The sequence below is a fragment of the Candidatus Peregrinibacteria bacterium genome, from assembly GCA_016220175.1.
Classification (GTDB): domain Bacteria; phylum Patescibacteriota; class Gracilibacteria; order CAIRYL01; family CAIRYL01; genus JACRHZ01.
The window spans coordinates 1-40723 of record JACRHZ010000030.1 but is presented as its reverse complement, the minus strand read 5'-3'; the positions used below and the strand labels follow the sequence as shown (position 1 = coordinate 40723).

Annotated in this window: 37 protein-coding genes; 25 read left to right on the top strand and 12 right to left on the bottom strand. The window is 40.1% G+C overall.

Annotation, left to right across the window (positions count from 1 at the left end; translation table 11 throughout):
• The first annotated feature begins 208 nt into the window (after positions 1-208).
• Together tuf and rpsJ are read left to right on the top strand one after the other, a co-directional pair.
• A complete protein-coding gene (gene tuf / locus HZA38_02945; GenBank protein MBI5414448.1) occupies positions 209-1405 on the top strand; it encodes an elongation factor Tu in 1197 nt (398 codons plus the stop codon).
• 70 nt (positions 1406-1475) lie between these two features.
• A complete protein-coding gene (gene rpsJ / locus HZA38_02940) occupies positions 1476-1820 on the top strand; it encodes a 30S ribosomal protein S10 (GenBank protein ID MBI5414447.1) in 345 nt (114 codons plus the stop codon).
• A 125-nt stretch (positions 1821-1945) separates the two neighbouring features.
• Here rpsJ and HZA38_02935 read toward each other — a convergent pair whose 3' ends face one another.
• Positions 1946-3004 carry a DUF4325 domain-containing protein gene (locus HZA38_02935; protein MBI5414446.1) on the bottom strand — a complete coding sequence of 353 codons (1059 nt, stop codon included), beginning with the start codon at positions 3002-3004 and terminating at the stop codon, positions 1946-1948.
• A gap of 180 nt (positions 3005-3184) precedes the next feature.
• Positions 3185-3961, bottom strand: a complete 777-nt coding sequence (locus tag HZA38_02930; protein MBI5414445.1) for a type I restriction enzyme HsdR N-terminal domain-containing protein — start codon at positions 3959-3961, stop codon at positions 3185-3187.
• Between the two features lie 121 nt (positions 3962-4082).
• On the opposite strand from HZA38_02930, the gene aroC reads away from it, so the two are divergent.
• The 3 genes from aroC to HZA38_02915 all read left to right on the top strand — a co-directional run bounded on the left by aroC (position 4083) and on the right by HZA38_02915 (position 8089).
• On the top strand, positions 4083-5159 hold the full coding sequence (gene aroC, locus HZA38_02925) for a chorismate synthase (protein MBI5414444.1): 1077 nt from the start codon (positions 4083-4085) through the stop codon (positions 5157-5159).
• A gap of 89 nt (positions 5160-5248) precedes the next feature.
• Positions 5249-7234, top strand: coding sequence for a DNA topoisomerase (ATP-hydrolyzing) subunit B (gyrB, locus tag HZA38_02920; GenBank protein MBI5414443.1), 1986 nt, complete (start codon positions 5249-5251; stop codon positions 7232-7234).
• A 222-nt stretch (positions 7235-7456) separates the two neighbouring features.
• Positions 7457-8089: a ComF family protein gene (locus tag HZA38_02915; GenBank protein ID MBI5414442.1), complete on the top strand. Its 633-nt coding sequence runs from the start codon at positions 7457-7459 to the stop codon at positions 8087-8089.
• Here HZA38_02915 and HZA38_02910 read toward each other — a convergent pair whose 3' ends face one another.
• Both HZA38_02910 and HZA38_02905 read right to left on the bottom strand, forming a co-directional pair.
• A complete protein-coding gene (locus tag HZA38_02910; protein ID MBI5414441.1) occupies positions 8090-9472 on the bottom strand; it encodes a sugar transferase in 1383 nt (460 codons plus the stop codon). It lies immediately after the preceding gene.
• A gap of 254 nt (positions 9473-9726) precedes the next feature.
• Positions 9727-11532: a hypothetical protein gene (locus HZA38_02905; protein MBI5414440.1), complete on the bottom strand. Its 1806-nt coding sequence runs from the start codon at positions 11530-11532 to the stop codon at positions 9727-9729.
• 109 nt (positions 11533-11641) lie between these two features.
• On the opposite strand from HZA38_02905, the gene HZA38_02900 reads away from it, so the two are divergent.
• From HZA38_02900 to HZA38_02840, 13 genes are all read left to right on the top strand, one after another.
• The gene (locus HZA38_02900) at positions 11642-12397 is read left to right on the top strand and encodes a hypothetical protein (protein MBI5414439.1); all 756 of its coding nucleotides are present in this window, start codon (positions 11642-11644) and stop codon (positions 12395-12397) included.
• 79 nt (positions 12398-12476) lie between these two features.
• A complete protein-coding gene (locus HZA38_02895; GenBank protein MBI5414438.1) occupies positions 12477-12914 on the top strand; it encodes a type II secretion system protein in 438 nt (145 codons plus the stop codon).
• Positions 12859-14316, top strand: coding sequence for a hypothetical protein (locus HZA38_02890; GenBank protein MBI5414437.1), 1458 nt, complete (start codon positions 12859-12861; stop codon positions 14314-14316). The genes HZA38_02895 and HZA38_02890 overlap by 56 nt, the downstream gene beginning before the upstream one ends.
• A 5-nt stretch (positions 14317-14321) precedes the next feature.
• Positions 14322-14840, top strand: coding sequence for a type II secretion system protein (locus HZA38_02885; protein ID MBI5414436.1), 519 nt, complete (start codon positions 14322-14324; stop codon positions 14838-14840).
• A gap of 135 nt (positions 14841-14975) precedes the next feature.
• On the top strand, positions 14976-15380 hold the full coding sequence (locus HZA38_02880; GenBank protein MBI5414435.1) for a hypothetical protein: 405 nt from the start codon (positions 14976-14978) through the stop codon (positions 15378-15380).
• Positions 15381-16045: 665 nt separating this feature from the next.
• Positions 16046-17416 carry a hypothetical protein gene (locus tag HZA38_02875; GenBank protein MBI5414434.1) on the top strand — a complete coding sequence of 457 codons (1371 nt, stop codon included), beginning with the start codon at positions 16046-16048 and terminating at the stop codon, positions 17414-17416.
• Positions 17373-18164 carry a 50S ribosomal protein L10 gene (locus HZA38_02870; protein MBI5414433.1) on the top strand — a complete coding sequence of 264 codons (792 nt, stop codon included), beginning with the start codon at positions 17373-17375 and terminating at the stop codon, positions 18162-18164. The genes HZA38_02875 and HZA38_02870 overlap by 44 nt, the downstream gene beginning before the upstream one ends.
• Positions 18165-18294: 130 nt before the next feature.
• Complete coding sequence (gene rplL / locus HZA38_02865) at positions 18295-18705, top strand: 50S ribosomal protein L7/L12 (protein MBI5414432.1); 411 nt, start codon at positions 18295-18297, stop codon at positions 18703-18705.
• 248 nt (positions 18706-18953) lie between these two features.
• Entirely contained in the window at positions 18954-20726 is a 1773-nt protein-coding gene (locus HZA38_02860) for a DNA primase (protein MBI5414431.1), read from the top strand.
• A gap of 17 nt (positions 20727-20743) precedes the next feature.
• Positions 20744-22216 carry an RNA polymerase sigma factor RpoD gene (rpoD, locus tag HZA38_02855; GenBank protein MBI5414430.1) on the top strand — a complete coding sequence of 491 codons (1473 nt, stop codon included), beginning with the start codon at positions 20744-20746 and terminating at the stop codon, positions 22214-22216.
• Positions 22217-22246: 30 nt separating this feature from the next.
• Positions 22247-22867: a transcription elongation factor GreA gene (gene greA / locus HZA38_02850; protein ID MBI5414429.1), complete on the top strand. Its 621-nt coding sequence runs from the start codon at positions 22247-22249 to the stop codon at positions 22865-22867.
• 123 nt (positions 22868-22990) lie between these two features.
• Positions 22991-23518: a helix-turn-helix domain-containing protein gene (locus tag HZA38_02845; GenBank protein MBI5414428.1), complete on the top strand. Its 528-nt coding sequence runs from the start codon at positions 22991-22993 to the stop codon at positions 23516-23518.
• A gap of 48 nt (positions 23519-23566) precedes the next feature.
• Complete coding sequence (locus tag HZA38_02840) at positions 23567-24142, top strand: NAD(P)H-dependent oxidoreductase (GenBank protein ID MBI5414427.1); 576 nt, start codon at positions 23567-23569, stop codon at positions 24140-24142.
• Between the two features lie 3 nt (positions 24143-24145).
• Here HZA38_02840 and HZA38_02835 read toward each other — a convergent pair whose 3' ends face one another.
• Together HZA38_02835 and HZA38_02830 are read right to left on the bottom strand one after the other, a co-directional pair.
• Entirely contained in the window at positions 24146-25549 is a 1404-nt protein-coding gene (locus tag HZA38_02835) for a S41 family peptidase (GenBank protein MBI5414426.1), read from the bottom strand.
• Positions 25550-25685: 136 nt separating this feature from the next.
• Entirely contained in the window at positions 25686-28484 is a 2799-nt protein-coding gene (locus HZA38_02830) for an HD domain-containing protein (GenBank protein ID MBI5414425.1), read from the bottom strand.
• 213 nt (positions 28485-28697) lie between these two features.
• Between HZA38_02830 and HZA38_02825 the strand changes: the two genes are divergently transcribed.
• On the top strand, positions 28698-28973 hold the full coding sequence (locus tag HZA38_02825) for an HU family DNA-binding protein (protein ID MBI5414424.1): 276 nt from the start codon (positions 28698-28700) through the stop codon (positions 28971-28973).
• A gap of 196 nt (positions 28974-29169) precedes the next feature.
• Entirely contained in the window at positions 29170-30333 is a 1164-nt protein-coding gene (gene hflX, locus HZA38_02820; GenBank protein ID MBI5414423.1) for a GTPase HflX, read from the top strand.
• A gap of 49 nt (positions 30334-30382) precedes the next feature.
• Here hflX and carA read toward each other — a convergent pair whose 3' ends face one another.
• The 3 genes from carA to HZA38_02805 form a co-directional block, all read right to left on the bottom strand.
• Positions 30383-31486, bottom strand: coding sequence for a glutamine-hydrolyzing carbamoyl-phosphate synthase small subunit (gene carA, locus HZA38_02815; GenBank protein MBI5414422.1), 1104 nt, complete (start codon positions 31484-31486; stop codon positions 30383-30385).
• A gap of 172 nt (positions 31487-31658) precedes the next feature.
• Positions 31659-32756, bottom strand: coding sequence for a hypothetical protein (locus tag HZA38_02810; GenBank protein ID MBI5414421.1), 1098 nt, complete (start codon positions 32754-32756; stop codon positions 31659-31661).
• A gap of 413 nt (positions 32757-33169) precedes the next feature.
• Positions 33170-33520 (bottom strand): hypothetical protein, encoded by a 351-nt coding sequence (locus HZA38_02805; protein MBI5414420.1) that lies wholly within the window; start codon positions 33518-33520, stop codon positions 33170-33172.
• A gap of 159 nt (positions 33521-33679) precedes the next feature.
• On the opposite strand from HZA38_02805, the gene HZA38_02800 reads away from it, so the two are divergent.
• From HZA38_02800 to aroE, 4 genes are all read left to right on the top strand, one after another.
• The gene (locus tag HZA38_02800; GenBank protein ID MBI5414419.1) at positions 33680-34396 is read left to right on the top strand and encodes a PH domain-containing protein; all 717 of its coding nucleotides are present in this window, start codon (positions 33680-33682) and stop codon (positions 34394-34396) included.
• Between the two features lie 377 nt (positions 34397-34773).
• Complete coding sequence (locus tag HZA38_02795) at positions 34774-35916, top strand: hypothetical protein (GenBank protein ID MBI5414418.1); 1143 nt, start codon at positions 34774-34776, stop codon at positions 35914-35916.
• A 6-nt stretch (positions 35917-35922) separates the two neighbouring features.
• Positions 35923-36348, top strand: coding sequence for a GNAT family N-acetyltransferase (locus HZA38_02790; protein MBI5414417.1), 426 nt, complete (start codon positions 35923-35925; stop codon positions 36346-36348).
• Positions 36345-37169, top strand: coding sequence for a shikimate dehydrogenase (gene aroE / locus HZA38_02785; protein MBI5414416.1), 825 nt, complete (start codon positions 36345-36347; stop codon positions 37167-37169). Before HZA38_02790 ends, aroE begins: the two co-directional genes overlap by 4 nt.
• Here aroE and HZA38_02780 read toward each other — a convergent pair.
• Both HZA38_02780 and HZA38_02775 read right to left on the bottom strand, forming a co-directional pair.
• The gene (locus tag HZA38_02780; protein ID MBI5414415.1) at positions 37123-38301 is read right to left on the bottom strand and encodes an S-layer homology domain-containing protein; all 1179 of its coding nucleotides are present in this window, start codon (positions 38299-38301) and stop codon (positions 37123-37125) included. The genes aroE and HZA38_02780 overlap by 47 nt on opposite strands.
• Positions 38298-39557 carry a glycoside hydrolase family 1 protein gene (locus HZA38_02775; GenBank protein MBI5414414.1) on the bottom strand — a complete coding sequence of 420 codons (1260 nt, stop codon included), beginning with the start codon at positions 39555-39557 and terminating at the stop codon, positions 38298-38300. Before HZA38_02775 ends, HZA38_02780 begins: the two co-directional genes overlap by 4 nt.
• A 51-nt stretch (positions 39558-39608) precedes the next feature.
• Here HZA38_02775 and HZA38_02770 point away from each other — a divergent pair, with 51 nt between their 5' ends.
• Positions 39609-39911, top strand: coding sequence for a DUF721 domain-containing protein (locus HZA38_02770; GenBank protein ID MBI5414413.1), 303 nt, complete (start codon positions 39609-39611; stop codon positions 39909-39911).
• 124 nt (positions 39912-40035) lie between these two features.
• Here the strand turns inward: HZA38_02770 and HZA38_02765 are convergent, their stop codons facing one another.
• The gene (locus HZA38_02765; protein ID MBI5414412.1) at positions 40036-40491 is read right to left on the bottom strand and encodes an RDD family protein; all 456 of its coding nucleotides are present in this window, start codon (positions 40489-40491) and stop codon (positions 40036-40038) included.
• Positions 40492-40723 lie beyond the last annotated feature (232 nt).

Here is a 40723-nt window from a genome sequence, read left to right as displayed (position 1 = left end):
GTTCTGCTTTGAATAGTATGACTGCTCTCGGAATGCCAAAAAGTTACAAAATAGTATGAAAACCTTAGAAAAAGAAAATTGCTCTTTCCTGAGTCTCTATATTATGATTTGTGCAACAAAGCCATTCAAAATTCAAAATTTCTTTTGACACCTAGAGCACCGCCTGGTAGAATCTCCCCTGCTTTTTTTATTCCTTTTTCATTCTTCTATGGCTGACAATGTATTTCAGCGAACCAAGCCTCATGTGAACGTGGGAACAATTGGACACGTAGATCATGGGAAGACCACTCTTACTGCTGCCATCACAACAGTCCTTTCAAAAAAAATTGGAGGTACAAATGTTGCCAAAGCTTTTGATCAAATTGACAATGCACCTGAAGAGAAGGCACGCGGTATTACTATTTCTACTTCGCATGTTGAGTATGAAACAGCAAAGAGACATTATGCGCACGTTGATTGTCCCGGACATGCTGACTACGTAAAGAACATGATTACTGGTGCAGCTCAGATGGACGGTGCTATTCTTGTGTGTTCTGCTGCAGATGGTCCAATGCCACAGACAAGAGAGCATATACTCCTCGCAAGACAGGTGGGAGTTCCATGTATTGTGGTATTTCTTAACAAAGTGGATATGGTGGATGATCCAGAGCTTCTCGATCTCGTCGAAATGGAGCTTCGAGAACTTCTCTCAAAATATGAATTCCCAGGAACTGAAATTCCATTCATTAAAGGATCCGCTCTCAAGGCGCTTGAAAATCCAGATAACGATGAAGCGACAAAGTGTATCATGGAGCTTGCAGATGCTCTCGACACATATATTCCTACTCCGGTTCGAGAACTTTCCAAGCCATTCCTCATGCCGATCGAAGACATTTTCTCAATCAAAGGACGAGGAACTGTAGCAACTGGGCGAATTGAGCTCGGAATTGTAAAGGTAAATGATGAGGTGGAGATCGTTGGAATTCGTGAGACACGCAAGGTAACGGTTACCGGAGTGGAAATGTTCAAAAAGCTTCTCGATCAAGGACAGGCCGGAGACAACGTGGGAGTGCTGCTTCGAGGAATTGAGCGTGAGGAAATTGAGCGAGGACAAGTTCTCGCAAAGCCGGGCTCAATTACTCCTCATACAGAATTTGAGTCTGAGGTTTATGTACTCTCCAAGGATGAAGGAGGAAGACATACTCCATTCTTTAAGGGATACAAGCCTCAATTTTATATCCGAACAACAGATGTTACCGGTGAAATCACTCTTCCAGACGGAGTAGAAATGGTAATGCCGGGAGATAACATCAAAATGACGGTGAAACTTGGTTGCCCTATCGCTCTTACAGATCAGACAAAATTTGCTATTCGAGAAGGAGGTCGAACTGTTGGAGCAGGAGTTGTTACCAAAATTCTCAAATAGGCTTCTATCTCCCTTCCGCTTTCTTTGGAAGGGAGGAAGAAATTTGTTTTTTCTTTAGATCTTTAAAAAAATGGCTACAAAATCCCCCACCGCTCCTCAACTTCAAAAAATTCGAATTACATTGAAGAGTTTTGACCACACCGTCATCGACAAAGCGTGCAGAACTATTTTGGAAACAGTATCCCGAACAGGGGCGATTATCGCTGGTCCTGTACCGCTTCCAGTCCATATTAAAAAAATAACTCTCAATAAATCTACATTTGTACACAAGGATTCACGCGAGCAGTATGAGATTCGCACACATAAAAGACTGATCGATTTAAGTGATGCGACGCCACAAACCATCGAAGCGCTTTCCAATCTTCACCTTCCTGCTGGTGTAGATGTTTCGGTGAAGATGATTACGGAGAAGTGACGCACGCGAAGCGTGTGTCATCCCGGAATTTTGAGCGAAGCGAGAAATATCCGGGATCTCTCTTCAGGAGCATGTTTACAAGTGTGCTCTCTTTTTGAGTTGTAGAAAATTTGGTTGGAAAATGTCTATGACTTTGGAATTTTTGCCTCATTTTTCGCACGCTCAATCATAAATTTCACGCCGTCATTCATGTTCTCTGTTTCGAGACGTATGTGTGGATTTTTATTTTGAAAAACGCGAAAAATTTCATCAGCGAATGCCTGTCCAACAAGGGGAACTTTTTCAAAATCGAAGATGATGATTTTGAATTTTTCGAGACCAGAAAGAATTCTCCGCGCCTGAGATCTGGAAATATGAATTCCACTTACTGTGTAGAGCTTCACTCGTATTTCCGTTTTATCAAAGCCATAATCACTCTCCGCGCCAATATTGGTGTAAAGACTGAAAACATCATTCAAGTGGCGTTGTGAGGAAATTTTGATCTGAAATACAACTCTTGTCCCATTTTTTATTTTTTGCTCCGTGCTCACAAATACATCGGGAATTTCATTATTCACGATCAGCTGATGTCCAAAACTCTCAAGAATAAACAGATCACAGACTTTTGAAGTAAAGAATATTCCTTCTCCCGAGTGAGATTTTGGCATCGTTGTCGTTTTTCCTTTGAGAAGGTCTTGGATTGCCTCAAGTTCAGAGTGCAATTTTCGCTTCTGCATGATATTTCGAAAAACTCCTACTCCAACATCATCAATACAAAATGATAAAATTTTCTTTTGAAGAGCGACTTTTATACGAATATTCTTTGACTCAGAATGTTCGATGGCATTATTCAGCATTTCAGAAAATCCGTAGGTAAAAATGCTTTGGATATTTTCTGGAAGCTTTTTGAATGGAGGAAATGCAGTCCTCACTTGCTCAAAAACCCTGTCTTCCTGAAGAGCAACATTTGGAAATGTTTTGGCGTAACGGAAAGGAAATATTTTCTGATGTTTCTTCGCGTATTCCAGAAGAACATAAAAAGCAGATCTTGTTGTTCCAATCTTGATAAGAGCGTGATTTTCGACCAGTTCTTGCGTCAAGCGATGAATATATTGCCGGGAAACATGAAATTCCTTCACGATATCGGAAGTTCTGATCTTTCCTCTTTTCTGAGCCAATTGGAGTATTTTCGTTTTTGAAATCATGTTGTCCACTAATTGACAACTCCATTATATTTAATTGACAACCAATTGTCAACCAAATTATTTTAATTGACAACCAGATTGACAACTGATTCCATCGAGAGTCGCCTGAGCCAAAGGCTCCACTTTGTGGTTCACAGCCGACCTTTTCGGGAGAAATCATCTTGATTGCTACTTGATTTTTCACTCAATGCTTGGCGGCTGGCAGGGAATTTGTATGTTTACGTTTTTCTCATCATTATTACCATTTTTTTTCTTTCTTTCTTTTCTAAATTTGATGTGTTTTACGTTATCAAGCTGAATTGCTTCACAAATGATTTGATTAATTGACGTTGTTACTTCTTCGGGAGAGACATTATTTTTATACTTCTTTTTTAATGCCCTTCTGATGAAATTAATAATTGGTGGAGCATACAGTAAGCTTGCGACACTTGCAGGATCTAGTGCTACATGCTTAGCCCAAAGAAGATCTAAGCCTTTTTTTGCAACAGATTCCGTATGCAAATATTGTAAAATCTCTACATTGTCCTTGATCAATTCTTGAGAACTTAAATCAATGGTGAATATTTTTTTTGATTCAATAGGCTTGTTAAAAAGAATTTTATACAATTCAAAGTTTTTTCCATTAGTAAGCAACGCCCACTCAATTCCTTCATTTGCCCCATAGTTGATTGCTTGTCTCAGGTGTTTATCCGAAAGTTCTAGTGACAGTGATTTTACTTCGACTAAAAAATGACGAACACCTTTTTTCTGAACTACATAATCAGCATATGTGCCTCTAATCATATATTCTGTCTTCACCTCTTCTATTGGGGTAAAACCGAGTACATCAGTAAGAAAGAAGTTAATCATTAATCTTGTCCCAGACTCATCAAGATCAGTAATTTTGTTATTGAAATACATTTTCTGGTATTCCTTCAGTTTTAAAAGTAATTTATGTTTTTTGCTTTTCGTTAACATAATAAAAAAGTATAAAAAAATCTAAATTATTTGCATCTTACTCTCATTTCTTCGCCCTCGAAAGATATTTTTAATTCTTCTTATTTTCTCGTATACTTCTAAACGTCTTCTTCATTTCCCTATGAACACCTTCGGACACATCTTTCGGGTCACAATTTTTGGAGAATCTCACGGCGGAGCGGTTGGATGCGTGATTGATGGCTGTCCGCCGAAACTCAAAATTTCCACAGCGGAAATTGAGAAAGAACTCAAAAGACGAGCAACGGGACAAAGTGAAATCACTTCCGGAAGAAAAGAGGATGACAAAGTGGAAATTCTTTCGGGGGTAGAAAATGGAGTAACTTTGGGAACGCCGATTTGCATGATCGTGCAAAATAAAGATGCAAAGCCTGAAGATTATAAAAATCTGGAACATCTCTATCGTCCGAGTCATGCGGATTTTACGTATGAAAAAAAGTATGGAATTCGCTCAAAATCTGGTGGAGGAAGAGCAAGTGCGCGCGAAACAACCGCTCGAGTCATGGCGGGAGTTTTGGCAAAGAAGATTCTTCAGCAAACAGGAATAGAAATTCTCGCATATGTTTCGAATGTGAAAAATATTGAAACGGAAATTGATCCGGAGAAAGTAACGTTCGGAGCAATTCAGAAAAATGAGATTCGTTGTCCGGATGAAAAAAAGGCAAAGGAAATGATTTCTCTGATTACAAAAATGAAAGCAGAAGGAAATTCTGTTGGAGGCGTCATTACTGGAATTGTGAAAAATTGTCCAATTGGGCTTGGCGAGCCAGTTTTCGATAAACTCGAAGCAGATTTGGCAAAAGCGCTGATGTCACTTCCCGCCACAAAAGGTTTTGAAATCGGCTCTGGATTTGCCGGAACACACATGACCGGAAAAGAGCATAATGATCCATTTTATCAGAAAAAAGATGGAATGATTGGCACAAAAACGAATAATTCCGGCGGAATTCAGGGCGGAATTTCAAATGGAGAAAATATTGTCCTTCGTGTTGCTTTTAAGCCAACTTCGACGATTAGCATTCCCCAAGAAACTGTCGACGATAATGGAAAGCCGAAAACTTTGAAAAATGTCCACGGAAGACATGATCCGTGCGTTCTTCCGCGTGCCGTTCCCATCGTGGAAGCGATGATGGCAATTGTGATTGCGGATCATTATTTGAGGGCGAAATCCATTTTCTGAAGGCGACACGGCGCCGTATCGCCTTCTATATCGATCTTGCAAAAAATCGCCTTTTCCCTTATCCTGATCGGGAATTTTCTCTCAAAAAAATGCCACCAAAATCGACGTATTCTGCGGAAAGTATTCAAGTCCTCGAAGGACTTGAAGCTGTTCGAAAAAGACCTGGAATGTATATCGGCTCAACTGACGTAAGAGGGCTTCATCATCTCCTCTGGGAAATAGTTGATAATGCGATTGATGAGGCAATGGCTGGATTTTGCACAAAAATTGATATTACCCTCCAAAAAGATGGCGGATATCGGGTTCTTGACAATGGTCGAGGAATTCCCGTGGATATGCACTCAAAAACCAAGAAGTCTGCATTAGAAACGGTAATGACTGTCCTTCATGCCGGCGGAAAGTTTGGTGGCGGTGAGTACAAGGTATCGGGAGGACTCCATGGGGTTGGAGCATCCGTTGTAAATGCGCTTTCTGTGAAAACAGTTGCTCATGTCCACCGCGACGGAAAGATTTGGCATCAAGAATATAAACGCGGAAAGGTTTTGGCAGATGTCAAAGAGATAGGAAAATCGAATTTTATAGGAACAGAAATTCTCTTTTATCCAGATCCCGAAATCTTTGAAACACTCGATATGGAGCTTGAGGCGATATACACACGAATGCGCCAACAAGCATATCTCACCAAAGGAGTGGAAATTTCTGTGCTGGATGAAAGAACGGACCCACACAGTCGATACCGATTTCTTTTTGAAGGAGGAGTTTCATCGTATGTGCAACACCTCAATGTGAATCGAAATCCCATCAGTTCCGTGATATCTGTCGAAGCAGAGAGTGAGGGATGCGAAGTAGAAATTGCTTTTCAGTATACAGAAAGTTTCACGGAACATGTTATTTCGTTTGCGAATAATATCCATACTGTTGAAGGAGGCACTCATCTTACCGGGTTTCGTGCGGCGCTTACGAGAAGTATCAACACGTACGCTCGAGATAAACTCCTTTTAAAAGAAAAGGAAGATAATCTCACCGCCGATGATGTCCGGGAAGGTCTTACTGCAATTGTTTCCGTGAAACTTGCAGACCCGCAATTTGAAGGACAAACGAAAGCAAAACTTGGAAATTCTGAAGTGAGGCCAATTGTAGAAAGTGTCTTTGCCGAAAAATTTATGGAATATCTCGATGCTCATCCCAATGAAGCAAAGGGTGTTGTCGGAAAGTGTGCTCTTGCTGCCAGAGCGAGAATTGCTGCACGCGCTGCGAGAGATACGGTCATTCGAAAAGGAGCACTCGAGGGGATTATGCTTCCGGGAAAACTCGCGGATTGCTCATCACGAAATGCAGAAGAAAGTGAGATCTTTATCGTCGAGGGAGATAGTGCCGGCGGTTCTGCAAAACAGGGAAGAAATCGGCATTTCCAGGCAATATTGCCGCTCAGAGGCAAAATTCTCAATGTGGAGCAGGCTCGAATGGATCGCATGCTCGCAAATAATGAAGTGAAAAACTTAATTATTGCCCTCGGAACGAGCATTGGAGAGAGTTTTGATAGAGAAAAACTTCGGTATCATAAAATTGTCATTATGACCGATGCAGATGTGGATGGAGCGCATATTCGCACGCTTATTTTGACGCTTTTTTATCGATATTTTAAGGACCTTATTGATGGAGGATATTTGTATATTGCTCAACCTCCACTATTTAAAATTTCAAAAGGGAAAGATATTCGATATGCATACAGCGATACTGAAAAGGATAAACACATTAAGGCGCTTGGAGGAGATATTGCACTTGCTGAGGAATCCGAAGAAGAGGAAATCCTCGAAGAAGGAGAGGAAGCAAATGCCAATCAAAAGAAAAACGTGAAAATTGCAATTCAGAGGTACAAAGGACTTGGAGAAATGAATCCCGAACAGCTCTGGGAAACGACAATGAACCCAGAATCTCGCACAATGCTCAAGGTGGTCATGGAAGATGCAGAAAAGGCTGATGCTGTCTTTGAAACGCTCATGGGGTCTGAAGTCGCTCCGAGAAGAAAATTTATCCAAAATAGAGCGAAGCAGGTGAAGAATTTGGATATTTAGGCGGAAGAGTCGTCAGTGGTCAGCAGAAACCTTATCTGTTGTCGAGGTTCGTCGACAGATAACATTTTAATTTGACTAATTTAGAAGCCAATAGCCGCAGGTCATACTGATTCTCGACTGCAAGACAGTATCTCCATCATCATAATGAAAGAAGCAATTTCTCTATGTTCATTCATGAGAAAAATTATTATCTGACCCATTATGAAGATTTTCTCTCAATTCATGTCTTTCTTTTTTCCTCCTGAATGTCTCCAATGCGGAAAAGAAGATTTTTGGATTTGCAAAGAGTGTCTCAACAAAATAATTCTTGAAAAATCGCCACCGCCATACCATCTTGAGTATTTCGAAAAAGTGTTTGTTTGTAGCGGATGGGAAAATATGCTGATTCAATCGGCGGTGAAAAAAATAAAATTTGAATTCGCGACTGGAATTCTTGATGATGTGCAACCACTTTTTGAAAAACGCATACGTGAGTGGGACATCCAAAAAGATGCGATTTTTGTGCCTGTTCCTCTTCATTTTCTTCGGAAAAATGAACGTGGATTTAATCAGAGTGCACTTCTTGCCAAAATTTTTTCTGAAATTTTTTGTGGGGAAATAAAAGTATACGAACTCATAAAACGCACTCGAAATACACCGCATCAATCACATCTTTCGAAAGAAGATCGAAAAGAAAATATTGCAAGTGCCTTTTTATTAAACACAAAAATTGCACAGAAAATTAGTCCACTCACACCGATCATTCTCGTCGATGATGTCCTCACCACAGGAAACACCATGATGGAATGTGCGAAAGTTCTCAAATCGCATGGATATGAGAAAATTTGGGGAATGGTCGTAGCACACGGGAAGTAGTCAATCTGCTCCTTTCCTCGACAAAACGACGAGCACTGTCTTTAGTAAAATTTTGATATCAAGCCAAAAACTCCAATTTTCTAAGTAGTAAATATCAAGACGTATTTCTTCAGCAAAAGGAAGATCTGACCTTCCTGAAATCTGAGAAAGTCCTGTTACTCCAGGCTTCATCATGAGAACTCTTTTGTGCGAAACCTCATACTTTTCCACTTCCTCAGGAAGATGAGGCCGTGGTCCCACAAGTGACATATCTCCTCGAAGAACATTCATGAGATTGGGGAGTTCGTCAAACGAAATTCGGCGAAGAAAACGTCCAATTGGAGTAATGCGCGGATCATTTTTTACTTTAAAAAGTGGACCATCACGATGATTTTTTGAAGAAAGATGCTTTTTAAATTTATCCGCATTCGGATACATTGACCGAAATTTCCACATGATAAACGATTTTCCATAAGCTCCAATTCTTTTGCTCTTATAAAAAATTGGGCCGCGCGATGTCACAAAAATAAGAAATGACACGAGAAGAAATATAGGGCTGAGCAGCAGAACCAAGATAAGAGACGCCAGAATATCAAAAATCCTCTTTCCGACTCTGTCCCCTACTCTTGGCAGAGCAGGAACCGCAAGAATAAGAGGCGTTTTTCCAAAAAGTGAAATTTCAAGGCGCGCAAACGCCATGTTATTTTCCTGTGGAACAAATCGAAAAAAGAGATGTTTTTCTGTACATATTTCTTGCAATATTCGCGCAGTGTTTTCAGAAGTTTTTGGTTCACATCTCCAGAGTTCATCCGCTTCATAATGACCTTTTGAAAGTTCGTGAATTTCTTTTTCTGAAAATTCCTCCACAATTTCAAATTGCGGAAATTTTTGCAGAATAGATTTTATGGTGGCGACACTCTGAGAATTGCCAAAAAGAATTATTTTTTTGTGATTTTTTCCGGCTTTCCAAAAGATCATCTGAAGCCATCTCAAGAAAGTTCGAGAAAAAAAAGTAAAAAGAACAGAAAATATCATTGCCTGAAAGAGCATGACCCGAGAAAAAATAAGTTCGTGGCGAAAGAGCGCATACCAGGCAACAATGAGCATTCCCCAAAGAAATGTCGCAAAAATAAGGCGAAAAATCTCTCTTACGGGTTCAAAATTTTCATCAAATCGATAATACCCGAGAAAAAAGAGGAGAAAAACAAATGCGAAAGCGGTAGTAACAAGAAATGGGAAAAAAAATGACCAGAGGGGCAAATCTCCGGCTGCAAAATTAAATTGCACCCATGGAAGGAGATCTGTCAGTGGTCTTAAAAAATAGGCCAGAATCCACGCCACCGAAACACTCGCGAAATCAAGCGGTACGCGAAAAAGTAGAATGGCAATGTCTCCTTTTTTCATGAATTTTTCTTCGGAAAAAACGAAGTGATGATACTGGATTTCAAGCGAAAAATGAAGCCGAACAATTGGCGCAGGTTTTTTGCATAGATAAAAAATGAGGCTTTTGTAGAGACAAGGCATGCCTTGTCTCTACGGTTTTTAATAGACCTCTTTGAGATAACACCCCTCGCCCATTCGACTCGTCCCGACAAGTCGGGACTCGCTCAGGGTGAATCTTGTATTTTGAATTCCCCAATAATTTACAATAGTTTTTTTCAATAGACTTCTCTTAAATAACAAGATTCACAGTACACAATCTCCGGTCTTTCTGGCGCGTAACTTGTCTTTATCTCTTTTTTGCACTTCATACAACTTCTCTCCCAGAGTTTTCTCGGATTTCTGAGCGCCATTCGCTCTTTATGCCTTTGATCAGGACATTTTCGAGGAATTGGAATTCCCATTTCTTTGTAGAATTTCAGTTCCTGCGGAATAATTTTGTACGGTTTTCCGGTTACCTCGCAAATGAGGATTTTTTCGCAAATGTCATCTCTTACATCTTTGATGTTTTCTGGAATTTCCACTCTTGGTCCCAAATAATTCTCTCCTGACTTTTCTTCTTCATGCCAATTCCAACTTTTCGCAAACACTTCTTCTTTCGAAAGTGGAAAATATTCCTGAGCAACAGATTCGTTGTACCCAAATGGTGAAACACTCGCAGGAAAAAATTCGCCCCATTCGCGAAGCGACCCTGAGCCCGTCGAAGGGTCTCCGTCCTTCATCATATACTCTATAATTTTTGGAACGAGTTTTTCGTATTCTTCTTTTGAATATTGCTTATTGAGAATACAATATTCAGATTTTTTCATTCCGACACATCCAAAAAGATTTTTGGAATTAAAACACAAACTGCAATAAAAAATATTGGAATTAAACCAGCAAATATCGGAAAAACACTGATGATAATTGGTATCAGCTCCTATTGTTTCATAATCAAGTTCTGAGTGGTCATCGTTATTGGTGTCATAACAATTTTTGAGCTCCGTCCCATCAGATATAAATTTTGAATCCTCAAGATTTTTTACCTCAAAGCAAAAATGGGAATTTTTTGAATGTGAAATATTGTCTCCCGAACAATTTTCAATATTTATCAGATTTGCATATTTCCGAATTGCATTCTTTAATTTTTTCTGAAAACTAATGTGGATATTTCTTAAATCTTTTTTTAGTGACCGTATTTTTTCGAAATATTCTTCTTTTGAGAATTGTTTGTTTCCAATGCAGTACTTTGCATTATTCAAGCTATAACATGCAAAGCAATGTTGACATGATTTTAAGTCATATCCAAAAAAACAGTCAGATGAATGAGAACAGTCTTGAATCCATCCACAGTTATAACAATTATGAGAATCTATGGCTTCATAACACAGTTCTGAATAGGTTACACTTGATGAGTCACAAACATTTTTTACATTGAGAACTCTATTTGAACAAAACGAATCTTCATTCCACCCAGAAGCAAAAAGGAGATAACAATTCTTGTTGTCCACAGCAAAGTTGCAATATTCACTATTTTCAGGATTTTTATTGTTTAAATTTATTCGAGGCACGTTATCAAAAAGCTCTCGGAACTGTTCAAAAAATGTTCTGGAGAAATCAAAGCTTTTTCCATAAAGATATGGGTCGTAGCGGTCACTCCACCATTCACTCTGATCGTATACCTTGTATGGTTTATCCGAAGAATACATCGAAATAATCTGCTTTTTTGTGAGATCACATTTTCGATGATACAAATTCCGTTCATTTCTCCAAGAAAATTTTCTTTGCCTTCGACAATCGGGACAATGTGTTGGTGGCGGAATTCCATATTTCTTTCCTCCAAAAATTGGGGAAATTTTGTCATAAAATTTCAAATCATCAGATGTGATCTCGAATGAAGCCGAACAATGAACACAGATTTTTTGCATTCGTAATTCGTAATTTGGAATTCGTAATTGAATAATGCTTCCACGCCACATCGCCTTTGTCAATACCTCGAAATACCCGGAACTTATAAAATGGCTTGATTTTGCGATAAAATTCATGTAATTTCTTGTAGAAAAAATTCTACAACACGAAGATGGGCGACGATGGGATCGTAGCCTTCTAAAATATTTTCCCCTAATTCCTGATTCCTTATTCTTTATTCCTCCTTTGCTTTCTGACCTTCAACGCCTCGGCCTCACTGCTGAAGAAGCAAAAGTCTACCTTGCGGCGCTTGAAATAAACGGTGGTCCTGTTTCCGTGATCGCAAAAAAAGCCGAAGTACATCGAGTTGGATGCTATTACACTATTGAAAATCTTCTGAAAAAACGCCTCATGAGTCAGTACAATAAGAATGGGACAAAGTGCTTTGCACCAGAACCACCAGAACAAATTTTTCACCTCGCGAAGGAGAACCTTGAAACCGCGAAAAATCTCATTCCTGAACTTCTTTCCTTAAAAAGCATTCTCGCTTTTCAACCGAAAATCAGATTTTATGAAGGACGAAGTGGCGTGGAAAAAGTGTTTACGGAGTCACTAAATGCAAAAGGTGAAATCCTTGGGTACAGCAATCTCCAGACGGTGCTCACTTTTTTCCCTGATTTTTTTAAAGAATATCTCCACACAAAACTCTCGAAGAAAATTAAAACGAGATATCTTTCGCCAAATACAATTGGAAATGTGCATATTCTGAAAAAATTTCTCCCAAAAAAATTTGATCCGAATCTTTTTGAAATTCTCCTCGTGAATAAAAATCAATTCCTTTTTGAAAATGAAATTCTTATTTTTGGAAATTCCGTGGGAATCGTTTCTCTCAAGAAAGAAGAACTTTTGGGACTCATTGTCGAGAGTCCAACTCTCGCGAGAACGATGAAGGCAATTTTTGATCTCGCGTGGCTTGGGGCGACAGCGTTTGTGGCGCAGTGAAGGCGACACGGCGCCGTGTCGCCTTCCGAAAAAAATCTATTTATTGGATTTTCTTTCTCAATATCGATACTCTAAAAGCATGAAAAAATCCCCCGCATTCACGCTCGTAGAAGTGCTCATTTCTATCACTGTTATTGCGATCATTAGCCTTATGGCATCACCGCTCTACAGTATGATCCGGGTAAGAAACAATCTCGAACTTGCGGCAAATGTTGTGGCACAAAACATGAGACGTGCCCAAATACTGGCTGAGGCTTCGAGAGAAGATTCCGATTGGAGTATAAGAGTAGAACCGGGAAAAGTGACCATTTATAAAGGAAATGATTTTGAGACGAGAGATGCGAGCTTTGATGAAGTCTCTGAGCTTTCTTCAGATATTACTCCTCAAGGTGTTCTCGAAGTAACATTTTCCGAATTTTCTGGCTTGCCGAACGCTACAGGAATTCTTACGTTTGTTTCGAATGAAAATGAAACCCACATCATCACCATCGGCGCAAAAGGCTCGATCCATTCGTAAGGTAGAGGGGCTTATTTTTTTGGAAGTACTCCTCGGGATTGTGATTTTTGGAATCGTCATTACTGCTTTTATCGATCCGATTTCATTCGGGAAAAAAAGCATTTCTGCCTCTGGCATGAAGACAAGGGCAACTCTTATCGCGGAAGAAGGCACAGAAGCCCTGCGAAATATTCGGGATGAGAATTTTTTTAATTTGGAAGATGGAACGCATGGTCTTACCATAAATGCTGGGAGTTGGTCGTTTGCTGGAGTATCCGATATAACGGATATTTTTACGCGTGAAATAAAAGTTCTTCCACTTTCAGACGACACAAAACAAGTAACTTCAAAAGTAACATGGGAAGAAACGCATGGAAACATTAAAACACTTTCATTAGATACCTATCTCTCGAATTGGAGGCACGATACCTTTCCTCCGATTGATCCCGATAATTGGAAAGTTCCTAAGCCGGGTGTATCCATCGACTATGACGGAGTTGAGGATGGATGGAAAATTCAAACTCAGGGGAATTATGCCTATATGGTGAGGAGAAATGCGAATCCTGATTTTATTATTATAAATGTTTCCAACCCCGATGCTCCTGTAGGAGCACATCTTTCAAATCTTCTTGGAGGGGTAAATAATATCGCTATTTCCGGAAATTACGTATTTGTCACATCCAATCTTGATAATTTCGAACTCCAAGTGATTGATATTTCGGAACCGATAGATCCTGTTGTCCCAAAAGTGGTAGGAACTTTCAACGCCCCTGGAGCCGCTGACGGACTTGGAGTATTTGCCTTTGGTCCGCTTGTGTATTTGGTGCGGAATCAAGACGGAGTAGAAAAGGAATTTTTTATTATCAGCGTTGCCGATCCAACCCATCCAGTAGAGTTAGGATCTGCTGACCTCGGAAATGGCGCAAACTCAGAAGTGGTTGTCATCGGAAACTATGCTTATGTTTCATCTTATGACGATGCAAATGAAGTAAAAGTTGTCGATATTTCTCATCCAGCAGCGCCGGTGTATTTGGTAAATGCAATCAACTTGGCAGGAAATAATGATGGTCTCACCATCGCCGGATTTGGGGACAATCTTCTTCTTGGAAGAGCAGGAGGAAAATTGGAAATTCTCGATATTTCTAATCCAGTACTCCCTGTTTGGAAAAGCGCTTTTAATGCGCAAAGTAGCATAGAAGATATTGCTCTTGGAAATAACAATACATTCGCATTCTTGGCAACAAGTCTGAATAATAATGAATTTCAGGTGGTGGATATTACGAATCCAGTAAATCCATTTCTTTTTGGGATCATGAATCTTCCTCAAGGAGTGAGTGGGGTAGCGTATCATCCTTTTAAAAATCGCGTATTTGCCGCCACAAATCATGCATTGAGAGAATTTACCGTTATTAAGCCTATCTAAAGTTTATGAAAATCCGCCGTGAAACTGCCGGTTTTACTCTTATCGAGGTTCTTGTTTCTCTCTTTCTTGTGGGAGGAATTCTCATAGGAATGTCTTCCTACCTTTCTTTCCTCGTCGATGCGCGCGTGAAAAATCAAATTATTGCGGAGGTGGAAAGTCAAGGAACGCATGTCATGAATTTGATCGAGCAAGAAATACGAAATGCACAGGGAATTTCGACTCCGATTTTGGGAGCTGAAAATGCCACTCTTTTTTTGGATGATTTTACTGCAGCCAATGATCCCACTTTATTTTCGATTGCGAATGGTGGCATTGTACTCAGCGAAGGAGCTCCACCCACCGTCAGTATTTTGACATCTTCAAAAGTAGAAGCATCAAATTTGAATTTTGCAAATGTTTCACGACTGAGTACTCCCGGAGTAATCCGCGCGAGTTTTACGCTGTCATACATCAATACTTCCGGAAATCCGGAACTGAGTTACTCGAAAAATTTTGAAACTTCCGTAAACGTCAGAACTCCGTAGTAGGCGGTCAGCTGACAGCTGTCAGTAATCAGCAAAAGATAAAGAACTTATAAAAATCATTTATCCACAATCCCCAATCCCTAATCCCTAATTCCTAATTCCTACTTCCTTATTCCTACTTCCTCCTCCCTGCCCATGACCTCCTCTTCCTCTCCTTCCGGCTACATCGTCGTCATCAGCGCAGTTATCAGCGCGATTATCGCGGGCGCGATTGCGTCAACGGTACTTTCCTTGGCGGTTACGGCAAATGATACGAGTATGGTGATACAAAAATCAGCAAAGGCAAAAGCTCTTGCAGATGCTTGTGCAGAAACAGCACTTTGGGAGCTCTCTGAAGATGTGAATTATGCAGGAAACACAATTCTTCCTATTGGTGGAGATTCGTGTGAAATACTTCCCGTTTTGGGAGATGGAAATGAAGATCGAACTATTCAAGTGATTGGAACTGCTGATGACGTGGTGCGAAAAATAGAAATTGATATCGCAGAAGTCTCTCCTGCAATGACCATCAGAAGTTGGCAGGAAGTGGGAGGGTTTTAAGGAGAAGTGAGATACTTTAAAAAAATTAACAAGTAATAATAATTACTTGACATTTTTTATTTTAAATATATAATGCGCTTCCTAAATATGGTCATTAAAACCATTGGAAGTATAGAGACATCTGTGTTTGAGAAATAATCACATGGAATAATGTCCTCAGCAGTTTTTAGCCATTTACAAGATTATAAAACGAAAATGGATAAAAGCTCCTGAGGTGCATTGTTCTCGTGATAGACACGGGAAACCGTTGCACCTCTCAAACGCAGATGCCCTCTGTATATGATGGGCTTCTGCTTCTAGAGGATTCCCCCAATGGCACAAGGATCGATGAGCCGTGGCAAGGTCTCAAAGGGGTACAAAAAGAATGCGAAACACGGAAAAAACGTGGAGGTTAAAGCCTCCCAACGGAGATGGCTGAAGAAGAAGTCGAAGTAGGGCTGGGCATTTGGGGCGAGTGCAACGCGCTCGCCCCTGAATCTATTTGTAATTATTTTTTGTGGAGGTCATGCGTCCACGAATGACCGTGGCTCAATCTCAATCACGCCAGAAGGCGACCTGGGATCAGGCGAGCCCGGCTGAAAGGGCGTGACTTGCACGGAAACACCATAAATTCATTGACAAAACTTAAAAAAGTATTATTATGACCACTTATAATTTTTAAAAATATGCTTGAAAGACCGAGAGAAGGAGAAGCGCCAATAGGCATCAATTCAGAAATTACTCGAAGAGAGTCTTTGAGGCTTGGAGGGTTGTTTACAGCCGCGATAATTGCTCTGCGTGCAGGCGTCATAGGAATTGATGATGTTTTTGGCGCAGAAGATAAACAGTCAGAAGCACTTCAAGTTCCAGAAAAGAAAGAAGTAATGCGAAAAATTGCTGATTTTTGTATGAAATATTTTGATTTTTATGCAAAAACATTTCCACATGAATCACAAGGAAACGACAAAAGAATAATGTCACTCCAAGCATTACGAAGTGGTTTTGAGTCTTCTCATTTTTTGCTTGCCGTCGGAGGCGAAAGACATCCTAATGAAAGCGACTCATTGGTTGCACAGCAAGTGCCAATGCTTTATCAGCATAATAAAGAAATATTTTTTATAGGAGATCACCATCCCGGAGATACCGCTTATGAACTGCTGCGTGCAGGTTGCCCTCTAACCACAAAACTCATTGTTGAAGAATGTACAACTGATAATCAGGGTCAGGCTTTGCCTACTGGAAAAACTCGCGAAGTTACTTTGGTGGACGTTATTTCCACTTCTGTTTTTGATGATTCAAAAAATGGAACATCTGGCATTCGATTTTCTATTAATGGTAGAACCGGCGATAGAGAAATACAAGATTCAAGCTGGATTGTTCTTTTAAGGCAAATACTAAGGGCGTCGAAGACAGAGCCAAGTCAGTTAATAGATTCAGCCGGGAAACCAGTTGAAGAAAGCCGATTACTTCTGCGTTGTGCTGAAGATTTCGTCAAAACATCTGAAATGCTTTCTCAAGAGAAAATACCTGGTTTTGAAAATAACCTTCTGGAACTAGCAGGGAGAGCTGGGTACACTGACGGAGCGATAGACAGCTTTTTTCATAACATGCACGCCCTTACAACATCAAAGAAAATTCGAGATAAGATGATAGAAATAGCACTCTCAACAATAGAAAGTGCAATGCCAACTTTTCCTCAAGAAATAAATACAATTTGTAAAAGATGGAATGAAAATCAAATGAAGCTTCCAGGCGACGAAGATCCAGAAAACTGGAAAGATGTTTCAGTTTTAGCGAAGAGAATAAATTTTGTCGCTCATGCCCTTCTTCCCCTTACCGCCTACTCCGCAGATGAACTTTATAACTCCTCAGATTCTGCAAGAAATGAAAAAGTAAAGAAAATTATTTCTGATTCTACTACTGTCCTCCTCAAAGACGTCGATACATTCTTAAAAATGCAAGAAGTTTCTCCTGAAGAAAGAGGCGCTTCAGATTTTATTGCGGCGTTGAGCCATGCTATTGACACACTTCGATACCTTCCAGAACCACCAAAATAAAAGTACAAAATCAAAAAAACTTGCATTCCCCTCCAAATCCTCGTACACTCTCCCCGCTTTCTCAAAGACCGTTGGCATCCTGGCAAGCCTGGAAAAAGACCAACCGAGAGATAAGAGAAGATTCATCAAGAATTTTCTCCTCATTACGGTCTTTGTGAAATGCACAAAGACTTTTTATTTTTTATATGCAGCAAATGCAAAAGGAGGTGATATCATGGCTGTAACACGGCAACAAAAAGAAGAAATTCTCAGCGGACTTGTCGATAAATTTGGACGTTCAAAATCCGTAGTATTTGCAAAGAACTTGGGACTCACCGTGAATGAAATCTCTGATCTCCGAAAAGCTCTCCGTGTGCATGGGGTTGAATTCGTCATTGCCAAAAAAACACTGTTCCAAAAAGCCGCAGAAGCGAATGGTATCAGCGGATTTACTCAGGAAACAATTGGTGGTCCAGTTGGAGCCGCATTTTCATATCAAGATCCTATTATTTCTTCAAAAATTCTTGCAAAATTCGCAAAAACGAATGAAAAGATCGAAATGAGCATTGGAATTATGGACAAAAAACTCATGAGCGCATTAGAAGTTCTCACACTTTCTCGCCTTCCTTCACGCGAAGAACTTCTCGCAAAATTCTTGGGGTCTCTCGTGGCTCCTCTTTCCGGATTTGTGGGAATTGGAAGAAATCTCCTTGGCGGATTTGTGAGAGCGCTTGATCAAGTGCGGGCACAGGAGGAAATAGCCGGATAATTTAAAATTTTAAATGTAAAATGTAAAAATAAATCCTAAATACTAATTTTTAAAACTTAAAAATTAAGATTTGTTTTAAAATTTAAAATTTAAAATTTAAAATTTTTTTTATCATTTTATTCATTTCAACATGTCAAACGATGCAAAAACTCTCCCAGAACTCTCTAAAGATGGAGAAAAAATTCTTGAGCTCGTAGAGAAGCTCACAGTTCTCGACCTTGCTGCAGTAGTTAAACACATGGAAAACAAGTTTGGTGTTTCTGCTGCTGCTCCAGTCGCAGTCGCTGCTGCCGGCGGTGGCACTGCAGGTGGTGACGCTCAAGAGGTAAAAGATACATTTGATGTCATCCTCAAATCTGGCGGACAAGCAAAAATTAACGTGATCAAAGTTGTTCGCGAAATTACCGGACTTGGACTCAAAGAGGCAAAAGACCTCGTTGATGGTGCTCCGAAGGCAGTAAAAGAGGGCATAAAAGAAGCTGATGCGAAAGATATGCAGAAAAAACTTCAAGATGCAGGCGCAGAAGTAGAACTCAAATAGGCGAAAAGGTTTTGATTCCGGGAACTATAAGCGTTTCCGAAGGCGAAAGATTCCCATTTTGTAAAAAGTGGGTTCTTTTGCTTTTCCTTTGCAATCTTTCCTCCTTTTCCGCTACTATCTCCTCTGCTCTTAATCTTGATTGACATGGTTTCCTTGATTTTTTCTCATGAGAATCTCGAATCTCGAGTGCCTGTTTATTACTTCCCATTCCTAACTCCTAATTCCTAATTCCTGATTCCTAACTGCCTATGGATGCAATCCAAGACATTAAATCCCGGCTTTCCATTGTAGACGTGGTAGAAAAATATGTTCCGCTCAAAAAGGCTGGACGAAACCTAAAAGGACTCTGCCCTTTTCATAATGATCATGCTCCTTCACTCCTTGTCAGTCCAGAAAAAGGACTCGCGTGGTGTTTTGCGTGCCAGAACGGAGGCGATATGTTTGCATTTGTTGAAAAGATAGAACATGTCGATTTTTCGGAAGCGCTGAAAATTCTCGCAAATATGGCGGGAATTCAACTCACTTCTTACTCCACGAAAAAGTCAGAGTCTCCTGACCAAAAAATCAGAATGCTCTCGCTCCTTGAAGAAACCCAGAATTTCTTCCGAGAAAATTATCAAAAAAATGTCCGCGTACAGGAGGAAGTAGCAAAACGGAATATTTCCGAAGCTGTTCTCACAAAGTTTGGAATCGGATATGCAAAAGATGACTTCCACGCTCTCGAAAAATATTTGCTTTCAAAAAATTATTCGCATAAGGAAATGTTAGAAGTCGGCGTTGTGAGCCAAAAAGACGACACTCCCGGGGAAGTGTATGACCGATTCCGAAAACGCATTACTTTCCCTATTTTTGATCTCCACGGCTCACTTGTCGGATTTGGAGGACGAATTTTTGAAAAAGGCGACCCGAAATATTTGAATTCCCCTGAAACAGAACTTTATAAAAAAAGCTCTCTTCTCTACGGCATGAATTTCGCTCGTGAAGCCATAAAAAAAACAGATTTCTGCCTTGTGGTCGAAGGGTATTATGACGTGATTGCATGTCATAACGCGGGAATTGAAAATACGGTAGCAGTAAGCGGCGTCGCTCTTTCAGAAGAACACGTCAAAATCATCCACCGATTTACCAAAAATATCGTATTTGCTTTTGATGCCGATTCTGCAGGAGTGGCGGCAACAAAACGCGGAATCCAAACGGCAATTCAAGGAGGATCTCACATTTTTATTCTCGAAATTCCTGATGGAAAAGACCCAGATGAAGCGCTCAGAAATGCTCCTGAAAAATTTATCTCGGCACTCGGTCAGAGAAAACCGGTAATGGAGTATCTTTTTGAAAAAAATTTTGAGGGAAAAAACACAGAAAATGTGGAAGATCAAAAAAATATTCTTGAAGAATTTTTTTCATTTATCGTTCTTTTTCCGAGCGAAATCGAGAAGAACTTTTATCTCAAAAGATTAGCAGAACGGCTCCAAACATCCGAACTGATTCTCCAAAAAGAATATGGAAAATTTGCAAAATCCCCTCTTGAAAGACGATGGAAAGAAAAAAATCCCTCTTCCGACGAAGAAGAAATATTGTCTCACGAAAAAGTATCTCCCTTTTCATATCTGGTGGGTGCTATTTGTGCTTTTCCAGAGCTTTTTCCAATTATTCGCGATCGACTCCTTATAGGTCTCATTGGAGAAAATTCTCTCGAAAAAAGATTTTATAATTCTCTCGAGGAAGAGTACAATGTTTCGGGCGTTTTGGACCCAGAGAAACTTGTACGCAAACTTCCTCAAGATGAAGCGAAAAAAATAGAACTCATCACTTTGTTCTTTGAAGGACAAAATGATCATCTTCCGGAAGAATCTCGTGAAGAAACTGTCCGGAAAATAGTAAAAACGCTCAACAAGTCACTCATTGTGAACGAACAAAGAAAAGCGGCCCAAATGCTGAAACAGGCCTCGAAAGGGAGTACCCTAGAAAAAGAACTCCTGAAAAAACTCCATGATCTCACCCGTCTTGTCGCACGTTTTTAGACTTTTTTCTTTCTTCTGTGGCCAAACATACCACTTTTATCAGACAACCTACGAAAGAAGAGCTTGGAGAATTTCCTCCTGAAGTTCAAGAGCTTATCCAAAAGGGTCGTTCTCATGGCTTTGTGACACAACAAGAGCTCATGAAGGCAATTCCGAATGCAGAAGACGATCTCGATCTTCTCGATAAAGTCTATACTATTTTTTTGGAGCTCGGAATTGAGGTAATTGATGTAAGAGATACTCTTATTTGGGATTCTCAGCAAGTTTTGGGAGCTGAGGAAAAACAAAAAAAAGCACCTGCAAAAAAGAAAAAAGTAGAAGAAGAAGGAGATGAAGAGCAGGTATTTGATGAAAAGAAGGAAATGGAAGAGACAGAAGAAGATGCGGATTACGATTTTTTTGAGGATGCTCAGGAAGAAGAAAAAGCGCCGGAGAAAGAAAAGCCGGGAGAAGAGCCTGAAGAGGCTGAGGAAAAGCCAGAAGAGGAAGCGCTCACTCGGCAACAAATTGCTCTTTCTGAAATTTCAAATGATTCTGTTCGGATGTATCTTTCTGAGATCGGAAGAGTTCCGCTCCTCAAGGCAGAAGAAGAGGTGAGTCTTGCAAAGCGCATTGAGAAGGGAGATGCCGCAGCGAAACAACATCTCGCCGAGGCGAATTTGCGTCTTGTTGTTTCAATTTCTAAAAAATACATCGGCCGTGGACTTTCTTTTCTGGATCTCATTCAGGAAGGAAATATCGGTCTGTTTCGAGCAGTAGAAAAATTTGACTATAAACGCGGTTTTAAATTTTCCACGTATGCCACTTGGTGGATTCGTCAAGCAATCACGCGTGCTATTGCCGATCAGGCTCGTACGATCAGAATTCCGGTGCACATGGTGGAAACCATCAACAAATTGACCCATACCAAGAGGAGGCTTATGCAGGAACTTGGGCGAGATCCTACCGTTGAGGAACTCTCGGCAGAAATGGATTTAGAGGTGAAAAAAGTGCGACATATCTTGAAGATATCTCAAGATATCGTTTCACTCGAAGCTCCTGTTGGAGCGGAAGAAGACTCGAAACTCGGAGATTTTATTGAAGACAGTGATAGTATTTCCCCGGTAGAATCGACTTCTCGACAGATTTTGAAGGAGAATATTCATTCGATGCTCATGTATCTTTCCCCAAGAGAGAGAAAGATTATCGAAATGAGATTCGGACTGCTCGACGGAGTTTCTCATACACTTGAAGAAGTGGGAAAGGAGTTTGGCGTTACCAGGGAACGTATTCGTCAGATTGAAGCAAAAGTTCTCCAAAAACTCAGAGATCATCCAACAAGTGTAAAAATTAAAGATGGAGATATCGCTCAAAAAAAAGGGAAAGTTATTTCGTTTAAAAATACTCCCGCCGGATCTGACCTTCTTCAAGAACTTGAAATGATGACCAAAAAAAGAAGAGATTTCTCTCCTACTTTGAAGTCTTCCGAAAAACATAAAAAAAATATGTAATTTAAGGATTTTTTTCTTTATTTCTTTTTTATGACCACAAAAAAATCAGTAAAAAGTGCGAAAAAATCAAAATCATCTGCACGTCCTCAAAAAGTACCTCCAAAAAAAGTGCTCATTCCAAAAGTTCTTCCAAAGTCCATATTGCCAAAGGATATTCTCGCTCCTTCAGTCACAGAAAATTCTGTAGGAAAAGATGCTGTTCTTATCACGGAAGATGGACTTTCCGCTTTAAAACAGGAACTTGAATTTCTCACGACGGAAAAGAGGCGAGAGGTAGCGAGAAGGTTGAAGGAAGCAATTTCGTACGGCGATCTTTCCGAAAACTCCGAATATGAAGAAGCAAAAAATGAACAAGCATTTATTGAAGGTCGTATTTTAGAGCTCGAGAAGAAGGTAAAAAATGCGAAAATTATTGCTTCCGCAAAAGCCGGAGTAGCGAGAATTGGATCGACAGTAGTCCTTTCAAATTCCAAGACCAAGGAAGAAGAAGAATATACCATTGTTGGATCAACTGAAGCGGATCCAATGTCAGCAAGAATTTCGAATGAATCCCCTGTTGGATCAGCGGTTCTTGGGAAAAAGAAGGGAGATTCAATTATTGTAAATGCTCCGGGAGGAAAATTTGAGTATGTCATCATGAAATTGAAATAAAGATCATTTCCCCTTCCTGAAGCGACGCGGGAAGATGCTATTTGCGAATTCATATCTGCAGAATCACGACTTCTCATTTTCTCAAATTTTTGCAACAATGGGCGAGAATTTTTCTTATCATATATGATCGACACAGAAGAAAATCTTTTTGGACGAAAAGAAGCGGCCAATTTTCTTGAGATTTCTACAAGAACATTGGATCGGCATGTAAAATCGGGGAGAATGAATCCCGTTCGCAAAAATGGAATGTTGTTTTTTCATAAATCCGATCTCTTGCACCTTAAATCAACAGATGAGATTCAAAATCCGCACATAGTGAGCATTGCGTCTCATTCACAACACACGGCTTCTGACGCGTCTTCCATAAATAAATATAAAATTCTGTGGGAGGCAACAAAAGAAAATCTTGCAGAAAAAGAAAAGCTCCTCCTCACCTTGCACCATCAAGTGGGATATTTGGAATCTGAACTGAAAAACTCAGTTCCACTCCTCGAATCAAAAAATTCTCAAATGGAAGTGGAGCAAACCGTCACATTTTTGAAGAACAAACTCCATCAGACGAGAATTGGAAAAGCGCTCTTCATGGTGCTCTTTTTTCTCTCGCTCACTGCTTGTTTCATCATTCTTCTCACCCTGCAGAGAGGTTCATAAAACTCTTCATGTGTGTGGTAACGTTTTTCAGAAATATCTTTCTCTGCAATGAAAAAACTTATTGTTACTGCTCATCCGAGTACAAAAGGATTTACTCATAGGATTGCGAAAGCCTTTCAAAAAGGATCGGAGGAAGCTTTTCATGAAGTGGAAATTCTGAATCTTTATGAGACCGAGTGGAGACAAGATTTTCTCAAATTCGAAGATATTCGAAATATTCCTGAAGACAAATCACGACTCGAAATGCAAAAAAAAATATCTTGGGCAGATGAACTTATTATCATTCATCCGCTCTGGTGGTTTGATGCTCCTGCTATTCTAAAAAATTGGGTAGATCAAAACTTTACGCCTGGATTTGCCTATAAATACACACCTCAAAATAAACTCCTCCCTCAAAAACTTCTCATCGGAAAGACTGCGCGAGTTTTTATTACGTGCGATAGTCCAAAGTGGTTTTATTGGCTCATTGGAATGCCCTTTAAAAAAAATTGGGCCATCGGAAGATTCTGGTTTTGTGGCATAAAAACTCAAACATTTCGGGTATTCGATCGAAAATTTAAAAGATCACCCGCCATTCTCGAAAAGTGGATTCAGCAAGTGTATACGCTTGCGAAAAAAAGTTGACCTCTATTTTGGCAATATTGATGCTTCTCCCGGAAATAACTTTTTTGCGTTTTCCGAAACATTTTCAAAATCTTCTGGTTTTGCTTCTCTTCTGAGTATTTTTAACGCCGCTTCCATTTGGGGATCTTTGTTCGTTTCGAAATCAGATATTTCTCTCTTCAGAGCAATATCGGGCTCGATTCCCTTTTTGCTAATATCAAGACCATTCGGGGTAAGCCATTTTGCTACCGTTAGTCGCAATTTTGCCCCATCACTCATCGGAACAATTTCCTGAACTGTTCCCTTTCCAAAACTTGTTTCTCCAATAAGAATAGCGCGATTATGATCCCTGAGAGCACCAGCAACAATCTCAGCAGCGCTTGCGGATCCGCCATTTATGAGCACCACAAGCGGGAGATCTGTAAGAACCCTTCCATTTACAAATCTATTCGTAATTGTGGGAGCGCGCTCTTTTTGAATCACGACTTTCCCCTCCTTTACAAAAAATGAAACCATGTCGACAGCGCTATCTAAATATCCCCCGGGATTAAATCTGAGATCCAAAACAATTCCACGAGGATTCCCAGCAATTGCTTCGCGGAGATACTTTTCAAACTCCTCCTTTGTATGGTCTCCAAATTGACTCACCTCAAGTACTGCAATTCCATTTTTCATTTCCAATTTTACACTTTCCACCACAATGTGTTTCCGTGTTATTTCAATGTCGAGGATATTCGTCTCTGTTTTCCTGAGTATGCCGAGAACAACTTTTGTCCCATTTTTTCCTCGAATTTTGTTTACCACCTCCAAAAGAGTCATCCCATCAACACTTTCTCCGTCAACAGTTGCAATTACATCTTCCGGAAAAATTCCAGCTTGTTCCGCTGGAGAGTTTCTGAGAGGGGATACAACAGTAACAAGAGAATTCCTCATAGTAAGCTCAGCACCAATCCCCTCAAGCTCACCGGCAAGTTCTTCATCAAAAGTTTGGGATTCTTCTCGCGACATGTAGCTCGAATAATCATCTTCCAAGCTTGAGATAAGACCTCTTACGAGCCATTCCGAAAGAGTATTTGCGTTAACTTTTTCGGGATCCACATATTCGTTTTCAACAACTTGAAGCGCCTCCCATAATTTGCTGAGATCTACTTTTTGGGTATTTTCCAGAATATCGATTGTTTTTTCGATAGTCGTTCGAAATTTTTCAACGGCTCCTTTTTCAGATGGTTCAGCACTTTCTTCCCATCGCTGAAGGGCTGTCCAAAAAATCTGCGTATCAATTTTCTGCGCCTCTGAAACTATTGGTTCCTGAGGAAGGTAAATTTTAGGACGCTTGTTCTGATATATCTCTCCCGAGAGCGCAACTCCGAGAATAAATGTGAGAATCGGCAGGAGCAAAAACCCAAAAAACTTTTGCGGAGTATTCATGCACAAGCAAAATAAGAGACCCGCGGAGTATTACAGTTTCTTTGAAAAAAGTCCATCTTCTAAAGGATCGCTTACTTCTTATTCCGCGAGTTTCAGATGAAAAGAAATTCTGAGGAAAAATTTCTTAGCGCAAAAATTAAAACGAAGTATCTATGGCTTTATGGTGGAGTTTTGGATAAATTTTTGCTACGAGATACACCGCAAGACCAAACACGATACTGGCAAAAAACTCATGCGTCTGGAGTGGTATTTTGAGAAATATTACCTGCCACACATATGAAAATATGAGAAATCCAAAAATACTGTACACCATGTACGTCGTGTATCCATTCTTGTAGATAAGAAAATAATAAAAAATATACGCAATTCCGGGGAAGAAGAGTGAATAAAGTACCAGTATTTCGAGTTCTCGCGCGGTGGGAAACGGGAAATCAATGAACGTGAAGACTCCAGCAATAATGAGTGAGGAAAAGAGGAAAATCATGAGAAGAAACCTTAAATACTGGTATTGAATGCCAAGTTTTCTTTGAAAATAGGTGCTCAAATATGTATATACCCCAAAACTGAGGCATCCAAAAAGCGCACTTAATTTTCCCTCGATAGGGATCGAATCCCCTCCACCAAAAAGAAGAAGATATCCCCCAAATGAGAGGAATGAAATGAGGAGGATTCGACTCCATGGAAATATTCTTTGTTCAAAAAATAAAGAGAAGAGCACAATAACGGAATTTGGAAAAAGAGTAAGAACATACTCCGAAGGAGTAAAAAAGCTAAGAGTGTAATACGAAAATACTGTAAAAGCAGTAAAAGAAATGGCTGCTGCGAGAAATCCAAACGGGGATGCAGAGAATGGAGTAGAAATATCTCCTGCATTTTCAAGCTTCCTCCTCGTAAGAGCAATACCTCCGAGGAGAAGAGAAATAGTCCATAAGCGTACAAGTGCAAAAAGGAAAGGATGGATATGCTCAGTATGGATAAGAAAATAGGAAAACACATTTCCCGCTGCCCAAATACAACTAATAATTCCAAGGAAAAAAAGCGGGAAAATACTGTATTCATCCACAATATCTTTTCGATCAATTTTTACATCAGTAGTTCTTTTTACCACCTGAAGCAGTTGTCTTTTTTGCTCACGAGAAGCCGTAATAGCGAGATTTACCGAATAATAATTCCCATCTTTTTTTTCCAGTTGAACTTTTTCAAGAACTCCATCAAAAATACGCAGAAATGTCTCGAGTTTATCATGATGAACAACGCAGGCAAGTTGATGCACCGTTGGAATATCGTGGCTAATCTTGACCCCCTGTTCGCGAAGAATGCGATCTGCAACTTCATCAGCGAAAATACTCGCTTCTCCAAGACGTTCGAGAAGATCAGAAACTCCATGGATATCAAGATCACGAAAAATTTTAAGAATTCTTTCATCTTTCAGATTCTGGACACTCCCGAGATTATTTCTATCAAAATTCTCCTGCAAAAGCCTTTTTCCTGTATTTCTTTTTTCAAGAGTACTTCTTTTCCGAAGATCATTTTTGATGTATTCCATGCTTAAAGACGTATCGACTGCTTCCAGCCATTCATATTTTACATTTTCCGTTGTGTCGAGGACAAAATCCACCCGTGCTTTATCTTCCACACAAGTGGAGGGAGGAACCTTTGCTCCATTCACGAGAATATCTCTTACAAAAACCGCCTTATCTTTCAAATAGGAAAAAGCGGCATCGAGATATGTTGATCTCTTGGGAAGGGAAATAATTTGATCATGGGGACCATGGAGAATAATAAAATTTTGGAGTAGGTCTGATTGAATTCCTTTCCAAAACTCCTGACTTTTTTCGGCATTTCCGGCGAGTACTTTCTGGAGCATACTCATCCATGGGATTTCGTGTCTTTTTCCACGTTCTGAAAAACAAAAGGTAGTTACTCCTTTTTGAGAGTATCGCATCATTTCCTCCGTCATGATTCTGAGCTGAACCTCCTGTCCGTCTTCGAGAATAATTTTCGTGTGGAGAGCCCTGTAGCCATTTATTTTCGGGGTATTAATAAAATCTGCAAATGAATCTTTTTTTTGCCTCCAATGACCATGAAAACATGAAAGCGCTTGATAACATTCTTCGAGTGACATGACTACGCATGATACTGTGCTTTTTAAAATTTCTTCGTCCGACATGCCTTCGTGTGACCTGAAGTATACTTTTGCGTATGAAATTGGATACGGCTTCATGATAAATTTCTGGAAATCTTTATGACAATGAAATTTATTTTTGAGGTGTGATATGAGTTTCGAGATATTTCTTTCTCTCTTTTCAATTTTCTTTTTGAGTTGCCGAAATTCCTCGGAAGGAAGAATTTGTGAAAGTGATATCTGCTCTAATTCAAGGCGAACTTCCCCGAGAGAAAGCATGTGTGCCACCGGTGCAAAAACATCAAGCGTTTCTTGAGATTTCACAATGCGTTTCTCTGCACTGAAAAGTCCTTCAATTGTCCGCATATTATGAAGACGATCAAATATTTTAATAAGGGCAATACGAAGATCTTTGTTAAAAGCAACGAGCCATTTGTTGATGGTTTCCGTCCGGATATCAATAGGTCCATGAATACGCTCGCCATTATTTTTATGAAATTTAGGAAATTTAGTGACGCCTTTCACGAGTCTCAATATCTCACTCCCGAATTCTCGACGAATATCTTTTTCTGTGTAAGGAGTATCTTCAATCGTATCGTGAAGAAGGGCAGCAACAATGGTTTCTTCATCCGCATTATTTTGAAAGAGAAGAAAAGCGACACTCAAGGGATGCATTATGTATGGAGCACCTGACTCTCTTTTTTGTGATTTGTGTGCTTTCTGCGCATACAAAAATGCTTTTTTGATACGGTCAAAGTGAAGTCCCCTTGAGTCTTTTTGAATTGCCTCACGAAATTGCTCGAAATGCATAGTCGAATTGTACTCCTGAAATATTTTTTTTCAATATTCGTATGTATCTGAATCGTCTGCGCAAAAACACAAAATATGCTGAACACATTTTTTGAAAACGAAGTGAAGAAAATGGCTTCAGAAAATGCTCCCACGAACAAAAGCAGTTCTCCTTGATTTTTCTTGTTTCGCCGAGTACAATCTGCACAGTTTTATTCTTTTATCCCTTTTTCTATGACAAAGCAAGACATGGTAAATTCCATCGCTACTGCGGCTGGTATTACCAAGAAGGCTGCTACTGCAGCTATGGATGCTTTTCTTGAGCTTGTGAAAAGCGAACTCAAGAAAGGTCGATCAGTAACTGTTACTGGATTCGGAACGTATAAGATTTCAAATCGAGCCGCTCGAGTTGGAGTAAATCCACGAAACCCAACCCAAAAGATTAAAATCCCTGCAATGAAACTTCCAACTTTCAAGGCAGGAAAGAATCTTAAGGACGCAGTTCGATAATTTTTTGAACGCAACAGAAAAAAAGCCTGCCTCCATAAGAGGTGGGCTTTTTGCTATTCAAAAAGGGGAGACGTATACTTCAGAGGCTTTTTTTCCTTTTTCGAATTTTGATGAAGAAACTCTGATATGTGTGCCAAAACGTACATAGTGGAATGTGATTCAAATAAAGGGGCGTGATTATTTTTTTTGAAAAAGTATGCCATTTCCTCAAAAAAAAGCTCTCATCTTTGATCTTATTCCTTCAGAATGCACCGATTCCGAGAGAATGCATCGAGCCCAAGAATTCGAAAATCTTCTTCGAACTCTTGGGGGGATTCAAATTCATGACAGAATTTTTTTTTCGGGACTCCCAGATTATCAACTCTTTATTTCACCACAAACTGTAGAAAATATTCTCAGAAAATATGATTTCTACCAGATTGATTTTTTGATTTTGAACAATATCGTAAAACCGCGCCAAATTTTCACACTGTCAGAAATTTTTGCTCCATATGCTACTCAAGTGTGGGATCGGATGGATCTCATTTTAAAAATTTTCTCTCTTCATGCAGAAAGCGCGGAAGCAAAACTTCAAGTAGAACTCGCAAAGATACGACATATGGGACCGCGAATTTATGGTATGGGAACACAGCTTTCACGGCAAGGAGGTGGTATTGGGACAAGTGGAATTGGAGAGACAAATACTGAAATTATGAAAAGACATCTCCGGGCGGCAGAGCACCGAATTTCTCAAAAACTGAAGCAGCTTGAGAAGACAAAGGATCTTCAGCGAGGAAGACGTGCCCGACAAAATTTTTATACTGTTTCTGCTGTTGGATACACGAACGCTGGAAAATCCTCGGTCATGAAAGCTCTCACGAGAAAACAAAATGTCGAAATTGCGAATGCGCTTTTTACTACGTTGGATACTCGCATCGGAAAATTATTTCTTCCGAGTGTTTTTAAAAATGTACTCGTGAGTGACACTATTGGTTTTATTGCAGATCTCCCTCCAGAGCTTATTGCCGCTTTTACTTCCACTCTTTCTGAGACCATTCATTCTGATCTTCTTTTACATATTGTTGATATTTCAGATGACGAATGGGAACGAAAAATTGTGATTGTGGATGATATTATAAAAGGTCTCCAAATTGAGACAAAACCACAAATTTTAGTATTGAATAAAATTGATCGCCTTCCAAAATATGAAGATATTTCTGAATGTATGAACCGCTACGCCGATCGGACCCCGGTCTCAGTTTCTGCTCTCCAAAAAACGAATTTCGACCTTTTGAAAGCTAAAATAGCTGAAGTGATTTATCCTCGAGAAACAAATGTTTACAAAAAGCGATTTGCATCATTAATAATGAATAATACATAGAGACGTTGCATGCAATGTCTCTACCGCTATTCATAATCTGTTATTGCCTCTATAAAAGCTTTATATACTCATCAAACAAATACGCGGTATCTTCAGGTCCGGGAGTGGCTTCTGGATGGAATTGTACTGAGAACGCCATCCCTTTTTTATGGCGAATCCCTTCACACGTACCATCATTAATATTCTCCCACCACAGAGCCCATCCGTTTGGGAGAGTAGCGTCTTCCACCATAAACCCATGATTTTGACTCGTGACTACGCACTTTCCCGTGAGAACATTCAGGCAAGGTTGATTCACTCCTCTATGCCCATATTTCATCTTCTTTGTTTTTCCTCCAATCGCTAGTCCAAGAAGTTGATGACCAAGACATATTCCAAAAAATGGAATATTTTTTTCTATTGCGAAAAGAATGTTGCGAGAGGTAACTTCTGAAATTAGTGCCGGATCTCCCGGACCATTCGCGAAAAAAACTCCGTCATATTTTTCAGTACTTTTTGTGAGATCATAATTCCAAGGAAGACGAATTACTCGAATTCCCCTTTCGAGAAATGACCTGATGATATTATTTTTCACACCGGTGTCATAGACTATGAGTGTTTTTCCTCTCGGACTCAGAGGTTCATAAATTTTTGGTTTTTTGCAGGATACCTCCGCGACAAGATTCCGAAGATTCGGATCTTCCACATCCTCAAAAGGTTTTGCTTTTTCTCCCTCAAGCACAATTTGACCCTTTTGGGAGCCATGTTCCCGAAGATGTTCTGTGAGTGCACGCGTATCTATACCAGAAATTCCGGGAATTCCCTTTTCCTGAAGCCATTCATCAAAAGATTGTTTCCCTTTCCAATGGGAAAATGAGCGTGAATATTCTGAGGTTACGACTCCCTTCACATGAAGTTCGTCACTTTCAAAATTTTTGAGAATTCCATATTCGCACCGTTCCTCGGAAGCAATACCATAATTTCCAATCATGGGATAGGTAAATACAAGAATTTGTCCGCGAAAACTTGGATCGGTGCAAGATTGTTCATATCCAACCATTCCTGTGGTAAAGACCACCTCACCATCAGTATTTTTTCGGGATCCAAACAGCTCTCCGGAAAATTCTAAACCGTCTTGAAGTAGAAGCCTTGCGTTTCGAGGAGCGTTTTCCATCCCCGAGATTGTAGGGCAAGGAGAGGTTTTGGGCAATAAAATCTCTGGAAGATTTACAGGAAGATTTTACAATAGCGAAAAGACCCCTACCGTACGGCGGGGGTCTTCGAGGGGCGCTTTGAGACATATCGCTATGCTCTGAGCGCCACCTCCTGACCGTGATGGTCTGTCGCTATTCAGCCCGATTCACTCTCACGAGCATCTCGAGCTTTTTTCCGAACTCTAGCCATGTTTGAATTGCCTCGTTAGCCTCCTGTTCATTGGATGCATCGGCGGTCTCTTGCCACCGCCTCCCGAGGAACCGAGTGACGAAATGAGACGGAGTTTTAACTTCGTCCAGAAGCGCCTCCCCTTCCTTCCACACCTGGAACCATTCCCCGTCCGAGCTCTTGTCTGTGGCTTGCTCGTACATCTCATCGCTTCTCTTATCTTTGGCTCGTGCTTCCGCCCAAGTCTTCTGGAATTCGGAAGAGAGCACAACCTGTCCAGCCTTGAGCCCTTTGAGGATCCAGTTCAAGAACCTCGATTTCTTCTCTTCTACGGTGAACACCTTCCCTGTCTTGAGATCGTGGATCTCGACCGTTTCGATGACCGATCGAACTTCACTCACTATAATCCCGCCCTTGGTCTGAAAGAACGCGGCTAGATTGGCGGGATCCTTGAGGTGATTTCGGGCAATGTCCATGACGAGCGGCCTGATCCGCTTCACCAGTGAATTGATCGCATCCGGCACCTGGAAGTTCGGCAACGACCAGGAGTGATACTCTACCCATGAGCAGAGCACCTCATTATCCCCAAATGCAGGACACACGTTTGCGTCGAGGACTTCATGTCTAACGTCGTAGGATGGACCAGGCTCATACCCCCAGCTTCCCTCGATGACAGAGACCGTTGCTTTGCGAGTTGCCGTTCGAATCTGTTCGTCGGAAACAAGCTCCAGAAAAGTCGTCCGTTCAAGCTTCGTGACCGTGTTCTGCAGGACGGGGACACTCGAAGCCTCAAACGGAACCCACGCCACCGAGAGAAATCTCGTCATCCATCCCCACCTGAGTACTCCACGCTTGCCGTCATCGTAGGCAAGCAAGTCGAGTACTTCGCATTCAGACAGATTGAGATCGAGGGGCTCCTCCTTACGATCCCAGTTGAACTGGTCGATGAGGCTCTGAACTTTCTCCTCGGTCAGGCAGTTCAGAGTGATCGTAGGAGTAGGCGCTACTTGCTCCATTTGTTGGAGTTGTGGTTTCGGATCATCGCCCTCAATCGTTTTCATGACGATGTATCCAAGGAAAGATGCTACGAAGACAATCAGAAGCACTCGCCAAGTTCTAAACATCATTCTCTCCTCATGCATGAGTTGCAAAACTCGACGTGGCAACGCCGAGCTGTGAACGAGAAGATTTGCTTCTCCAAAGCATATCTTCTCAGGAAGGAAAAATATAAATGGTTTATATTCTTTCTCCTAAAGAAGATAATACTTTATTTTTTTGAATATAAGCGACAGTGTTAAAGGTCAGGAGTTATTCAAGTACGACATATTCACCAAATTGGGAATAGGGTCAGAAACTTGAGCAGATATTTAATCATAATTTAATACAAATGTCAATACATCAAAAAACGGTCGCATACTGAGGAAAATCTGAAAAATCCGCAATTTCGTTGAGAAATTTGCATATACAACAAGAATTATTCTCCCTTCTTCTGATTCCCCTTTCCCCCCAAAACTCCTTCTGGCGCTGAATATATGTATTTTGGAGCATTCTCATTCTCCGAGGCGCTTCCATGAAGAGTTTCTTCCCGAAATGCTTTCTTATCGCCATAATTTGCTCTTTCTGGCGTATCCCAAAGAAACAACACAAATATATGGAATACAAATGCTCCCAGGAAAAAGAAGGCGCAGAAAAAAAGTAAGGTGTCCACCACTGGAAATTCCTTTTTTCTTCGAAGAGAGAAGAGCCGAGAAACTCTCTGCTTGACCGAACGGAACTCTAAAAGTACATATTTTGAATATTTTTTTATATTTTGGAGGAGTTTCATAGAAGACATAAAGAAGATATTTCCCTCAATTATAACACTTTTTCATGATTTTGATAAATGAAAACATGGTTTTTCCAGTTAGGGAATTTTACTTTTTTAAAAACCAGGAGGAAAATAGAAGGCTCCTCCACTTCCAAAAGATACTTATTGCTGATTTTTATGCAAAATCTTCCTTCCCGTGGGGACGTTTTCGGCATTTGTACTGCTTTTCGCAACAGATTCTTTGGGCGTTTGAAGACTCGGAATTTTTCCCAAACTCCAATAACAAAAACTAATTTTCTTGAGTCCATCGATAAAAGTGCCCCAAAAGAAGAAGTTCCCCTTCCACTTCAAGAAGTTCTTAAAAGCAAAGTGCCAGAACTGAGCAACCTGGACCTCGAAATACATCCGCCAAAATCGCGGGAGGAAGTCACAGAAACATTTAATGAACATCCTCTTTTTTTCCTCTGCCGGTGTGGAGTGACGCTTATTATCGGACTTCCTTTTTTTCTTCTTTTTTTCTTCCTTCCCTCTAAGCTCATTCCTACAGAACTCTTCATTTGGTCTGTGGCTACGCTTCTCCTCATAACTGCGTCATTCCTCGTGCAATTTTACCTGAGCTGGAATCTCAACATCGTATTTTTTACAAAACAAGAAGTAGGGAGGGTAGATTACCGTGGAATTTTCAACTTTGGCCTCAATCGATTTCGACTCGACCGAATTAAATCCATCGACCTTGAGCAACGAGGATTTTGGCAAACTATCCTGAATTCAGGAGATATTCACATCACGAGTGAAATGGGATCGAATGAAGATATTGTTCTCCGAAATATTTGGCCCGTGCGAAAAGCATTTCGCACTTTACGACGGAAAATTCTTAATTTTATGCGAATATGATGTGGTGGAAACTCCTCATGTCGGTGATTGTATTTCTCATTTGTGGGTACTTTATTTTCTTTGCCTACCAACTGAGATCTATACGAAAACAAGCGTACTGGATTGTAAAAAAAAGATTTTTTTTATTAGTATTTTTTATGACAGGAGTGAGCTTTGTCTTAGGTGGAGTCCTTCTCCTTTCCATTTCTCTAAAACCGGAAACATTAGGGGTGATTTTTCCTTTTTTGACAAATACTCGTGAAATAGTTCCGGAAAACAAAGCGTCGTAAACAAAAAATCGTTTGTGATCAGAAGCGTCTCCGCATACAATAGTGCTAGACACGCAGAAAATGGATATCGGAAAAAATATTACCCCAATGCAACGGCAATATCTCGACATGAAAAAGGAGTATCCTGATGTTCTTCTTTTTTTCCGTTTAGGAGACTTTTATGAAATGTTTGGAGATGATGCCAAAAAAGCTTCTCAAATTCTGGAAATAACTCTCACTGCAAGGCATAAGGACTCAGAAAATCCTATTCCCATGTGTGGAGTTCCGCATCATTCTGCTGAAAACTATATTGCAAAACTTCTGAAAGCAGGTGAAAAAGTGGCGATTGCAGAACAGGTGTCGGACCAGTCTCTCCCCGGAATTCTCGAACGGAAAGTGGTGCGAGTTATAACTCCGGGAACGACTTTTTCTGAACAGATTTTAGAAGCCCGTGAGCATCAATTTATTGCAGCCGTTTGTGAAGAGAACTTTAATTTTGCACTGTCGATTGCGGATCTTTCCACTGGAGATTTTTTCGTGCGGGAAATAAGCGGTTTTGAGGAAGTGAGGCGTGAAATTATGAAACTTGAAGCGCGAGAAATTATCCTTCCTCCAGAACTTTTTTCTGAAGAAGATTTTATGCGGAATTTTCCGGTTATATCTCGCCAAATCCCACAAAAAAATCCGAAAGAGCATTTAGAACGCCACTTCCAAACACGAAATCTCAAAGGATTTGGGCTTGAGGACAAAGAACTCTGCAGAGGAGCAGCTTCACTTCTCCTCACTTTTTTGGAGGAGACACAAAAAAGTAGTGTTCCTCATCTCAAAAATATTCGACTCATCCATTCCGGAGATTTTCTTCCCCTTGATCCGGAAACCATAAAACATTTGGAACTTTTTTATGATGCAGAAGGCAAGAAGGAAGGAAGCCTTGTATCGCTTTTGGACGAAACTGAGACGGCAATGGGTGGAAGAAAATTGAGACAAACCATGCTAAGTCCTCTCAAAGATCGAACTCACATTGAAGAAAGGCTCGATGCCGTGGAAGAGCTTTCAAAACATCCTGAAATTCTTGAGGATTTGGAAAAATCTCTCAAAAATGTTGCTGATTTGGAACGACTTATAGCAAAAATATCGTGCGGAAGAGGAAATCCCCGAGATCTTTTGGCACTCAAAAATTCCCTTCAAAAACTTCCCGACCTCAAGCGAATTCTTGCCGGAGTACACGGGAAAAAATTGCAGAAAATCCTTTCGTTTCTCGAAGAAAATTAAAAAGTTATGAAAATTATATTTGCCAAAACATCAGATATTGTGAGATGTCATGAAATTGATGCAGCCATTGGGATCCCAACCCACCCTGCATTTCTTCGGGAAACCCAGAAATATAAGAAGCTCATTATCGCAAAAGATTCAAAGAAAATTATTGGGTACATGTGTTACAGTGTGCTCTGGGGAACACTTCCATTTGTTCATTTCATTCGCATTCATCCTTTGTGGCAACGCAAGGGAGTTGGAAGTTTTTTGCTTCAATTTTTAGAAAAAAAAATAAAAACTGAAAAATTTTCATGTTTGCTGAGTTCAACAGAACACGACAATAGGAATTCTTTTTCTTTCCATAAAAAAAATGGATTTTCTTCATGCGGAAAAATTAAATTTAACAAAAAAGAAACAGAAGTTTTTTTCATAAAAAATATTCCTTCATGAAGCACTACGGTATTCTCGCCTTTCCTACGGGTCACTCGCGGTCTCCAGAAATGCAAAATGCTGCATTCCAGCATTTAAAAATCGATGCTGTTTTTGAACGGTATGAAATTCCTCCGGAAAAACTTGCAGAATTTTTTCAGGAAAATTTTCGAAAAGAACGGAAAATTGAAGGTCTTGCCGTAAGCATTCCGCACAAAGAAAGTATTCTTCCTTTTCTTGGTTTAATCGATGAAGCCGCGAAAAAAATCGGTGCGGTAAATACTGTCTTTTGGAATGATGGAAAAATCTGCGGAACAAATACCGATTGGGTTGGATTTTCGAAATCACTGAAAGAAGAATATGATGTTCGCGGAAAACGAGTGCTTATTCTTGGAGCAGGAGGAGTTGCTCGGGCAATTATATATGCTTTGATCAAGAGCAAAGCAGAGAAAGTCGTTATCGCAAATCGAACGGAAGAAAAAGCGAAAAAACTCGCGGAGGAGTTTGGGGTCGAATGGAAGACTATTTCTGATTGCGATCCTGATGAATTTGATCTCATTGTGAATGCAACTCCAATTGGGATGAGAGGAAAATTTGAAGGCATTTCTCCGCTTTCAAATTATTTTTGGAAAGCCCATCATACGGCGTTTGATGTCGTCTATACGCCTGAAGAAACTCAGTTTTTGAAAGATGCGAAAAAATCTGGAGCTCAAACAATTTCTGGGAAAAAAATGTTTCTTTTTCAGGGAATGGCGCAATTTAAAATTTGGACAGGAGAAAATGCTCCAGAATCGATTATGATACAGGCTCTTCAGAACATATCGGAAGGGGACCTGAAATAATTTTTGTAGCGTAATGCGTGGTAATGAAAACTTTCTGATCGCTATTTACCGCAATTCCCATGCCGATTTCGGTAAAATACGGGTTCATTATGCTGTCGTAATGCGGTTTATATTCTTTGCCCTTCTCGTTTTTATAAAAATCAAAAGTATAGCGAGTGAGGTCGATCATATCCTGAGTGCAATCAGTTGCATCGCAAGAAAATGGAATTCCCCATCCGATATTTTCTGAGTATGTGGCGCGATGAACATTCTCAAAATCAAGTCCCAAGTTCCGAAACCATTCCAAAATTATTGCGTAGTCATAATATGCCGTTTGTCCGGGACGTTTGTGATCTATAAATCCGCGGTCTGCAGAAAATTTTGACCAGAGGAATGCGGTTCTATTCAGTTGATTATTATACGTGTACGGAGAAAGATTTTGCGTTGCACGTTCGGCATTGATCCATTCGAGCCACACTTTCCTCACTTTTTCCATATCGACGTGAAAGATTGGATCTTCCAGAAATGGGAGGCAATGTTTTTTTAAAAATTCTTCACCCGTGAAAGATTCCTTGTCGTGACGTTCTTCCAAAACTCGTTCGATCACTTCCGCCATTTCTGCGCGAGTCACAAAATCTTCTCCTCCAGAAAAAGAAGTGAGGAGATATTTCTCTTTTCCGAGCAATATGATATAGGGCTCATGCCAATTCTCAGATTCTTCAGATGTGAGCGGAAGAGCAAAGGTATTCACCACAATTTTTGCAGCTTCAAAAACCGATATGTTTTGTTCTGGGCGAAATGTTCCATCGCTATACCCGTGAAGAATTTTTTGATTTTTTGCGAAGCAAATATAGCTCGCGAACCAGGCCGATTTTGAAACATCGGAAAAGCAGTTCTCCGCATCCTCAAGAGGATTTTTCCCGAGTTTTGCTTCCACTAACATTTTCGTAAATTCCGCACGATTCACGAGTGCATTCGGACGAAACGTTCCATCTCCATATCCAGTGACAATGCCGCGAGTTTGCAGAAATTGAATGGCCTCAGAATAAGGATGAGATTCGATATCAGGAAACGAAGCTTCTGAAAGAACTGGAGTTACGAAAAAAAGTGAGATGAGAAAAATCTTAAAAAAAATTTGGAAGTTATTTTTCATGGGAACTCAGAATATTCTTTGATTATTTTTGCATATTCATAGGCGCTTTTGCGAATGGTACGCTGTAAATTATTTTTATAATCAATCTCAATAAGTCCAAATCGCGGCCAAAACCCTTTATCCCATTCAAAGTTATCGAGAAGCGACCAGTAAAAATATCCCCGAACATCTATTCCCTCTTGAATAGCTTTTTCCACATATTTCAGAATACTGCGAATATACCATGCCCTATGCGTATCTGCTGCATCCGCGAGTCCATTTTCAAGAATATAAATTGGTTTCCCAAATTTCTGAAAATTTTTCAGAAGCGGATAAATACTTTCTGGAGAAAGTTCCCAATTCATATCAGATGATTTTTCCTTGATGTGATTTTTTCCCCAGAAAATGTGAATTTGTGAACGTAAATAAAAATTAAGCCCATAAAAATCGAATGTTCCTCGAATTCTCCAAAGAAATGACTCATTCCCCCAATAATGATACATGGCGCACAGTATTCGATTGATGAGTTTGTTCTTGTACGGTTCCATAAGAACATTATTTTGGGCAATCCCCACTTTCGCATTTGGAGAGATTTTTTTAATGAGAAAATACGCCTTTTTGTGCGCAGAGATCAAATTTTTTCGTGCCCGAAGATAGCGAAACACGCTCCTTTTCTGCGGTGGCCACAGAGCCGTAAGATATGCCATTCCTCCATAAATCTCTGGTTCATTGAGCGTTACCCAAAACTGAACATCCGGCGAGAGTGCTTGCACCACCTTCTCAGCATACCTGAGAAAATATTCTCCTGTTTTTTTTGATTCCCACAGTCCCTGATCCCGAATCCAAATGGGAAGCGTAAAATGCCACAATGTGACGATGGGGCGAATATTTCTTTTTGTAAGTGCCTGCACTACTTTTTTATAATGAGCAAGAGCTTCATCAGAAAATTTTCCTTCCTCTGGTTCAACTCTTGCCCATTCAATAGAAAATCTATAGGAATTTATTCCGAGCGATTTCATGAGATCAAAATCTTCCTCATATCGATGAAAATGATCGCAAGCATTTCCCGAAATGTAATTTTTTGGATCTTTTGCCATTTTTTGGAGTTCTTCTCGAAGATTTGGGAATTCTTTTTTCCAAGTTCGACTCAAACGTTCTGCATTTTTTTGTTCCCATTCCGACCAATCATTGGTAATACCTCCTTCAACTTGATATGCAGCAGTACTTGCTCCCCAGAGAAAATCTTTTGGAAACGCTGATAATTTTTCTGATTTCATAGAAGGTATATTCGCGATAAAATGAAATCCGCATATTTCTCATTCCCTGATATGGAGCGCCTCTCTCATATTCTCCCAAAGATTACCAGAAAAAGAGAGCTTGACTCAAATGCTTTGGCAAGTGAAATTTTGCTCGAAGCAGAAAAATATCTTCGGGATATTTTTGGAGAACAGAATATCGGAAGAGGAAAAAAAATATGCGCAAAGAAAATCCAAAATCAATTTCTTTTTTGCGATGTTGCCTCATCTGCGTGGAATAATCGTCTGTTTTTGGAAAAAATGGAGCTCCTCGAACATTTGCACAAAACATTCCCCAAAGCCGCAATCGCGGACATTCGGGGAATGGTGAAGTAACGAAGAGCTAAAAGCTAAGAGCGAAGAGCTCGTAACTTCTAACCCCTAGCTATTAGCTCTTCGCTATTAGCTAATCGCCTTCCTACTTCCTGATTCCTACTTCCTGATTCCTACTTCCTGATTCCTACTTATGCACTACGTACGTCTTTGCGAGTCGATCGTGAAGAGCACGTTTTCTGTCATCAAATCCTGCCATCAAAAATCCAATGAAGAGAATTATTCCGCTGAGAATCATTGCGAAATATCTCCCTACTGCTTGAGCAGGACGGAGTTTGCTTCCATCTTGTGAAATAATTTTAAGACCGCAAGCCATCTTCCCCGGTGTAGCGGAAAGAGCAATCCAAAATCCAATGAAATAAATGAGATGAACAAGATTTTGCCACCCATTTAACTGACCACTCATCTGAAAATTTACCCCAGTCTCTGGTGTTGCTGAGACTTGGCTTCCGAAAAGAATTCGAGAAACGATTGCGATAATAATGCCATCGATCAAAAGAGCAAGGAACCGAATCCAAAATCCGGCATATCGAAAATTTCCAGGCGATGCGGATGCTGCATTTTCGGAATGTTCATTTTCCATGGGAGAAGGGAAAAAAGAATAAAAATAGAAAAAGACAAGTACTGGACTGAAGTGTAATGAAAAGCAAAAAGGAATGCAAAATTAAAAATAGCATCGTACATTCTAAAATTATAAGCACCACCCTAGAGATAAAATAAGTTTATATTTTATTTCTAGACATGAAACAAGTTCGCAAGCCAATCAGCTTCAAAGAGCGAGAGGAAATAGAGAGGATGTTAGAAAAGAAAAAGTC

Bases quoted from the DNA above. Each gene is read 5' to 3' on its own strand.
- tuf (MBI5414448.1), top strand. From the start codon at position 209: ATGGCTGACAATGTATTTCAGCGAACCAAGCCTCATGTGAACGTGGGA.
- rpsJ (MBI5414447.1), top strand. From the start codon at position 1,476: ATGGCTACAAAATCCCCCACCGCTCCTCAACTTCAAAAAATTCGAATT.
- HZA38_02935 (MBI5414446.1), bottom strand. From the start codon at position 3,004: ATGATTTCAAAAACGAAAATACTCCAATTGGCTCAGAAAAGAGGAAAG.
- HZA38_02930 (MBI5414445.1), bottom strand. From the start codon at position 3,961: ATGTTAACGAAAAGCAAAAAACATAAATTACTTTTAAAACTGAAGGAA.
- aroC (MBI5414444.1), top strand. From the start codon at position 4,083: ATGAACACCTTCGGACACATCTTTCGGGTCACAATTTTTGGAGAATCT.
- gyrB (MBI5414443.1), top strand. From the start codon at position 5,249: ATGCCACCAAAATCGACGTATTCTGCGGAAAGTATTCAAGTCCTCGAA.
- HZA38_02915 (MBI5414442.1), top strand. From the start codon at position 7,457: ATGTCTTTCTTTTTTCCTCCTGAATGTCTCCAATGCGGAAAAGAAGAT.
- HZA38_02910 (MBI5414441.1), bottom strand. From the start codon at position 9,472: ATGAAAAAAGGAGACATTGCCATTCTACTTTTTCGCGTACCGCTTGAT.
- HZA38_02905 (MBI5414440.1), bottom strand. From the start codon at position 11,532: ATGAATTTTATCGCAAAATCAAGCCATTTTATAAGTTCCGGGTATTTC.
- HZA38_02895 (MBI5414438.1), top strand. From the start codon at position 12,477: ATGAAAAAATCCCCCGCATTCACGCTCGTAGAAGTGCTCATTTCTATC.
- HZA38_02890 (MBI5414437.1), top strand. From the start codon at position 12,859: ATGAAAATGAAACCCACATCATCACCATCGGCGCAAAAGGCTCGATCC.
- HZA38_02885 (MBI5414436.1), top strand. From the start codon at position 14,322: ATGAAAATCCGCCGTGAAACTGCCGGTTTTACTCTTATCGAGGTTCTT.
- HZA38_02880 (MBI5414435.1), top strand. From the start codon at position 14,976: ATGACCTCCTCTTCCTCTCCTTCCGGCTACATCGTCGTCATCAGCGCA.
- HZA38_02875 (MBI5414434.1), top strand. From the start codon at position 16,046: ATGCTTGAAAGACCGAGAGAAGGAGAAGCGCCAATAGGCATCAATTCA.
- HZA38_02870 (MBI5414433.1), top strand. From the start codon at position 17,373: ATGCTATTGACACACTTCGATACCTTCCAGAACCACCAAAATAAAAGT.
- rplL (MBI5414432.1), top strand. From the start codon at position 18,295: ATGTCAAACGATGCAAAAACTCTCCCAGAACTCTCTAAAGATGGAGAA.
- HZA38_02860 (MBI5414431.1), top strand. From the start codon at position 18,954: ATGGATGCAATCCAAGACATTAAATCCCGGCTTTCCATTGTAGACGTG.
- greA (MBI5414429.1), top strand. From the start codon at position 22,247: ATGACCACAAAAAAATCAGTAAAAAGTGCGAAAAAATCAAAATCATCT.
- HZA38_02845 (MBI5414428.1), top strand. From the start codon at position 22,991: ATGATCGACACAGAAGAAAATCTTTTTGGACGAAAAGAAGCGGCCAAT.
- HZA38_02840 (MBI5414427.1), top strand. From the start codon at position 23,567: ATGAAAAAACTTATTGTTACTGCTCATCCGAGTACAAAAGGATTTACT.
- HZA38_02835 (MBI5414426.1), bottom strand. From the start codon at position 25,549: ATGAATACTCCGCAAAAGTTTTTTGGGTTTTTGCTCCTGCCGATTCTC.
- HZA38_02830 (MBI5414425.1), bottom strand. From the start codon at position 28,484: ATGCATTTCGAGCAATTTCGTGAGGCAATTCAAAAAGACTCAAGGGGA.
- HZA38_02825 (MBI5414424.1), top strand. From the start codon at position 28,698: ATGACAAAGCAAGACATGGTAAATTCCATCGCTACTGCGGCTGGTATT.
- hflX (MBI5414423.1), top strand. From the start codon at position 29,170: ATGCCATTTCCTCAAAAAAAAGCTCTCATCTTTGATCTTATTCCTTCA.
- carA (MBI5414422.1), bottom strand. From the start codon at position 31,486: ATGGAAAACGCTCCTCGAAACGCAAGGCTTCTACTTCAAGACGGTTTA.
- HZA38_02810 (MBI5414421.1), bottom strand. From the start codon at position 32,756: ATGAAAACGATTGAGGGCGATGATCCGAAACCACAACTCCAACAAATG.
- HZA38_02805 (MBI5414420.1), bottom strand. From the start codon at position 33,520: ATGAAACTCCTCCAAAATATAAAAAAATATTCAAAATATGTACTTTTA.
- HZA38_02800 (MBI5414419.1), top strand. From the start codon at position 33,680: ATGCAAAATCTTCCTTCCCGTGGGGACGTTTTCGGCATTTGTACTGCT.
- HZA38_02795 (MBI5414418.1), top strand. From the start codon at position 34,774: ATGAAAAAGGAGTATCCTGATGTTCTTCTTTTTTTCCGTTTAGGAGAC.
- HZA38_02790 (MBI5414417.1), top strand. From the start codon at position 35,923: ATGAAAATTATATTTGCCAAAACATCAGATATTGTGAGATGTCATGAA.
- aroE (MBI5414416.1), top strand. From the start codon at position 36,345: ATGAAGCACTACGGTATTCTCGCCTTTCCTACGGGTCACTCGCGGTCT.
- HZA38_02780 (MBI5414415.1), bottom strand. From the start codon at position 38,301: ATGAAAAATAACTTCCAAATTTTTTTTAAGATTTTTCTCATCTCACTT.
- HZA38_02775 (MBI5414414.1), bottom strand. From the start codon at position 39,557: ATGAAATCAGAAAAATTATCAGCGTTTCCAAAAGATTTTCTCTGGGGA.
- HZA38_02770 (MBI5414413.1), top strand. From the start codon at position 39,609: ATGGAGCGCCTCTCTCATATTCTCCCAAAGATTACCAGAAAAAGAGAG.
- HZA38_02765 (MBI5414412.1), bottom strand. From the start codon at position 40,491: ATGGAAAATGAACATTCCGAAAATGCAGCATCCGCATCGCCTGGAAAT.